The following is a 57,671-nucleotide window of genomic DNA, read 5'->3' on the forward strand; positions in this document are numbered from 1 at the left end:
GGATTTCGGGGATCGGCACTGTACCTCAGCAGGCGCCCGAGTGCTGTATAATCAAGCTATTTTCATAAAAAAAGGTGGGTCGAAACCCACCGATTCTTGATGTTCAACTCGACGATGACCTAGACTTGATTGACGGGTTCTTTTTCCAAGAACTTCTCTAATTCCGCCAACGCATCCGCATCCACTTTCGTCTGCATCGGGCAGAACTTCGGTCCGCACATCGAACAGAATTCCGCCGTTTTGTAGATATCTTGCGGTAAGGTTTCGTCGTGATATTCCCGGGCGCGGTCGGGATCGAGCGCCAGTTCAAATTGACGATTCCAATCGAAGTTATAGCGAGCTTGCGAGAGCTGGTCGTCGCGATCGCGCGCTCCCGGGCGATGACGGGCGATATCTGCCGCATGAGCCGCAATTTTATAAGCAATTAAGCCATTACGCACGTCTTCCGCATTCGGCAAACCCAGGTGTTCTTTCGGGGTCACGTAGCACAACATCGCCGTTCCGTGCCATCCCGCGATCGCCGCCCCGATCGCCGAGGTGATATGGTCGTAACCGGGGGCAATATCGGTCACCAACGGTCCGAGAACGTAGAACGGCGCCTCGGAACATTCTTCCATCTGCTTCTTGACGTTGAATTCGATCTGGTCCATCGGAACGTGTCCGGGCCCTTCGACCATCACCTGCACGTCGTGTTCCCACGCCCGTCGGGTCAGTTGACCGAGGGTTTTGAGTTCGGCGAGTTGCGCTTCGTCGGAGGCGTCGTGGGTACAACCGGGACGCAAGGAGTCGCCCAAACTAAAGGAAACGTCGTATTTCTTGAAAATTTCGATGATATCGTCGAAATGGGTATAAAGTGGATTCTGCTTGTGATGGTGCAGCATCCACTTCGCTAAAATGCCACCGCCGCGAGAAACAATCCCGGTAATCCGATTTTTCACCAAGGGCAGGTGTTGGATTAAAATCCCGGCGTGGATGGTCATGTAGTCCACCCCTTGCTGGGCGTGTTTCTCGATGACGTGCAGGAAGTCATCGGCGGTGAGGTTTTCCATGCGTCCGTAGACGCTTTCGAGCGCTTGATAGACCGGAACGGTACCGATGGGAACAGGAGAAGCGTTGATAATCGCCGTGCGAATTTGATCGAGGTTCCCCCCACCCGTGGACAGGTCCATCACCGTATCGGCGCCGTATTTGACCGCCAGGTTGAGTTTTTTAACTTCTTCGTCGATGTCCGACGAGTTCGGCGAGGCGCCGATGTTTGCATTGACTTTGCATTTAGAAGCAATCCCAATGCACATCGGTTCTAAGTTGACGTGGTTGATGTTGGCGGGAATAATCATCCGCCCCCGCGCGACTTCTTCCCGAATTAAATCGGCGGGAAGATTTTCTCGCTTCGCCACGTAGTCCATTTCTTCGGTGATGACCCCCTGGCGGGCGTAGTGCATTTGGGAGACGTTATCTTGACTGCTCCGCTTGGCTACCCATTCTGCTCGCATATTCGTTTAACCTCAATTAACAGCTTCCCTCCGCTGGTATTACCCAGACTCAGGTACTAAGGGTCTGATCTCAGCCTCAACGGTCTAGGCACCCCTAGCTTGAAGAAGAATTGTAGCACTGTTAATTGGTTTTCGAGCGCTCCGAGTCGTTGACCCGAGGGGCTTATCGCCATTTTGAGGCGCGGGCGATCGCCGCGATCGCCCCCCGCTTCTGAGTCTCCATCCCGGTCCCTAAATTTATTAAGAAAGATTGCTCAAAATATCTGAATACCTGTTCAGGTGTTAGGATAATTTTCAAATCCACTATTTGGGAATCAACTCATGAGTACAGTTGCTCAAATGAAATGTGCTTGCGAATCCTGCCTGTGCGTCGTTTCGACGGATAAAGCGGTACAGAAAGATGGTAAGTTTTACTGCTCTGAAGCCTGCGCCAACGGTCATCCGGACGGAAGTGGATGCGGTCATACGGGATGTGAGTGTCACGCTTAAATTATTCGCTGGTATTCGCTTCTACAGCACTCGGGCGTCTGATGAGATCCAGTGCCGATCCCTCTATCCCCCCTGAAGGGGGGATTTCGCGGGGAACGAGGAAAGGAGGAAAGTCCCCCTTTTTAAGGGGGATTTAGGGGGATCTAAATGTCTTGCATAACAAAGGAAAATGCTATATCGATCTTTCTTGTTGAGAAACGAGCGAATTATATCAAGAGAATAAGACAGAGTTTAATGGCTTTTTAGTTTCCTTTTTGATAGATTTAACAATGGGAGCGGGAATTCCCCGATTCTACCGAAGGTGAATCGTGGGATGAAAGCGACTCTTCGGCAAATCAGTTATAATCCGATCGTCTGGCTATATCGGCGATAATGTTCAAGGCGTACAAATACCGCATCTATCCAACCCACGAGCAACAAGCGACTTTAGCCAAGAGCTTTGGTTGCTGTCGTTGGTATTGGAACTATGCGTTAAATTTGTGCCAAGAGACTTATCGATCGACCGGAAAAGGTCGATCGAGGGGTTATCTTCAGGGATTATTACCTGCCCTCAAAAAGGAATACCCTTGGCTTAAAGAAGATGTCTATTCCCAATGCTTGCAAGTCGTGGCGTTGAACTTATCAACCGCTTATCGAAACTTCTTTGAGAACCGGGCAAAATTACCCCGATTCAAATCCAAGCAGGGAAGGCAATCTATCAGTTATCCTCAAAATGTTAAGGTTGAGGGAAATTACATCAAACTGCCTAAAGTTGGGTTAGTGCGTTGTCGTCAGCATCGAAGTTTTGAGGGAAAAATCAAAACTGTAACCCTCTCCAAAAATCCAGATGGTAAATATTATGCTTCAGTTTTGGTAGAGGGTAAAAAAGAACCTCCCCTTCTCTCAACTGAAGGAAAAGCCATTGGCATTGATTTAGGGCTGACCGATTTTGCGATTACCAGTGAGGGGTCGAAATATAATAATCCCAAGCATTTTGATAAACACGCGCGAAACCTCAAAAGAAAACAGCAAAAACACGCTCGAAAAAGGAAAGGCAGCAACAACCGCAATAAATCGCGGGTAAAAGTTGCCAAGATTCACGCCAAAATAAGTCGCTGTCGTGAAGATTTTCTCCACAAGCTATCCCGTAAGATAGTGAACGAAAACCAAGTGATTGTGGTCGAGAATCTCAATGTTAAAGGCATGGTTCGCAATCGCAAACTCGCCAAAGCGATTAGTGATGTCGGTTGGGGAATGTTTTGTACGATGTTAAAGTACAAGGCTGAATCAGAAGGAAAAGTTTATCTAGAAGTCGATCGATTTTTTCCTTCTTCTAAAACCTGCCATGTATGTCTCAATCAAATCAAAAGCTTGTCTCTTGATGCGAGAAGCTGGACTTGCGAACATTGCCAAACCCATCATGACAGGGATATCAATGCCGCCATCAATCTCAAAAATGAAGGCTTACGGATATTAGAGTTAGGAACTCGCTCTACTGCCCTTGGAGGGGATGTAAGACGAGGTGGTAGAACTTCAGTTCTATCTAGCGCAGTCCCCAGTGAAGAGGGAAGCCGCTATTGTAATCTTTGATTCAATAGCGGTAGTTCACACGCAGTACAAGCGGCGGAACTCATCGAACGAGTGTTCGCCGAAGAGCGGATTTTTGAATCTATTTGTGGCGATTGGGATCGAGTTCAAGTCGAACTCGGATTAAAAAGTCGCGAGTCCTTACCCAAAAATAAAGAAACACAATTTCCTTTGCTCGACGAACTCTTGACACTTCACAAGCAAGAGTCTGCCCCCCAAAAAAATACGAAGGGGTTTGCGGTCAACCAACAGAAAAATCAGAAAAAAGGCGGTAAGAAAAAGAGGAAGAAAAAATAACTCGTCGGCTTTCGGCTAAACTGACGATATAGCGATCGCCCCTTCGGATTCCATGACCTGTCAAACCTTGCGCCGTTTCTCCGTCACCCTGATTTCGATTTCCCTGTGCGTGGTAGGCGGAGCATCCACCCCGACGGGAGCCCGTGCGATCCAGGGCGATCGCGCCGAACGAGGGATGGTCGTATCCGCACATCCGCTCGCCAGCGAGGCGGGGGTCGAAATACTCTCACAAGGGGGTAACGCGATCGATGCCGCCGTCGCGACCGCGTTAGCGATTTCCGTCGTCGAACCGTTCTCCGCAGGGATCGGCGGCGGTGGCTTCCTGTTATTGCGCGAGGGGGACACCGGGGAAATTCGCGCCCTCGACTTTCGCGAACGGGCTCCGTTGGCGGCAACGTCGGATATGTATGTAGACGAGAACGGCGATCCGATCGAGCGCGCCAGTTTGGACGGACACCGCGCCGTTGCCGTTCCGGGGACGATCGCCGGACTCGCCCGCGTACAGGAGACTTACGGCGAACTACCCTGGTCCACCGTGGTCGCCCCCGCGATTCGGCTGGCACGAGACGGGTTTACCGTCGGCGATCGCCTCGTGAGTCGCGTCCGATCGCGCGAGGAGGTGCTGTTGAGCAATCCCGCAGGCCGCGCCATTTTCAGCCGGGACGGGGCACCCTATCGAGAGGGCGATCGCCTCGTCCAAGCGGATTTAGGCCGCACCTTGAGATCGATCGCCAGGGACCCGCAAAACTTTTATACAGGGGATATTGCCCGGGCGATCGCCTCGGATATGGCGGCCAATGGGGGCTTGATTTCCCTGGAAGACCTGCAAGCTTACGAACCGATCTGGCGATCGCCCGTGTGCGGCGACTGGCGGTCCGTTCGCATCTGTTCGATGCCGCCGCCGTCCTCCGGGGGGGTCCATTTACTGCAAATCCTCCATATTATCGGCGACTTGGAGGCGCGATCGCTCGGCTGGCACCATCCCGACGTGCTGCATTTACTCGTGGAAGCGATGCGAGTGGCGTATGCAGACCGCGCCGAATACCTCGGCGATCCCGATTTTGTCGAAGTTCCCGTGGCGCGATTGATCGACCCGCGTTATGCAAGCTGGCGGCGATCCCAGATCGAGGGCGATCGGGTGCGGCGATCGGATCGCGTCGAAGCCGTAGACCCGCAAACCTTGCGGCGCCTGACTTCGGAATCCACCGATACAACCCATCTCACGGTCGTAGACGATCGCCGCACCGTCGTCAGCATGACCTTCACGATTAACGGCAACTTCGGCGCCGGAGTCGTCGCCGCCGGGACGGGAATCGTCCTCAACAACGAAATGGACGATTTCGCGATCGCTCCCGGGGTTCCTAATTTGTACGGCTTGGTCGGCGACGAAGCCAACGCGATCGCCCCGCGCAAAACGCCGTTATCGAGCATGACTCCGGCGATCGTCACGGAAAATGGCCAATTTCGCATGGCTGCCGGATCTCCCGGCGGCAGCACGATTATTACGACGGTTTTGCAAATCTTATTTAATGTTTTAGTCTACGACATGGACGCCGAAAGTGCCGTCGCCGCACCCCGCTTGCACCATCAATGGCTACCCGATCGCTTGTGGGTGGAACAGTGGGGATTTGACGCGATGACGTTGCAGGAATTAGAACGGCGGGGACATCAGATCCAAGAATTACCCGGATGGGGAAATGCCAATGCTATTGTTTTAACCGAAGAAGGGATGTTAGAAGGGGCAGCCGATCCGCGTGGAGAGGGCGCGGCGAGGGGGTTTTCTGGTCTGTATTGATATTTTTATACCATTTTTCAAAAATAATGAGAGAGATTGAGGGTTTAGAAAAATGGCATGATTCAGATTTTCTGAGTTCAAATCCTTAAAAGTAGTATAAAACTCTCCTTTTGAGAGGAATTTAACCGATTTAGGGAGCCAATCGCCGATTTGAGCATACTTTTGTACGTTTTGGCGGGGTAATTTGGCGGTGCCCCCAGGTCCATGCACCCGTGGTTTTCTGCGCTGGCGCCTCCCTTGATGGAAACGTCAATGAGAGTTTGAGCGATTGAGGGCTTAGAAAACAGAAATTGGGGTGGCGCCGGGGTAGTTTTACGCGGCAAGTCCCTTAAATTAAACTCTGAAGGCTCTTTTTTAGGATTTCTTTACACCCATTGCAGCGATCTTCCCGATTTCTTCCCGATCTCTTCCCAATGGTCTTCACAGTTCGGCTTTAGTCTGAACACAGTGAATCGGGGGTGTAATTACATGAGAGAGAGATAATAACTTCATTGATTTAAAGTAGCGCGATCGACAGGTGCGATCTTGACGGGTCGGTTTTCTTATATGGGGTTCGGTCGATCGCCTCACCCTCTCCCATAATTCGATCGTTTCCATTGCATCCAACAGCCTTGTTTATCTTTCACCGAAGCGATCGAGAATTATTGTCGTTTAATCAAACTGTTTTCTGTTTTCTGTCAAGAGAAGTTAACCGTTAATTCCTGTAGTTTTTCCACGGAATTCACCGAGAACTAAATTCAACTCGTGGATTGGGAAAAATTGAGGAAATTCACAATGTTGTGGGGTAAAGAGTGTCATGCCTGAAAGACTCAGAAACCGAAAAGTTGCAGTAGTTGAAGAAGAGATCGACATAGCTTTAGCCGTTTGCGCCGATCCGGTTTATCAACAAGCCTTTAAGCTTCCCAAATTTCGGTATTTGTTGATCGAGTATGTCCTTCAGCGCGTTCACGGCTCGTACATTTTAATCGGAGATCGCGGAAATTTACGATTTCAATTGAAGTTTCCTTATCGCTCTTTGGAATTGCGCTTGCAAATCGAGCAACAGGTCTATCAAGGCATGAAACAATTAACCCAAGAATATCAGAAATTTTTGTTAACTCACGTTGCTGTAGAAAAACAACGGACGGGCGATCGCCAACTGTCTGTTGGGTGAAACTGTAGCGTTTGAGAAAGGGGGTGACGATTCTCCTCTGGGGAGACTTCGCGATCGCGCGATCGTCGCCAGTGAATCAGTTGCTCAATTGAATCAAAGGCAAATTATGACCTATTCCATCAATGGTTCGATCTCGAAATGTTGTACCTGCGGTCATTATCAAATCGAAGGACGCAGGGGAGGGGCATGTCAGCTTCTCGGGGTGCCAGTTAAAGGAAATTGGCAGGGTTGTCGCTTGGCGATCGAACCATTTGCACCGTCGTGGGAGAGTCCGGGGGAGTGGAAAAAAATGAGTTGTAGTTCGTTGAAAATTCCGGTTTTCCAATCGCGAGAGGCGATCGAAGTTTGAAGGCGATCGTGTCGGAAAACTTCAGGAAGAGTTAACATGATTAACTGTTTGTAAAGTTGCCAGCCTAGTTTAAGTGAATACCATGCTTTGTTGTTATCTCAACGAAACACTGAATCTACAAATTGTTCGGGTGATGCAAGGCGATCGCCGGGTCTTGGAGCGGGTTATTTTTCCCCGACAACGGTTTTTGTTTGAAGGGGTTACGGATGCCTGTTTGGAGGTCTATCGGGGAAGCGGTCGCGGCTTGCAGTGGAGCGAGTCTATCCCTTGTTCGGAGTTAAAAGTTGAAGAAGTAGCGGCGGAGTTGAAGGATCCTCGTTTGAAAGTGGTCAGTTAGGGCGATCGCCCCGGTTGTCTTCGGGGAAGTTCGAGGGGAAGCCGCCAGAAAGTGGCGCGATCGACTCCGATTTGACATAAAAATTTACATCCTCGATCCCTCGTTGGCGGCTAGGCGGGCGATCGATTCCGATAATCTTCACATTTCTGTTTTAGACTCTGGGTAAAAGCGCCAGGGAAGACAGCAGAAAAAGCGGTTGCGATGGCGCGATCGTTCGGGGTGCACAACTCAATTGAACGAGGGGTTATTGCTGTGATGAATACTCGCATTATCAATTTAACCGAACCTTTTGTCGCTGAAGAAATAGAAAAAATTCTAGAAACTTATCCGTTTCATCCCTACCAACAGGTATTTGCCCATCCCGAGTTACGACAAAAACTAATGGCGCACGTCCTCAGCCGCATTCCGAATCAATATGCGGTAGTGAAGACCCCGGAAAGCTGCCACATTGCGATGGAAAAAATACACGCTTCGATCGCCTTGCAGCTCGACGTCAAGGCGGCGATTCATCAAGGAATCCGTCAGCTTTTTGAGCTGAATGCGGATTGGGCGGTCGGTCATATCCCCTCGCCAGACGAACCGTCTTATGCTGCTTCCAGTTGGTTTGGTTGAAGTCCGCGACGGCGATCGTATTGTTGAGCGCAGGGGGTGGAAATGAAGAGTAAGGAACTGATCCGCCAATATGAGGCGGGACAACGGGATTTTTATGGCGTCGGTTTGTCTCACGCCAACTTAAGGGGAGTGAATTTGCAAGGGGCGGATTTGCGGCGCGCCCATCTGGTGGGGTCGGATTTGCGCGAGGCCAATTTACAAGGGGCGAATCTGGCTGCTGCCGATTTGGTGGGGGCGAATTTAGCCGGAGCCAATTTGACGGAAGCCATTTTGAGTACGGCAGATTTGAGCGAGTGCAATCTCACCGCAGCCAATATGACGCGATCGCAGGCGATCGGAGCGACCCTGACCGGAGCCGATTTGAGTCGGGGGATTCTACGCGAGGCGACCTTGTGGCGGGCAGTCTTACTCGGCGCCGATTTGGCGGAAGCGGATTTAGAAGGGGCGATCGCGATTTCGACGGTGCTACTCGGCGCCCGGTTGACGGGAGCCAATTTGACGCGGACGAATTTGCGCGAGGCGATCGTCGTCGATGTGGACTGGTCCGGGGTTTGCTTGCGCGAGACGATTTTACCCGGTGGGGAATGTGCGGACGGCGATCGCGTTTGTGGGGTGCGCGTTTGCGGTCCGAGGGGGCGATCGCCCTACTGTAAGTCAGTCTCCCTGGCTGAAATAGGGGAGCGGATCGCTTAACCCGAGTTCGGCGAAGGCGGCGAGGCGCAAGCGGCACGAATCGCAGTGACCGCAAGCTTTTTCGCCTCCGGCATAGCACGACCACGTCTGTTCCCAGGGAACGCCGAGGCGGTTGCCGAGTTGGACGATTTCGGTTTTTTTGAGGTGCAGCAAGGGAGCGACGATCGCGATCGCCTCGCCTTCGCGTCCTTGTTTGGTTCCCAGACGGAAGACTTCTTGCATCGCCGCCAAATAGTCCGGGCGACAGTCGGGATAGCCGGAGTAGTCCAAAGCGTTGACGCCGAGATAGACGCGACGGGCGGCGATCGCTTCGGCATAGGCGAGGGCAAAACTGAGAAAAATGGTGTTGCGTGCGGGGACGTAGGTGATCGGGATGCTTTGGCTCATGTCGGCTACCGAGCGATCGCCGGGCAGGTCGAGGCGGTCGTCGGTCAGGGCCGAACCGCCCCAGGTTCGGAGGTCGAAGTTGACGACTCGATGCTCGATCGCCCCTGCGTGACGGGCGATCGTCGCCGCCGAAGCCAGCTCGCGGCGGTGACGCTGCTGGTAGTCGAAGGAGAGGGCGTAACAGTCGCATCCATCGGCTTTGGCTTGGTAAATGACGGTGGAGGAGTCCAATCCACCGGAGAGTAAAACAACGGCTTTCACGATCGCTCAATCCCGGAAATGCTGTAGGCGGTCCCCGTACGGTCTGGGGGGTTCATCGAAGATTTTAACGGTTGGGCGATCGGTTGTAGGCATTACTCCCGAAAACTTTCCAAGGAAGCGAGCAGTTCCGGCAATTCTTGGAACATTTTGTCGAGACGGTTCTGCTCCGCCGAAGGACCTGGAGGACGGCGACAGAGGTGACGGCTGGAGCTCACCCGGCGAGGGCTTCCCCAATCGCGATCGGCTTCTAAGGGGGTGCCTTGATAGCGGTTGGCTTCTCTTGATGAATGTAACATCGGTTCATTCTCCCTTTTCGTTTAATTTTCAATATGGCTTTTTCCCTATTTATTAGGATTCCCTGTTTTTTGCCGCGATCGGTATTTTTGTTATATTGCTTCATAACTAATAGGGATCGAGGAAAAATACAGATAAAGACGGTTGACAAAAATATAATTTTGAGGTAAATTTCGGTATTAAACGCTCGATGCTTGGCGATCGAATTGAAGCCAACAAAACAACGGCAGATCGCACGAGGCGATCGCCGTTATCGGAATACACGAGTTCAACGGCAGGTTTAATATTGCGGAACTGACGAATCGACTTGCCGACTCCACGCCGCAATTCCACCCCGGAGATTCGTCCCTTCGATTCCCGCCTGCTTGAGAATCGCCAAAGCTTTCGCCGATCGCGCGCCGACCTTACAATGAACGATCAAGCGGTGGCCGTCGAGTTCGGCTTTGAGCTTTTCGATCCCCTCGCCGCCTTCAATTTCTGCCAGGGGAATTAACAGGGAACCGGGAAGTTTGGCGATCGCGTATTCGTGAGGAGTGCGAACGTCGAGCAAGAGGATTTTTTCCCTTTGGCGATCGAGTAATTCTTTAAGTTCGGTCACGGTCATTTCGGGAATGTCCCTCATCGCCTTCGCCGCTCGCTCTTTCGCCTGCGCAATACCGCAAAACTGTTCGTAATCAATTAACTTGTCAATCGCCGGACGTTGCGGATTCGGCGTTAATTTTAACTCGCGAAACTTCATCTGCAAAGCATTGTAAAGCAGTAACCGACCGCTCAACGTCGTTCCCGACCCGGTAATGATTTTCACCGTTTCCGTCGCTTGAATCACCCCGATTATTCCCGGGAGAATTCCTAAAACTCCACCTTCCGCACAAGAGGGAACCAGTCCCGGCGGTGGCGGTTCCGGGTACAAATCGCGATAGTTCGGACCGCCTTGGTAGTTAAACACCGACGCCTGTCCTTCAAACCGAAAAATCGACCCGTACACATTCGGTTTGTCGAGTAAAACACACGCATCGTTCACGAGATAGCGGGTGGGGAAGTTGTCCGTTCCATCGACGACGATATCGTAAGGTGCGACGATATCGAGTGCATTTTGGGAACTCAGGCGGGTCTCGTACAAATCCACCTGACAAAACGGGTTAATTTCTAAGATCCGTTGTTTCGCCGATTCGATTTTGGGTTGACCCACCCAGGCGGTCCCGTGGATGACCTGGCGTTGTAAGTTGGAGGTGTCCACGACATCGAAATCGACGATCCCGAGGCGTCCGATCCCGGCGGCGGCAAGATAGAGTAGTAGAGGCGAACCGAGTCCCCCGGTTCCGATACATAATACACTCGCCGCTTTGAGGCGTTTTTGTCCTTCAACGCCGATTTCCGGCAAAATTAAATGACGGGAATAGCGTTCGTAATCGTCTTTGGTCAGCTCGATGTCGTCGAGATTGGGGTTGAGCATGATTTCTCGCTAGAGAACGAGGGTCTGAATTGAGGTTAGATTGAGTTAAATTATAGCGATCGCCGGGGCATCGCTACCCTCGCCGTTCTGCTTGACTTCGCTCAATCTTCGTTGTTGTCTTCAGCCCATTGACGGACGACTTCCAAGGGTAAATTCAAGGCTTGGGCGATCGTTTCCAAACTCAATCCTACCTGCATCATTCCTCGTACAGCCTGACGATTGGCTTGTTGAAGACCTTGTTCGATTCCTCGTTGTTCGCCGACTTGTTCTCCATCAGCAAAAGCATCTTGATAAAAACGAGTTTCTTTTAAATCTCCTAGTCCTAACATGGCGGCTATCTCCTCTCCATTTTTACCCTTATCGACTACTTCAATTTTCGCGATTTTCTTCAGCCCATTGACGGACAAGTTCCAAGGGTAAATTCAAGGCTTGGGCGATCGTTTCCAAACTCAATCCTACCTGGAGCATTCCTCGTACAGCCTGACGATTGGCTTGTTGAAGACCTTGCTGAAGACCTTGTTCGATTCCTCGTTGTTCGCCGACTTGTTCGCCATCAGCAAAAGCATCTTGATAAAAACGAGTTTCTTTTAAATCTCCTAGTCCTAGCATGGCGGCTATCTCCTCTCGGCTTTTTTGCGGTAATTTATAAACAATAATCGTTTCAATCAGTTCGATGAGTTCCCGTTGGCGGTTTGGGTCTGCGACCTCCCGTTCGGTTTGAGCGACCAATTGTTTAGCCGCTTCTGGGGCGATCGCCTCTGACTCTATAATTAGTTTAACCACACCAACCCCTAATGTGGGTTCTCCTTGAATTTCATCGAGGTAAATCCGCGTTACCCGACTCGATGACAGCAGACAATCAAACGGAGAACGATCTTGAGGTTCGACATTACGGGTGGGATAGATGAGAGCAACCCGCCACGGATGCGGCGGTCGATATTGGTGCAGGTATAAAAACAGTTCGGCGAAAATGCGATAGTAAAGCTCTTCATCACTTTGAAACTGCACTTCCACCAAATAAAAAGGAAGGCTCAACTCTCCCGTGGTCGGTAAAAACAGGCCATCAATCCGAAAAGCCAGTTGTTTGACTTCAACGGAGGTGAATTGATAGGAACTGGCTTCGCCGACGGGGCGATCGAGTAGTTCAAAGAAAATTTCTGGGTATTGTTGAAAAATTAGATAAAATATCGTGTCAGTTTTCATCTTTTATATTCTAATGTTTTTGAATCTTCTTTGAACAGATGGCGATCGCGATGTCTTTAAATAATTCATAACATTTCAGAGCGAGTCGGTTCGTCAACATCAGTTGTATCACTATTTTTTGTAATTTTGCAATAACTCTTCTGCCTTAAATGTGGCTTTCGCTTCTCGCTCGATCGTCTTAACTTCATCATGCCATTGCTTTAACTTATATTTGCGTTCCTGCTGTTTCTTTAAATTGGGTTCCGGTAATCCCCGTTCTGGATTGTATTGATTTTCTCCGGGGGGTAAGCCCTTCACCAACCGCGTTCCTTCATTCATATATAGATTGAGACTTCTGAGAGTTTGCTCGGAGTAATATTGCCACAGAAATTTACGATCTAAAACTTCGCCACCCAAACAGCGAATCTGTTTTAAAGATACATGGGGAGACTCAAATAAAAAGCGTTTAATTTCCGGTTTTGAACGGGTTTTAAAAATTCGGGTTTCACTTCCTTCCCCGCGAAAGAATTCGGCGATCGCCCAATCCCCAAAATCGAAGATACAAACTTCTGTTTCTTTGCTTCCATCTTCTGGAATAACCGAAATATTTTGATGGCTTAATACTTTACCGAGGGTTTCAACAGAACTGGGAGGCAATAAAATGCGAATTCTCTTAAAGCGATCGCTGTAATGCGACCAAAACTTTTTGCGTTTTTTTAGTTGTTTTCGTTCCCATTCTGGTAAATTTAACTTTTCTAAAAGCAGATCGACGAGTTCGCGAAAATAGTTATAATTGAGCGCCCCCAACCATGTCATCAACGCAGATTGTCCGTTATCTGACAACTCATTCCAGCGAGAACTGGGGGTGTAGGGTCCGTAGTTATTTTGCAGCCAATTTAGAATTGTTTCTAACTGTTGTCCCTGACGACTAGAGAGTTGAGATAAGAGGGTCGTTACAGTGTTCAATTGTTGATTATGACTCATCTCGGTAAGACAGTCTAATAACCACTCTTGCTGAGGGCGATCGCCGTTTTCAGACTGTACAAATTTCACGAAAGTTTCGCCGACAGCATTTAAAGCTTCACGAACTATACTCAGATGCAAAGGTAAATAACAGCTTGCTAATAAATTTCGCGGAGTTTGCACGTTGTCGAGACTTAATTTTGTTAAATCTTCAGACCGATAAGTTCTCAAACAGTCTAAAATTTGAATTGACAAAGGGGCGACCTTTTCCAATTCAGATTGACAATCGGTGAAGGTATTAGCTAAAGAACGGGGTAAGTATTTTATCTTTTCAAATTCGGGGCGATCGAAGTAAAGCGCAAGTCGCCAAAATAAACAATTCCTCAACCAATCATTTTCAATGGCTACCTTCCAAATATAACTAGCTGAAACGATCGCTAATTCTTGATGATTTCGATCCCAATCTTCTTTGCAATATAAACAATAAATCCATTCAATCTCTGAAAAACCAGCGCCCTGATAGTTCAAAATATCGTCGATCAGTTCGTCAATTTTACGAATATTAGTTTGTTTCTGTTGGGGAATCTGTGGCGGAATGTTTAAATGTTTCAGACCTTCATCTCCTGATGAAGTCGGTTTGAGTAACCCTGTTAAATGACGAATAGCAATTTCAGGATGGCGTGGAAATTGTAACACTCCAAAAGAAAAGTCAACCATAGTCATCTCCAAACATAGCAATTTTCACACGATTAAATTACACAGTGAGTCGGTGGATTTTCCCGGATGCAGGAATGACAGAAAATACTATAACAAGTTATCCCAATCGGGTCGTTTGAGTTGAAAACGAAACACGACTTTTCTATCTGTGGGATTGTCAGTCTGTTGGTTGGCGTCGATTTCTCCCCGTCCGGCGGCGAGGATTTTGTATTTAAACTTTGCTTTTGTCTCAAAATTGAGTTCGGATAAAATGTAGTTCGATACAGATAAAGCTCGTTTTAAGCTCAAATCTAAATTATCTTGTTCGTCCCCAAAGGAACTGGTGTGACCTTCGATGACGACGCGGGTAATCATTTCATCGAACGTTTTTTCGGAAAAAATAATCTGGCTGTAGGTGGGAATAAATTGCTGTAAAAATTGTTTTCCGGCGGGTTTTAGTTGTGCACTTCCTTCATCAAATAAAATGCGATCGCCGATGCTGACATCTCCCGTTTCTGGATCGACTTTAACATCGGAACCGCCGAGTTTTTCTTCGATCGCCGTTTGAATAATCAACGGTAAATTTTTGAGGGCTTCTTGATATTGTTTCAGTTGTACCATCACTGTAATGAACAGGAGGGCAAAAAACATCAACAGACCGGACATCAAATCGCCAATCGATAACCAAACGCCGGAATCTTGCTCTTCCAAAATTTCCGGACTGGTTTCAAAGTCGTAAAAATCATTCATCGTTATATGGGATAGTGATGGAATTGTAGCTTGGGGGAGAGGGGTGGATTCCCGTGTCAACAGGAATCCGATCTTAAGAAACTTTTAATTCCGCGAAGGTTGACTATTTTTGAGTTCTTCTGCTGACGCCACTAAATAATGAGCGACATCCATTAAACCGTGAGTGTTTCGATCTAAGCTAGTGCAAACTCCAGCCATGGCGCGATCGAATTCTTCGATATTGATTTTATAACTTTCATTAGCTTTTTCTAAATATTCATTGAGTTGTTCGTTCCCTAATTTCAATGCCTCGTCAAACTGTTTGGCTAAATCTTGATAAGCCGATTCAATTTGCTTCGCTTCTTGACTCATGAGTTTAATAATCTGTTGTAATTGTTCGAGACGTTCCCTAGAAGTTAAGCCCAGTTCGGTTTCGAGTTTATAAACAACTCCAGCCGTTTTTTGAATGGAGGTCATGCTATTTTTAATTGCATTTTCCATGGCGATCGCATCTTCGAGGAAAACTTTTTGTAGGCGATCGATAACTTCTTCTAATGCTTTTCGCTGTTGACCGAGAACAGTTTCAAGTTGTTCGTTTTGTTGGTTGAAAAATAGGGTTAAGCCTTTTTCGTATTCTTCTCGGAATTTCTCCAATTCTTCTTGAACGGTAATTCGCGTTTTTTGCAGGCTTTCGTCAATATTTGCTAACGTCGCGATAAAGCTGTCTCGTGCATCATTAATCAGCGTTGAAGATTCCCGACCCAAAGTAACAATCGTGTCGGATTGAGTCTGAAAGGCTTTATTGGCTTCTTCAAGAATATCTTTGGTCTGCTGTTCGACAGCTTCCAGCATAGTTTTTTGCGCTTGCGCTTGTTTTTCGAGGGACTGTTCCAACTCCTCTCGAATTCCACGAAAAGTTTGGGCAGCTTGTGCTGAACTATTAGCAAAGGCTTCTCGTTGTGCTTCCATCGAACGAATACTGTCGTTGACAGCTTCTTGTATTTTTTCTGCCACTTTTTCAAGAACAATTTCTGTATCGGTGTGGAATCGATCGAGAATACCAGTTAAACTGCGGGCAAACTCTTGTAATTCTTTAAGCGTGTCTTCTTGGAACGTTTGAATGGTTGAAATTGCCCCTGATAAACTCGCTGCAATTCCGCCTAATTCATCTTTTAGTTCGCGAACAGCTTCGGAAGCTTCTCGGGTCATTTCGGCACTTTCATCGAGTCTTTCGATAACGGGCTGAATCAATTCATCTCGCATTTGTTTGACGAGATAATCGACGGCTTGACCTTGATTGTCTTGGATTTGCCGAACGATTGTCAATTCGTTATTAATACTGGCGAGAGATGAACCCAAGCTAGGAACGATCGCCCGTCCCACGGCTTCCCCTATGGTCTCTGCATTTAATGTGCTTAATTCATTGAGTTTTTCGACTAGTTGAATTAACGATTCTGTAACCTCTTGATTAGAACTAGGATCTAACTGCGAAAGCAGTTCTATAGGGCTTTGTAAAAAGGCAATTTTGCTTAATTCTTTGCGAAGATTATCCCGCCGCAACTGACGGATTCGTTCGCCAATGGCGAGGATAATCATAAATCCGCTAGCACTTCCCAATCCCCACAAAGAGGTTGAGAAAGCCAGTTTCATCCCGCCGAGGAGTTGGGTACTGGTTTTCAATAACGTTTCAGTTTCATCGATCGCGTCGAGGCTGACATTTTGCAAGCCCAAATAGATTCCAGTGAAGGTTCCTAATACCCCTAATGCGGTTAATAAGGTGGGGGCAAAATAAACGGGACCTCGGGGAATCGGTTTGTTGAGGATGCTGGGAAAAGCTAATAAAACAAAACTGCCGCCTTTTTGCTTGGCGATTAGGCGACTTTCTCGCCATACTCCGTCTAGATGACGGATAAACCAGGGACGATCTTTTTCGTTAATGTGGAGGGCGTTCGTGTTATTTTTTTGGGCTTTTTTGAGTTGCGCGATCGCCCGACTGACTTCGCCACATTCGACGGTCCAATAATGGAAGATAGACCAAGTTTCTAAACAGGCGGCGATCGCGGCAAATAAGAAAATCGTGGGAACGAAGAAATTATTGATAGTTTGAAGGGTTTCAGTCATGATTTTAAAAAGATTTGGTAGATGACCCTAAAGATTAATGGCGAACGAAGCGAGTCAGTTCGTCTTCTGAAAACAGAGATTTTGCAACTCTCACGGGTAAATGTGCTGCATCCATTTTCCCGTCTGTAGGTTCGCTCAATTTTACGCTGTAAAGCGGTTCGTCACTTTCAGTTTCCGAGTCGAGTTGGAGATAGACCTTTTCGGGGCCATATTGGCGCAATAATTGCGCTTGTAAGCGACTTTTGAAGTCTCGAAAAGATTCGGCAACGGGTTCGATATCGCCGCAGTTTTGAGCAGCTTTCCACGCTTGATTGATGACATGAATTTTGTTGACTAATTGGGGAAGGGAAGGGTTTAAAATGCGTTCGATCGCCTCGGGAGTCATGGTGGTGGAGGTGCCATAATAGATGTACAGAATTCATGCCTATAAATGGAGTGCGATTACTCCGGCAACGGATAAAATCCCCCCGTCCCCCCGACGAATAGGCATTTGTTTGATTTTATATAAAAACCCCGGTCGCGATCGATCTGAAAAATCGCTTTTTTCTATTTATAGAACAGATGGATAGCTCGTTTTACCGTAAATTCACGTAAAAGGAGCGATCGCATTGCAAAAATTAATAATATTAGGATATTTATACATCATCTCGAAAACCTGCCAGACCCCCCACCGGACGAGTGCTGATAGAATCGGAAAAAATTAAGTCATAGAGGAATCGATCGCCTTGCTAGCAGCAGTTCTCTACGGAAAAGAAGATTTCCGCCTGGAAACGGTAGACGACCCCACGCCGGACGCGGGGGAAATCGTGATGCGGGTGGCGGTGGCGACCACTTGCGGGACGGATTTAAAGGTGTGGCGCCGGGGAGGTCACGCTAAGATGTTGCGACCGCCGACCCTGTTCGGACATGAGGCGGCGGGGGAAATTGTCGCCATCGGTTCTGGGGTCAGTGGATGGCAGGTCGGCGATCGCGTGGTGGCGAACAATTCGGCCCCTTGTCTCGACTGTTTTTTCTGCGATCGCCAAGAATATTCATTGTGCGAAAATTTAACCTGGAATAACGGAACTTTTGCCGAATACGTAAAAATTCCGGCGGCGATCGTGCGCCAAAATTTACTCAAAGTTCCCGACAATTTGCCGGACGAACTGGCTTCCCTGACCGAACCCCTCGCCTGCGTCCTGCACGGAATTGCCCGATCGCCTGTCAAATCGAGCGATCGCGTGCTAGTTTTGGGGGATGGGGCGATCGGTTTGATGTTCGTCGGCGTACTGGCGACGATGTGCGAAAGCGTTTTGCTGTTTGGCGGTCACGATCGCCGCTTGGAAATCGGCAAAGAATTGGGGGCTTCTCGCACATTCAACTACCACCATCTCAACGAACCGATCGAGGAAGTGGCGCGATCTCTGACCCAAAAACGAGGGGCAGATCTCACCTTTGAGGCGACGGGAATCCCCCAAGTCTGGGAAACGGCGATCGATTGTACTCGTCCTGGGGGAACGGTGAATCTGTTTGGAGGCTGTCCCCGCGACACGACCGTTAACGTCGATACCGAACGCCTCCACTACAGCGAACTGACCCTTAAAGGGGTGTTTCACAATACCCCGCAATATGTGCGAGAGGCGTTGGCGTTATTAGGAAGTCGTAAAATTCCCTTTGAATTACTCGTCAGCGATCGCCGTCCCCTGTCGGAGTTGCAAACCGTTTTTCAACAAATGCGCGATCGTGAAGTGTTGAAAGTGGCGATCGATCCGTCACTTTCCGCGACCCCGCAATAGAGGAGATCCGGATCGAGGCGATCGCCTTGCGATAACAATAAACAAATTTTATCGACTTTCCAACCCCCCTTGACCTTTGGGCGATCGTTTGACAGATTAATTCTACTCTCAAAAGCAGAAAGTACCTCAATATTCGGCGCGATCGCGCTTCTCGACGACCACCTGCCACCGTTCAATACTATCTAAAATGAAAACTGAAGACGTTACGTCAACAAAGAGTCCCTGGACCTTCATTCCAACTCTCTATTTTGCCGAAGGGGTTCCCTACATTATTATCAACACCGTTTCGGTTATTATTTATAAAAATATGGGCATTTCTAATGCTCTAATTGCCTTTTGGACGAGCCTGCTTTATCTTCCTTGGGTGATTAAAATGTTTTGGGGACCGTTAGTCGATATTTACTCGACTAAACGCAATTGGATTTTTTATACCCAAATTGGCTTAATGGTCTGTTTTGCGATCGCCGCCTGGTCGTTACAACTCCCAATATTCTTTTTCCTCTCTTTAGGCATTTTCACGGTCGGGGCTTTTATTTCTGCCAGTCACGATATCGCCGCCGATGGTTTTTACATGCTGGCCTTGACCCCGGAACAGCAAGCCCAATTTGTCGGAATTCGCTCGGTTTTTTACCGAATGGCCGTCATTTTTGGTTCCGGTTTTCTCGTCTATTTTGCCGGACAACTCGAACAAACTTTAGGCAATATTCCCCTCAGTTGGACGATCGCCCTCGCCGTAGCCGCTTCTATTTTTGCCGGACTCAGTTTTTACCATCACTTAATTTTACCTTTTCCCGATAGCGATGCCCCGTCTGAGGTCGAAGAAGTTCGTAACGAAATTCCTTTTCTCAAAATTGCCCGTTCTTACTTTCTCAAACCCGGAATTGCTTTTATTTTAGCTTATATATTACTCTACCGCTTTGGGGAAGCCATGCTCGTTAAATTGGCGTCGCCTTTTCTGCTAGACGAAATAGCAAAAGGCGGACTCGGCTTGACCACTTCCGACGTCGGCTTAGTTTATGGCACTTTTGGGGTACTTTCCCTGATTGTAGGCGGAATTTTAGGCGGCCTGATTATCGCAAAATATGGCTTGAAAAAATGTATTTTTCCAATGGCTTTAGCCTTAAACGTTCCTAATTTACTGTACGTTTATATGGCCTACACCCAACCGTCCATTAAATGGGTTTACCCCCTCGTTTCTATCGAACAATTCGGTTACGGTCTCGGTTTTACGGCTTTCATGGTTTATTTAATGCAAATTTCTCAAGGAGAATATAAAACGTCTCATTATGCAATTTCTACGGGAATTATGGCCTTGGGAATGATGCTACCCGGGGCAGTAAGCGGTTACCTGCAACAAAGTCTCAATTATCCGATGTTTTTCCTGACTGTCTGTTTGTTGACGATTCCCGGTATGGTGACGATCTTTTTCTTGCCCTTGGAAGCGGAACAAAAGTCCGCTAATCCCGACTAATTAGAAAGACCAGAATTGTTTTGAATTCTGATTAGATTGGAGAGTTTGCAAAGATGCACCTGTCGAAATCCCTAACCTGTTTGTCCCTACTGGCGATTTTGCTGTCTCCCCTGGCGGTTAAAGCGTTGGAATTCCCGCCCGCCAGCGATCGCGGCGCACCCTCGCGGACTGCGGGTGGGGGAACGCGGGGTGAGGATTGCGTGGCGGAAAATTCACGCCCCCTAACTGCGTTGATGCCGACGAATAATGTGGGGACTACGGCTAAGGCGAATCCGACGTTTTTCTTTTATATCCCGAAAACAACAGCAACACGAGCAGAATTTGTCATTGTGGATAAGGAAGGGGCGGATGTCTATGTCAGCGAGTTCGAGATCGCCGGAACCCCAGGAATCATGAAAGTGGAAGTTCCAGAAAGTATTAATTTAGGGGAAGGAAAAGACCGAATCTGGCATTTTGGGTTAATTTGCAATCCGGAAAATCGGGCTTTAGATAAGTTCGTGCAAGGCTTTGTCTACAGACAAACGATCGATGAAACTTTGAGGACGAAAATAGAGCGATCGCCCGCTTTGGAACAAGCCGAACTCTATGCGAAAGCCCGAATCTGGCACGAAACCTTAGAAATTGCCGCCGAATTGCGCGATTCTCATCCGGAACAATGGCAACAATTACTGACTTCCGTCGGTTTAGAAGCGATCGCCTCCGAACCGTTGATTTCTTGTTGCGAAATGAATGAATTTTAGAGTTTAGAGTTTAGATTGAAGGGGTGAGTCTGCTAGGGCAAGATGCCCGCCCTCCGGACTCCCTCACCCCTTCTGTTTGAAGATGCTGGCGGGTAAGATGCCCGCCCCACGGACTCCCTCACCCCTTCTGTTTCATGCGATCGCAACTCCAACAACTACTCTGGGACTCGCGAGGTGTCTGGATAGCGGCCCCCCTGGTCGCCGTTCTCGTCATCGGTTTGCGCTTTGCCGGATTGCTACAATCGTGGGAATGGGAAGCGTTCGATTTATACTTGCGCCTCCCGCCTACAGAACGGCCCGATCGCCGGATCGCAATTATTGGAATTGACGAAACGGACTACAAACGAGTGCAACAAGGCTACATCGCCGATGCGGTTTACGCGGAAGTGTTGCAAAAGCTCAAAGCCATGCAACCTCGGGCGATCGGTCTCGATATTTATCGAGATTTGCCTTACGAACCGGGTCATCAAGCCTTAGTCGATATTTTTGCTTCGACGCCGAATTTGGTGGGGATTCGCAAAGTGGTCGGCGATCGCGATCGCGATGCGGTGGCGCCCCCGCCGATGTTGGCCGAAAAAGGACAAGTAGGCGCCAACGACCTGATTATTGATGCCGATGGTAAGGTCCGACGCGGATTTATGTATCTCTCCGATGCGGAGGGGAACACGGTTTACAGCTTCGCACTTTATTTAGCTTTACTCTATCTCGATGCCGAGGGGATCGGGCCGGAAGTGTTGGAGGATGGCAATTGGAAACTCGGCCCGACTGAGTTTCGACCTTTAGAAGCGAATGATGGTGGCTACATTCGTACAGACAGTGGCGGGTACCAACAGTTAATCGACTATCGCGGTCCGGTAGAACATTTCGAGATCGTTCCCTTGCGCGATCTGCTCGACGATCGCCTCCCTTCAGATTGGGCGCGCGATCGCATCGTCCTCATTGGGGTCGTGAGCGAAAGTGCGAACGATTTATTCTGGGTTCCTCACAGTGGCGGCTTACTCAGCTTGCCCGAACGGATGGCAGGGGTGGAAATTCACGCCAATCTCACTAGTCAAATTCTCAGCGCCGCCCTCGACGATCGCCCTCCGATCCGAAGCTGGCCCGAGGCGATCGAATGGCTGTGGATTCTGCTGTGGTGTGCTTTGGGCGCCACCTTGACCTGGCAGTTACGGTATGCTGGCGGCGTGCGATCGGTATCACTCCAACGGGCGGCGGCAGGTCTGTTCGCCGTCGCCCTCTTATTTGGTACGACCTATATCGCTTTTGTATATAAATGGTGGATTCCCCTGGTGCCGCCCGCCTTGGGCTTTGCCGGATCGGCGATCGCCATTACCGCCTACATCGCCCGGACTGCTGGGGATATTCGCAAAACCTTCGGACGCTATCTCACCGATGAAGTCGTCGCCAACCTCCTCGAAAGCCCCGAAGGCTTGAAACTCGGTGGCGAACGTCGGCAAATCACCATTTTTACCTCCGATTTACGCGGTTTTACGGCCCTGTCCGAACGCTTGCCCCCGGAAGAAGTGGTCAAAATCCTCAACTTTTACCTCGGCTACATGGCCGATGTCATTACGTGCTACCAAGGCACGATCGACGAATTCATGGGCGACGGGATTTTAGTCTTATTTGGCGCCCCCACCGCCCGTCCCGACGATGCCGAACGCGCCGTCGCCTGCGCCGTCGCCATGCAACTCGCCATGCGCCAAGTCAACCTCCAAATGGAACAATGGGACTTACCTGCGTTAGAAATGGGCATCGGTATCAATACCGGGGATGTGGTCGTCGGCAATATCGGCTCGGAAAAACGCACTAAATACGGCGTCGTCGGGTCTCAAGTTAACCTCACGTATCGCATCGAATCTTATACGACTGGGGGACAAATTTTAATCTCGGAAACCACCTTAAATCAAGCGGGGGCGATCGTTAAAATTGACAGTCAGCGCCAAGTCATGCCAAAAGGGGTTAAAGAACCGATTACAATTTACGAAGTTGGCGGAATTTCCGGCAAATACAACCTCTTTTTATCTAAAGAAGAAGAACGATTTTTCCCGCTTCCGAATGCGATTCCCCTGCAATACATCATGCTCGATGGCAAACATGTCGGCACTACCTTTTTTAAAGGAAAAATTGTTAACCTTTCCAACCAAGGGGCTGCGATTGCTCGTGCGGATTCTCAACAGCCGATGCCTACGGCCTTAACTAACCTCAAACTCAATCTCATCGGCTATCAAGAAAGCGAATTAAGCGAGGATATCTATGGAAAAGTGACCGATAAAACTGATGGTAACGGCAATTTTTACATTCGCTTTACCGCCAAACCGCCGGAAGTTGCGATCCGCTTGCAAACCCTTTACGAATCGATTAAAGGGGGATAGAAATTCTGACGAACGGGCATCCTCGATCGCTTCCCGAGGGGTTAAAGATTATTTTTCCCAGAAATTGGGGAATTCTAAAATAAGTCTTCCGATATTTATTCATTCAGTTGCACGGTTGAAAGAGTCATGAAGTTAATCTTTTTAGGATCGGGTTCGGCGTTTACCGTTGGGGCCGATAATTTTCAATCGAATATGCTCCTCGTCAGCGATCGCGATCGCAAATTATTGCTCGATTGCGGGACGGATATTCGCTTCTCCCTCCATGCTGCCGGATTTTCCCATCTCGACATTACCGATATTTATATCAGCCACTTGCATTCCGACCATGCAGGAGGTTTGGAATATATCGGATTTAGCACCAAATTTGACCCGCGATGCGAAAAACCCAATCTTTATTTAAGTAAAGAAATGGCGGGGGAACTGTGGAATCGGACTCTATCTGGCGGGATGCGATCGATCGAGGGAGAAATTGCAGAAATCGATACATTTTTCAAGGTTTGCAAAGTTCCTAAAGCGGGATCTTTTACTTGGGAAGAGATCGAATTTCATTTAATTAAAGTCATTCACGTCAATAATGGCTATTTCGTGATGCCCAGTTATGGGTTATTTTTTGAAGTTCGAGGCTGTAAGGTCTTTTTTACGACCGATACCCAACTTTCTCTAGAGGTTTTAGGCGAATATTACGATCGCGCCGACCTGATTTTTCAAGATTGCGAAACCTCTCAATTTCCTAGCAAAATTCACGCCCATTACGATCGCCTAGCCGAACTTCCCGATCGCTGGAAGCAGAAAATGTGGCTGTATCACTATCAACCGGGAACTTTACAAGATGCCCGTTCTGATGGATTTCTCGGTTACGTCAAACGCGGTCAAGTTTTCGATTTTGCCAATCTGAATTTAGCCGAGGCTTCTGCTAATTTAGGAACACTTCCCTAAACACGATCGTCCCCCAAGATGGGCCGATCGTCAGGATTTCAACCATGGGGGCGATCGCCCTGTAAACCTTTGGCTGCTTTGGTGCTAAAAAAGCAATAGGGCGACCATTAAGCATTTTCTTGAATTTATTTATTTTTATTCAATTTTTATTGTACGATTGACGATCGTTAACATTTCCACAATGCTCGCCCCTTCTTTTCGCTCCTCACCTCTATGAAAGCTATTGCCGAGACCCTGCTAGAGTTTCTCAAAAATCTGATCGATCGCGAACTGCTGAGAATTGGTGATATTCCTATCTCAGTTGGTTCTATATTTCAGTTAATCTTATCGTTTTTGATCGTCATCTTTATCACCCAATCTCTAAAAAAGTTTCTCAAAAATAAACTTTTAGTTAGATTGGGCATCGATGAAGGAAATCGGGAAGCGATCGCCATTATGATCAGTTATGGAATTGGCACGATCGGCTTTTTAATCATCTTACAAACAAATGGCTTTAATCTCGCTTCTCTCGCAGTTTTAGCCGGAGGTTTGGGGGTTGGGATCGGTCTCGGACTGCAAGATCTCACGAAAAACTTTACCAGTGGCTTGACCATTCTACTCGAACGAAAACTGAAAGTCGGTGACTTTATTTCTTTTGGGGGATTGTCCGGTTACGTCCGGGAAATTTCCCTACGGTCTACGATCATTCGCACCCGCGAAGGGGGGGATGTGGTCGTTCCCAATAGCGAATTAGTGGAAAATCAAATTCTCAATTGGAGTTACGATTCTTTCATCGCCCGCATTCATGTTGCCATCGGCGTTGCTTACGGTAGCGATCCGGTTTTAGTCACTGAAACCTTACTTAATTGTGCTTATATGGAACCTGCGGTTTTACACAATCCTGCCCCAAAAGCAATGTTTATGGGGTTTGGGGATAGTGCGTTAGATTTCGAGTTGTGGGTGTGGGTCAATCGCATCGATTTAGAACCGCATATTAGAAGTTCTTTAAACTTTATTATCGAATACAATTTGCGCGCGGTTGATATTAGCATTCCGTTCCCCCAACGGGATTTATGGCTTCGCAATCCAGAAACGTTAATTCCCGTTTCCCGTCGGTCGAAAGATCCGACGAGCGATCGCCTCGAAATTCCCCAACAAAATCCGCCGACGATCAAACCGCCCAAACCGTTAGCGTTAAAAGATTTACTCCGACAAGTTACTTATTTCCAGAACTTTACCGAACTGGAAGTGCGCCAACTGATCGAAACCGGATATCGCAAACGCTTGTTAGAATCGCAAATTTTATTCCGAGAAGGAGATCCGGGGGATGCGTTTTATATTATCCTCTCGGGATCGGTGGAAGTTTATGTCGAGAAAATCAATAAACATTTGACTAACCTCGGGGCGGGTAAATTTTTCGGCGAGTTGGCGTTGATGCTAGGGATTCCCCGAACCGCTTCGATTCGTGCTTTGGAGGATACGATTTTATTTACGATCAACCGCCAGAGTTTTGAAAAAATCTTGCGCGAACACCCGGATCTGTACGAGGCGATCGTTCAGGAGTTTGGTAAACATCAAGAAGAACTGGCCCAACGACAAAAAGAATTACGCGCCCTCGGATTGGTGGATGCGGCGGAGGACGACAAAAACCCGGTGGCGTGGGTTCGCAAACGGTTGAAGAATTTATTCAGTTTGTCTTGACGAGGACTCCCGATCGCGCCGTATTGCGCTCTCAATCTAAAATTTAAAATCTAAAATGGGCGATACTGGATTCGAACCAGTGACCCCTTCCGTGTGAAGGAAGTGCGCTACCACTGTGCTAATCGCCCTCGGAATTCCTAAAATAACACGATCGCCCCGACCGAGACAAGCCCTTTTGAGGAAAAAATTTGAGTTGCACCCACTTTGACGGTCATTTGAGTTGTCAAGAGGATTGACACCCCTCAATCGGGCTTAATATAATGCAGCTTCGATGCGATCGAACGGGACGAACAACTCGGTCATCAATAACGCGGGTTTGGTCTGAAAAATCAGGTGACCGCGATGGGTATAGCGATCGATCGCCACCCCAAGCGGACGCTGGATCGCTTCGGGATGAACTTCTTTGTAAGTACGGTAGAGATGACGAGCTGCCCGCAGCACCTCGGGTTCGAGCAACTCGGGCGACTCGGTAGGGCGATCGGTTGGCGGTTTCTCAGAAACGGAGACCACAAGCTTTCCCCCGGTATTCTTGTAGGCGGATCCCTCGTGGGAGGGATTAGCCGTTATTCTAATCGAAGGACTGCGCTTTGAGCAGGGGGGCGAATCAAACCACCCCGTATCGTTCAAACCAAACGAGCAGTTTTTGCCAGGCGTCGCGGGCGACTTCTTCCCGGTAGGTCGGGCGATAGTCGGCGTGGAACCCGTGGGGGGCGTCGGGATAGACGAGGATTTCGGAATCGCTGTTTCCGGCGTCGAGGCGATCGCGCATTTGCTCCACTGTATCGAGGGGAATCAAATCATCTTGACCGCCGTAAAGCCCCAAAATGGGAACGGTGAGGCTTTCGGCAATATCGATCGGGTGTTGCGGCGTTAACTCGGTGGACTCGCCTACCAGGCGCCCGTACCACGCGACCCCCGCTTTGACCTGGGGATTGTGAGCCGCATACAGCCACACCACGCGCCCGCCCCAGCAAAAGCCCGTAATCCCAACTTTGTCGAGATTGCCCTGACTGCTCGTTTCCGCCCAAGTGAGAGTGGCATCTAAATCGGCCATTACTTGCTCGTCGGGGACTTTGGAAACCACCTTTTCGATAATTTCCTGAATTTCAGTCATTTGAGACACATCGCCCTGTCTGGCGTACATTTCGGGGGCGATCGCCAAATAGCCGAGTTTGGCAAAACGGCGACAGACATCTTGGATATGTTCGTGAACCCCGAAAATTTCTTGCACGACCAAAACCACGGGAAAATCGCTGCCCGTGTCCGGCATGGCGCGATAAGCAGGGATTTTACCATCGCTGACCGGAATTTTGACTTCTCCGGCAATCAAGCCCTCGCGATCGGTGAAAATCGTCTGGGAAGAAATCGGACGGGCGCACAAGGCAAATCCTGCCGCCAACGTGGACATGACGATAAAATTTCGACGGGTAAAACGGGTCATTCCTAGCTGTTCCTCAACTCTAGAGGATTATTCTAGGCGAGGGTTCGGCAATTGTGGCGCCGGGCTCCGAGAGAGGGTCTGAGAGTGAGGGCGATCGCCCGTTTTTCCCATAAATCTTACAGGGTATCCTAAAGAAAATCTAAAGATGAGAAGTCTAAGCTATTCGACATTTAAACTGCATGAGTCAAGGAGCGCGAACGCGAAAGTGTAGATCGAGGAGAATCGTTCCTCAAAGCACGATCGAATAAGCTTTTCGGTAGTACACTCGTTCTTGACTTCTATAGCCCTCCTCAATCGGTTGTGACAAATCATTGAGAACGGCTACAGTAGTTTTCGCTGTTGGGCGGTACATTTCGATCCCCCTAAATCCCCCTTATTAAGGGGGATTTAGGGGGATTTAGGGGGGGTTGGGGGGATCTTTGCCTCTTGTACCTCATGACAGCGAGAATTGCTGTATATGCATTTTAAAAGCGAAAAAGCCGATCGGTAAAGTAGAATATTACCTAATGCCGAGTGGAGGCGATCGCCCCCATCGATATTCCTTGCAAGTATAATGGAATCCACCTATTTCTACTTACACGGTTTCGCCTCCAGTCCCCAATCGAATAAAGCCCGCCAGTTGGGCGATCGCTTTGCCGAACGGCACCTCACCTTGCAGGTTCCCGACCTCAACTTCGGGAACTTCACCCATCTCACTTTCACCCGCCAATTAGAACGGGTCAGCCGCCTATTTCCGCCGCCCCCGAGTCCGGTCACCCTCATCGGTTCGAGCTTTGGTGGTTTAACCGCCTTGTGGTTGGCGCAACAGTCCACTCAAGTCGATCGCCTCGTTATCCTTGCCCCCGCCTTGCACTTTCTCTATTTTTGGCTCCCCACCCTCGATCCGGCTGCCCTGCACGATTGGGAAGCCCGGGGCTATTTGGATGTCTACCACTACGGCGAAGGGCGAGAAGTTCCGCTTCACTACAATTTTGTAAAAGACTTGCAACAATATCGCGACGAATGCCTCGGACGATCGCGCCCGACCCTGATTTTACACGGACGACAGGACGAAGTGATTCCGATTCAAGCATCCCGGGCGTTTGTCCGCGATCGCCCCTGGGCGAACTTAGTCGAACTCGACAGCGACCACAGCCTCGCGAACGTCCTCCCGGAAATTTGGCACGAAATTCGCAATTTTTGCCAGATTTAGGGCGATCTACAATGGGTCACGAAAGAGAAAAAAATAGCCGAGGCGATCGTCCGAGCCATCGACCTTTCCAGAATCTTTCTGATACGATCTTCTAAGAAAGATAAACTGTATTGATAGCCGATCGACGAGTAGAGGCAATTCGCGGATCGCCCCTACTCGGGAATATTTACAAAAGTATCCTAAACAAGCAAAACGCTTAGTAGGTATTTCTAATGAGCTATTAATACTCTTCCTGAGTGGTGAAATTTGTTTAGATCGGATGCTGTTAATTCGCTGATTCAAGCTGTGATTCCTATTTCCACGGCAATCGACGAACCGATTGGGTAGCTCACGAATTCGAGAAGTACGATCTGAAAATCGATAAATCTTGCGAGAATCGGAATCGATGAAAAGAAAAAGATGGGGACAATGGGGGCGGCGATCGCTCGGTGCGTTCGTTTTATTCTTTTTATTGGGAATATTATTAGGAATAACCGTGCCGATCGCAACTGCGCAACAGCCCCACGGACAACCGCGATCGATCGCCCAAGTCCAAACGGATGCGCGAGCGATCGTCGATCGCGCCCGGGAGGCGTATCGTTTGGGCGACTACGGGACGGCAGCACAATTGTGGCAACAACTCGCCCGAGAATTTGAGGAAGGGGGCGATCGCCTCAATGCGGCGATGGCGTGGAGTAATTTGGCGTTGAGCGATCGCCAATTAGGACGTTGGGAAGACGCGAGGACGGCGATCGCGCGCAGTTTTAGCCTGTTGGAAACGACGGAAAAAAGCGGCGATCGCGATCGCGTTTGGGCGCAAGCGGCGGACATTCGCGGTGAATTATACCGAGGGATGGGAGAGTTAGAAAATGCGATCGCCAGTTGGCAAGAAGCGGCAAAACTTTACGAGTTATCCGGTCAAAAAAATCGCTTATTAAATAATCAGCTCAATCGGGCAGAAACTTTACAAGATTTAGGACTCTATCCGCGCGCCTGCAATGCCTTTTTAACGGCTTTAGAAATAGAGGATCGGGACTGCGAGCTTTCCGATTCTCAATTCGAGCAGTTTGTCAATCATTTGTGGGACGATCGAGAACTGAGCGCCCTCAAACTGCGGGGGGCGATCGGGTTAGGAAACTTATTTCGGCTGACGGGCAATTTAACCGATTCGGCGACAATTTTATCAAAAACTGCCGAACTGAGCGCACAGATCGACGATCGCGCCTTACAAGCGAACGCCTATTTAAGTTTGGGGAATACTCAGCGTTTTCTAGATGACAAAGAAGCGGCATTTGCTAGTTACGCGCGATCGGCACAATGGGCAACGTCCGAATTTTCGCAACTCCAAGCGCGACTCAATCAACTGAGTTTAACGATCGCCCTCAAATCGGAGAGCGAAGCAACTGATTTAGCGCGGGAGTTGGAAAGTAAAATCGGCATTGTTCCTTTAACGCAACAGGGGATTTACGCTGAAATTAATTTTGCTAAAAGTTTAATTCAACTGGCGACAAAAATCCAAGGAAGTCAAGAGAGTCCCGATCGTTCTGCCGAGCGATCGCGGGAAAACTTCGATCGCGCCGAACGGATTTTGCAAGGGGCGATCGATCGCGCTCGCCGACTGGGGAACGCGCGCGCCCAAGCGTATGTGTTGGGAACGTTGGGCAAGCTTTACGAAGCCCGACAGGAGTGGGATCGAGCGATTAAATTTAGTCTGGAAGCACTACAGTTCGCCCCGAGTTATACCGCCCCGGATATCGCCTATCAGTTTTTATGGCAGTTGGGACGACTCGAAAGCCACACCGGAGATCTGGATGCGGCGATCGCCCATTACGGCGAAGCGGTGAAAACCTTGCAAGCTTTACGCAGCGACCTGGTGGCGATCGGGGACGAGGCGCAGTTCTCGTTTCAGGAAAGTGTGGAACCGATTTATCGAGAATTCGCTGCTTTGCTGCTGCGGCGCGATCGTCAAGTCAGCCAAGCCGATTTGATTCAGGCGCGCGAAGTTGTAGAATCCTTGCAATTAGCAGAACTCGATAACTTTTTCCAAGATGCCTGTTTGGACACCCAACCCGTCCAGATCGATCGCGTAGACGAGAAAGCCGCCGCGATTTATACAATCATTTTGAGCGATCGCCTCGAAACGATCGTTTCCATACCCGGAAAGCCTTTAAAACATTACACTGCCGAGGTCGATCGCCCCACGGTCGAAGCCGAAATCGAAGCCATGCGGTTGTATCTCACCGATCCGCGACGGCGCAGCGCGATCGATCGCTTCCAACAGATCTCCCAACAAATTTACGATTGGATCGTCGGTCCGGCGGCGGTGGATCTGGAAAGGAATGCGATCGAAACCCTCGTTTTCGTCCTCGATGGCGGTTTTCGCAACCTTCCCATGAGTGCGCTTTACGACGGCGAAGGATATTTGATTGAAAAATACGCGATCGCCCTCACGCCGGGGTTGCAACTGCTCGAACCGAAACCCTTGCAGAGTCAAACTCTCAGCGTTCTCACCGCCGGAATTAGCGAAGCCCGTCAGGGGTTTGTCGAACTTCCCGGCGTCGAAAGCGAACTCGATCGCATCGCCAACAAATTGCCGACCAAACGCCTACTCAATCCCTCATTTACCGAAGCGAATTTCAAAACGACCCTCGATCGATCGTCATTTCCCGTCGTCCATATTGCCAGTCACGGACAATTTAGCTCCGATGCCGACCAAACTTTCATTCTCACTTGGGACGATCGCATCGACGTTCGCGAATTCGATACGTTGTTACGGCGCAACGCCCAAGGGGCCGAACCGATCGAATTGCTGGTGTTGAGCGCCTGTCAAACCGCCGCCGGAGACAAACGCGCGGCGTTGGGACTCGCCGGAGTCGCGGTCCGTGCGGGGGCTCGCAGCACGATCGCCTCTTTATGGTATGTGAGCGATCGGGCGACGGCACAACTGATGACGGAATTTTATCGCCAATTGAGCGATCGCCCTCAGAGTAAAGCGCAAGCGCTGCGAGGCGCGCAGCAAGCGTTATTGCAAAGCGAGGAGTTTTCGACCCCTTATTTTTGGTCGGCATTTGTTCTAGTCGGCAATTGGTTGTAATGCCGCTCTCGCGCCGAGCAATGATACAATCGGCGCGACGATCGCCGTTGACTCTCGCGGTTTCTTGTTGAATTGATCTCCAATTTTGGCAACGCCCGTACCACGGCAAATCTGAGGGAAAATCCCCCCTACTAGGGAGAATCTAGGGACAGTTAACTGGCGGCGATCGCCGTTTCCGGTAAAGCCCCTTGCATTTTGCTCAAAATATCGATCAGATATTCCAATTGTTGTTCGCGGCGCATGAACGACAGACCCCGGGCGCTGACTCTGCCTTTACTGTAAACAAACTTTTCTTGAAGGCTGGGGCTTAAATTTGCCTTGAGTACATTCCAGGCGGGTTCCTCCATCGGCGTTTCCAAAATAATATTTTGACCTTCCGGTTTAATGCGCGAGAAGCCCAAAGGTTTAGCAATTTGCTTGAGTTCGACAATTTGCATTAACTGTTTGACCGGATTGGGAAGCGGGCCGTAGCGATCGCTCCAATCCGCCGCAATTTGAGTTAACTCCTTGCGCGAACTGGCCGAGGCAATTTGACGATAAGCGACCATCTTCTGATCTAAATCGGTAATGTAATCGGTGGGAATAAACGCCGTAATTGGTAAATCGACCTGGGTTTCTTCCACTTGGGGAATTTCTTGACCGCGAATTTCTCGGATCGCTTCTTGCAGCATTTCCATATACAAATCGAATCCGATCGCGTCCATTTGACCGGACTGTTCCGCCCCCAACAAATTACCGACGCCGCGTATTTCCATATCCCGCATCGCCAATTGATAGCCCGAACCCAATTGGCTGAACTCCTGAATCGCCCGCAGTCGCTTGCGCGCGTCGTCACTCAACACTTTATCCTTGGGATAAAACATCCAGGCGTGGGCTTGAATTCCGGCGCGACCGACGCGACCGCGCAGTTGATACAATTGCGACAAGCCGAAACGATGGGCGTCCTCGATCAAAATCGTATTCACCCGAGGAATATCCAAGCCGGACTCGATAATCGTGGTACAGACCAAGATATCCGCTTCCCCAGAACTAAACGCGAGTACGATCGATTCGAGTTGCGACGCCGCCATCTGACCGTGGGCGATCGCGATCCGGGCGCTGGGGATCGTTTGTTGTAACGACGCCGCCAACTCGTCGATCCCTTCAATGCGCGGCACCACGTAAAACACCTGTCCGCCGCGATCGAGTTCTTGGCGGATCGCCGTCCGCACGGTTTCCTCGTCGTAAGGGGCTAAATGGGTTTGAATCGGGCGGCGAGACGGTGGCGGCGTCGTAATTAAACTCATTTCGCGAATGCCGGACATCGCCATGTATAACGTCCTCGGAATCGGGGTGGCGCTCAAGGTCAGCACGTCTACCTGAGTTTTATAACTCTTAATTTTTTCCTTCTGATTGACCCCGAAACGCTGTTCTTCGTCTACCACCAGCAGTCCTAAGTCTCGGAATTTAACCGTTTTGCCCAAGATCGAGTGAGTTCCGACGACGACATCGAGTTCCCCGGTCGCGAGGCGCTGGTGGATGTCGCGCCGTTCTTGAGCAGTCCGGAAACGGTTGAGCAGACCGACTTGGATCGGGTAGGGGGCGAATCGCTCTTTGAGGGTGTGATAGTGCTGTTGGGTGAGAATGGTCGTGGGGGCGAGCAGGGCCACTTGTTTTCCGGCGGTGACGGCTTTAAAGATGGCGCGGATGGCGACTTCGGTTTTGCCAAAGCCGACGTCGCCGCAGACGAGGCGGTCCATGGGGCGATCGCCTTCCATGTCCCGTTTGACATCTTGGGTGGCTTTGAGCTGGTCGGGAGTCGGTTGGTAGGGGAAAGAGTCCTCTAATTCTTGTTGCCAAGGCATATCGGGCGGATAGAGAAAGCCTTGCTGTTTGGAGCGTTTGGCGTAGAGGTCGAGCAGGTCCACGGCCAATTTTTTAATGGCTTTGCGGACTTTATTTTTCGTTTTCTCCCAGGCTTTATTATTTTGGAGTTTGTTGAGTTGGGGTCTACCCCGTCCGGTTTGACGAAAACGGCTCAAGGAATCGAGTTGATCGACGCGGACTTTGAGTAAGCCGTCGGCATATTTGACGGCGAGATATTCTCGATTTTCGAGTTTTTCGAGTTTGATAAATCTGCCGATTCCGTGGTGGCGGTGGACGACGTAATCGCCGGGACGGAGTTTGTTGGGATCGACTTGGGTGGATTTGGCGCGTCGCCGTTTGCGGATGTAGCTGGGGGTGGCGAGCAGATGTTGACCGTAGAATTCACGATCGCCGAACAGGGCAATCCGAAAGGCGTCGAGGACGAATCCTTCGATTTCGGCGAGTCCTTTGTAACGCAGGGCGATCGGAGTATGCTCGATTTGCAGGCGATCGATCGTGCGGTAATCGCGCGGGTTGGCGACGAATTGGGCGGGACAGTCGTGTTCTTGCAGCAGGGAGACCGATCGCGACGGCTGGGCGGATACGATAAAGATGCCGAAGCGGCGATCGCGCTGTTGGCGGATTGCTGCGGCCATTTTCCCGAATTGGTGCGGCATCACCGGAACCGGGCGGCTGTCGAGATTGTAGGGTTTTTGGACGTCCGGATGGGCGGGTCGGGCCTCGGCGAGTTCGCTCAAGTAGAGGCGATCGAAGGCTTCGGTCTGCTCGAAGGTGTCGGCGATCGCCTCGTGGAAGCGCGCCAGGGGCGGATAGCCGGGAATGTCGTGATTTTGGGCAATTTGATAGTGATCTTCGACGATTTGAAACCAGCGATCGCCGTGGGCCTGGCATTGTTGCGGTTCGTCGATCGCCACTAAGGTATCCGGCGCCAGGTAGTCGAGGATCGAGGCGGGGCGATCGAACGCCAACCCCAGCAACCGCCCGATCCCCCGCGCCCCCTCGCCAAAGCGATTCTCGTCGGCGAGTTCTACAGGGGCGATCGGCGCGAGTCCGGCGTCGGTCAGTCCCGCTTCGATCGCCGGACGAAAGCTCGTGGGGGTAAGCACCAGGCGATCGATCTTGTCGAGCGATCGTTGAGTGGACGGGTCGAATTCGCGCATCTGTTCGAGGTCGTCGCCGAACCAGTCCAGGCGCACGGGTAATTCCGCCGACACCGGGAAAATATCGACAATATCGCCGCGCCGACTCCACTGACCCTCCATTTCGACCAAGGGGACGCGATCGTAACCCAAACGCACCAGTTTTTCGTCGATCGCCTTCCCCTCGCACGTCGTTCCCGGGGTCAGCGTCCAGCAGTACGGCGCGAACCGCTCCACCGGGGGTAAATGCGGTTGTAGCGCCCTCTGGGTCACCACGATCGCCATCGACGGGCGATCGTCCCCGTCGAGATCCCCCAGCGCCAACAAATCCGCCAACACTTGCAACTGTCCCCAGGTCGTCTCCGATTCCGGGTCGAACGGTTCGTAAGGCGACGCCTCGGAAGTCGGGTAAAAATGCACCGTTTGCCACCCCATCGCCTCCAACTGGGCGGCCCAGCGACTGGCTTCTTCTAAAGTCGCCGTCACCACCACGAGGGGTCTACCCCCCTCTTGCGCCAGGGTCGATGCAATCAACCCTTTCGGGAAACGTCCGATCCCGTCGAGCTGGATGCAGCGTTGTTGCTCCAATTTGGCGAGCAGTTCCGTCGCTAGGGGCGATCGCCCGAGGGTGCGAAGAATCGAAGAAAACGCCATGACTTATCCGGTTGCCTCAATCTGTCTGACCCCTTATTTTAGAGGCGAAGCCCTCGCCAACAAAGCGATCGATAAATTCATCCAGATGCGATGACGAGAAGCGTTCCTTTGAATATTAGGATACAAAGACGATAGGCTAATTACGCCATCAGCCCCAGGCAATCTCAGATATGTCCTCTATCACCTTGGAAATTTTTGTTATTCTGATCCTCATTCTCGGGAATGGAGTCTTCGCCATGTCCGAGATTGCCATTGTCTCGGCCCGCAAAGCCCGCCTCCAGCAATGGGCCAATCAAGGCAATAAAAAAGCCCGCACCGCCTTAGACCTCGCCAACTCCCCCAACCGCTTTCTCTCCACCGTTCAAGTTGGCATTACCTTAATCGGTATCCTCGCCGGGGCCTTTGGGGGCGCCACCCTCGCCGAAAAACTCAACACATCCCTCACCCAAATTCCTTTAATCGCCCCTTACAGTGGTCCGCTTTCCCTCTTACTCGTCGTCGTCAGCATCGCCTATCTCTCCCTGATTTTTGGCGAACTCGTCCCCAAACGACTCGGACTGACCTATCCCGAAAAAATCGCCACCCTGGTCGCCTCTCCCATGCGGATGCTCGCCACCATCGGCGCGCCGATTATCCACTTGCTCAGTTCTTCCACCGAATTGACCATTCGCCTCCTGGGACTCGAAGCGTCCGAGGAACCCCTCGTCACCGAAGAAGAGATTAAATTACTGCTCGAACAGGGGACGGAAGCGGGAACCTTCGAGCAAGAAGAACAAGCCATGGTCGAACGAGTCTTGCGTTTGGACGATCGCCGCGTCCGCCAATTGATGACCCCGCGACCGGATATCGTCTGGCTCAATTTAGAAGATTCTGCCGAAGAAAACCGCCACAAAATGACCGCCAGTACCCACACTCGTTTTCCAGTCTGTCAGAGCGTTCTCGACAATGTTTTAGGGGTCGTTCAAGTCACCGATTTATTATCTTTAAGTCTCAACGGACAGCCGATCGATTTAACCGCCTGTTTGCGCCAACCCCTTTACGTTCCCGAAAGTACCCGCGCTTTAAAAGTATTGGAATTATTCAAACAATCCGGCACTCACATCGCCCTTACAGTGGATGAATATGGAGTGATTCAAGGCTTGGTCACCCTCAACGATATTTTAGAGGCGATCGTCGGCGATTTACCCTCCGTAGACGAACCGCGCGACCCGCAAATTACCCGCCGCGAGGACGGTTCCTGGTTGTTAGACGGAATGCTTTCTGTCGAGAAGTTTCGCGAACTGTTCGACCTCCAAGAACTCCCCGGCGAACATCGCGGCAATTACCATACTTTAGGCGGTTTTATTATTACTCACCTGGGACGCATTCCGATTACCGCCGATCATTTTGATTGGGGAACGCTTCGTTTTGAAGTGATGGATATGGATGGCAATCGAGTCGATAAGGTTTTGGTGATTCCGATCTCCAAAGAGGAGAAATCTACAGATCTAGAAATTTCAACTTAAATCAGCTTGAGCCGAACTTGAACCGAACTTGATCCGAACTTGAACGATCGTATTTTTTGCCGCTTTTTACGCCATCGAAAACGCGAGATTTTCCTCGAATCTTATCGATTGACTCTCCCGTGTATCTCTTCTGATTTTGAATGAATCATCTCAATCGCAGTGCTTTAATTGTCGGCGCCAGTCAGGGAATTGGCTTGGGGTTCCTGTACAAATGCCTCGAAACTCCCGAAATTTCTACGATTTTTGCCACTTATCGCGATCGCCCCTCGGCGGATCGCTTATTCGACTTATCCCGCCAATTTCCCCACAAATTGACCTGTTTGTCAATGGATATTACTGACGAATCGCAAGTTGAAAGGGCGATCGCCCAAATCCAGCAATCCACGCCCTATCTACACTTCGTCATTAACTGCGTCGGAGTTTTACACGAAGGCGACTTGCAACCGGAAAAAAGTTTGCGCCAAATTGACTCCGATCGACTCATTCGCTACTTCCACGTTAACAGTATCGGCGCGATTTTATTGGCGAAACATTTACTTCCATTGTTTCAACATGACGATCGCAGTATCTTCGCGACCATTTCCGCTAAAATTGGCAGTATTGGCGACAACAATCTCGGCGGTTGGTATGGATATCGCGCCTCGAAAGCGGCGTTAAATATGTTGTTACGAACGGCGGCGATCGAATACCGTCGCAAGCGGTCTCGGGCGATCGTGGTCATGCTGCATCCGGGAACGACAAACACCCGATTGTCTCGACCGTTCCAGCGTAATGTTCCTCCGGAAAAGTTATTCTCAATTGAGCGAACTGTTTCCCAACTGTGGGAGGTGATGGAAACTTTAGAAGAACAGGATAGTGGTGAATTCTTTTCCTGGGATGGAACTCGTTTACCGTGGTAATTTTAATCTGGAATCGGGGGATGAATAAGTACCCTGGAGGGGTTTGGTAACCAAACCCCTACAAGATTTTTATATATTTTCGTTATAAACAGTCTCTAAAATCTAAAATCTAAAATCCCTTCACCTGCGCCAATTAAACCAAGTTTCTAATAAAGTTTGCCATAAAGACTGACGATCGCGCCGTTTTTGTTTCCACTGTTGCGCGGTTTGACCTTCAATTCGCGATAAACTCGGCCATATATAGGGTAGGGAGGCGATCGCCTCGACCTTCAATCCCTTTTGCATCGCTAACACAAAAGGATGAATCAATTCGCTGGCTTGACTCCCAACTAAATGTGCGCCGACAATCCGACCATTCCTTGTCACCAAGATTTTACATAAGCCTGTCGGTTCGTCTCGCAGCTTGCCGCCGGGAATATCTTTATAATAGTCTCGCAAGATTTCTAGGTCGTTTCCGTATTGGGCTCTTGCTTGGGGTTGGGTCAAACCGACGGTCGCGAGTTGGGGTTGGGTAAATAAGACCCGGGGAATCGGGCGATCGCCGATTTTAAAGATCGGTAAAAATAAGGCATTTTTAACGGCAATCTTCGCCTCAACTTCGGCGCGATGAGCTTCTCGATACCCTCTATAGCTACTATTTATCGCATAAACTCGCGGGTTACTAGTTTGAAATTTGCGATTAACTAGCAACTCTCGATCGGCGAATTCCACGCCGACGCGATCGAGGTTCAAGCCGTCGAAATCCGGTTCGACGCCACAGGTGAGCAGGAGGAGATCGGCGGCGATCGCGCGATCTCCCTCAGCCTGTAGGACGATCCCCTCTCTACTTTGCGTAATTTCGCGAATGTGGGTGTCTGTCAGCACTTGAATGCCTGCGGCTTCTAACTCGGCTTCAATCAGTTGGGCCGCTTCGGGATCTTCTTCCGCCAAGAGGGCGGGTTCGGGAGTCAGCAGGGCGATCTCGATCCCTATTTTGCATAAAACTTGCGCGATTTCTAAGCCTTCGCGATCGCCGCCGACAATGGCGATTTTCTTTGGGAGGGGACTCTCTCGCAGACGGGCGATCGTTGCTGCACTCAGATATTCGGTTTTGACCAATCCGGGAATGGGGGGAATGTACGATTTGGAGGCGACGGCGAGTAAATAGGTTCGCGAAATCAAGCGCCGCCGTCCGACTTCAAAGGCGAGTTTGGGTCGCGGAAGGAACTGTCCGTTGCCGAAAATGATGTCAACCCCCAAGGTGGCGAGAATTTCGAGGGACGGGGTGGCGACGATCGCCTCGGAGACGAGGGCGGACCAGTCGAGGCGATCGCTCAAATTGCCGCGATCGCCGCCTAGCAGGCTATCTGGGAACAATCCTGGATAAAAATGCTGCCGGGGGGTCTCGGGAATCACCAAGCCGATCCGCCCTTTATATCGAACGGCGGTGACAGCTGCCGCAATGGCTGCAGGGGTTCCACCAATAATAACTAAATCGTAGTCGAGATTCACGATACAGTAATGTTTAATTTGAGGAGCATTTAAAACTCATAATTAGTAAAATAAGGGGTTGCAATACCGATTTCAGAGGGTCTCAAACCCCGTCAAAGGGTATCGGGATCGATCCCCAGTTCTCGCAACTTCTGCGCTAGGCGATCGGCGCGTTCGTCCCCGGTTCGCAGGATCGTTCCATCCCGGCGACACCAGCGCAACCAAGTTTCTAATTTTCCTTCAAATTCTCCCTCCCAAAGACGCAAACCGAGGTCAATTTCAGCCAACCACGGCTCTTGTAATTTATGGTAGTGAGTGGCTCCCCGTGCGAAGACCTGTAATTTCTCTTGAGTGAGGAACTGTAACGGGTCGAACACTACGTAATAACCAACTCCTGCAGATTCGTACAGATTCAATTTATTCCCTAACTCATTCCCGACTGCATTCGAGACAATTTCGATCGCCACTTCCGGGAGTTTGCCAAAATTCCAGGTGAAATACGAGCGATTTTCTTTTTCGCTCCAATCTTCGGGAATCGCAATCCCAAAACTGAGCAAAACATCGGGAACTAACGGGGGAATTGACTTGCCATAAAATAACCCGACATTGGCCGCCGCGAGAAAGGGTTGGCGATCGCGCAGATCGCTGTAGAGACTGGCGACGAGTAGGCGCTGCTGTTTCTCGCTGACTAAATTATCCACTGGGCAATCGTCCTCAATTTCGATCTGTTCGAGATCGGCTTTGATGAATTCCCACTCGGCGGAATAATCAGTCGCGGTTTTATCGGAAATGACGGGGTTGCGATCGGTCTGACTTGTCATCAGTTATTCCAGCCAGTGCGTCTTTTTGATTCTATCTAAAAGGAATAGAGCGTTGCTTGGTTTTGTCTGTTTTTATGTTTTGAACGAGGCTTGCGTCTTTGAGAAATTGCCCGTTTATTCGATGATTTTTGTTAAGCCTCGCAACAGTTTTTGATTGTCGGATTCGGAACGAACGGCAATGCGAAAATAGAGATCGCCTAATTCGGGAAAACTGAGGCAATCGCGGATTAAAATACGCTCGTGTTTGAGGAGTTGCTCTTGTACTTCGCACGCGGAGCGATCGCAGCGAACTAAGAGAAAATTGGCGGCGCTGGGGTAGGGGTGCACTGTGCGAATCGCCGTCAATCCGTCGAATAGGGTTTGGCGGGCCCGTGCTAACCAGGTGAAGGTTTGGGTTTGGAAGGGGCGATCGCTCAACACGGCGCGAGCGCTGGCGGCGGCTAAACTATTGACGGGCCAGGGGTCGCGCCACTGCTGCCAGCGTTGCAGGCGATCGGGGTGGGCGATGCAGTAGCCCAAGCGCAAACCGGGAAGGCTGTAAAATTTGGTCAGCGATCGCACGATCGCCAAGTTGGGATGAGTTTTAATCAATTCGATCGCGCTTTGTTGGCGTTCTGGGGTCAGAAAGTCCATAAACGCTTCGTCTACGACGACTAAGGCGAAGGAGTCGAGATAGGGGAGGATATCGGTTTGGGAAAATAAGCGCCCGGTGGGGTTGTGGGGATTGTTCAATAATAACCCCATGTTTTGGGCAGAGATCGCCGGATGTTCGGTGAGCTTGCGGGCGATTGTCCATTGTTCGTCCACGACGGACAAGGGAACGGTCACGACCTGCGCCCCTACGGCGTCGAGCGATCGGCGATAGTCTCCAAAGGCGGGGGTGAGTAAAACCGTCGCCGCCAGGGTAGACAAGTCCCGAGCGGCCCAGGTCAGCAACTCGGCGGCTCCATTTCCCGGCAAAATCCAGTCCGGATCGAGGTCGTGAAAGGCACCGATCGCCTCGCGCAACTCCCGATAGTCTGGATTGGGATACGCCGCGATCGTACTTAACTGGCTTTGGATGGCGGCGATCGCCGATGGGGGCGGACCCAACGGATTAATACTCGCTGAAAAATCCAGAATAGAGGAAGGGGGACAGCCCGCCAGTGCTGCTGCCCAGGCTAAGTTTCCCCCGTGTGCAGGTCGTTTCAAGGATCGACAAACCGTTTAGGTCGCCCTTACTTAGGGGCCACCCGTTCTTTGAACAGCTTGCCTGCGGAGAACGCGGGAACCCTTGTCGCCGGGATTTCCATTTTGTCTCCCGTTTTCGGATTGCGACCTTCACGCGCTTTCCGCTCGCGCGATTCAAAGGAACCAAAACCGACTAAGGTTACTTTGTCGCCGGAGGAAACCGCATCGATGATCGTTTCTAAGGCTGCCGTCAACACGGCATCGGCTTGTTTTTTCGTGACACTCGCCTTGTCGGCAACGGCATCAACTAATTCACCTTTATTCATGCCAATACTCCTTGACTTTTGTTCGGAAAAGTGTTAGACAACAGCGCCGCTCTCATTCGAGATCGGCGATCGCCTAGAGATTTTGGGGGATTTTGCCGAATAAATGGCTGAAACTCCCACAGACTCAACTTTTCACTGCATTATTCTAATGTCTGCTAGCCCAATATGGATCGATGAAACCTTTAATTTATATGGATTTGGGCATTTTTTTTTGTAAAGACTCGGGCCGCCGGGGGCGATCGCCCGGTTGGCGATCGGGTTTTTGTCATGCTCAATGTAGCAACACAAAAATTAGCGCAATCCTTATCTTTACTGAAAAACCCCTGCTATATGGATAGCAGGGGTTTGACTTATGGGTTAGTTTAACATGCCCGGGCTGGGAAAATCCGTCGAAACGCCGAGAAATTCGGCTAGAACTTATCCCAACTCGTGAATGAGGGGCGATCGTCTTATCGATTCATCAGTTGTCGGGCCTCCGGACCGGGACTGTAGCCATATCCGTAGTTCGCCATATCCGAATCGTCGAGAATCTGAGGCGTCAGCAAGACGATCACTTCCGCCCGTTCGTTAGTTTTATTGGTACTGCGGAATAAAGAGCCAATTAAAGGTAAATCACCCAAAATCGGGACTTTACTCACCGTCGTCCGGTCTTGGTCTTGAATAATCCCCGAAACAATCAAAGTTTGACCGTCGCGCAAGCGAATCGTACCTGAGTCAAGACTTCGGGTTTGAACGAGAGTGACAAACCCTCCACCTCCCGTATCTTGTTGTCCGATAGGAGAACTGACCGTTGGATTTAACCGGAGTGACACGAAGCCATTATCATCAATCCGTTCGACGGCCACATCTAGAGTGAGTCCGACATCTGCAAATTGAGCATTTCGGGTTTCGCGAGTTCCAGCATTGGTGTCAGTAAAGACAACTTCAATACTTTCGACAACTTGTTGGGTGAGTGCGACGCTGGCTTGTTGACCTTCTTGAACCACGAGGGTCGGATCGGTCAAGATCTTGGCATTCCGACTGAGAATCTGCGCTTGTAGAGTAGCTAAGAAACGCTGGGGATATTTAAACAACCCAGGTAAACTAAATTCAGCGCTACCGACTTCGATATTGCCATCGTTATCCACTGTAAAAACTTCGTAGTCCGAGACACGAACCCGCAAGGGATTGTTACTCACTGGAGGCAAAGGCCGCAAGAAGAGCCCGCCCGATCCTGGAGCAGTCAGAGGGACATTAATCGTGTTTTCGCGATCGAATTGAACGTCTCCTTGGATGGGATTATTAATTACGGGAGGAACGATCAAACCTTGGGTCGCCGAGGCTCGACTTGGGGGGTTATAGCCGCCAAAGTTAACGGCTGCCGCTCCACCATCGTTGACAAAAAAAGTGTCGTTAATTCCGAACGAGAAACTGGTATTAAATTCGTCACTATTGCTGAGGTTGACGTCAATCACTTTGACATTGACGGCCACCTGTCGCTGACGGATGTCGAGTTGACTCAGCATCGCCGTCGCTAATTGCACCTTGCTCGGCGGCCCGACGATCGTGATCGAGTTCGTGCGCTCGTCACCAGAAATCAAAACCCCTTTCAAGGGTAAAGCTGCATATCCAACATAAGGGTCTTCAAGGGTATCTGCTGCGAGCAATTCAACTCCGGTTGTGGTGTTCGTGAATTGCTGAGCCGTCGCTCCTTCCCCAGTGGTAACGATTTGGGTGGTCGTACTGACTTCATTGCGTTCTGCCCCTTGAGACACTAAGAAGTTCAAAGTGGGCAAAAGTTCGAGTTGATTGAGTCTGAGGGTGCGGGTAACGACGTTGCGGGCGCTATCGGGGAGGCGCGGACCGACAAAGATGGTCGAACCAACTCGGTTAGATTCGAGTTCTGCCAAGCGCAGAATGTAGTTAAAGACGTCGTTAATGCTTTCGTCTTGGATGTCGAGGGAAATCGTGCGCGCACCGATTTCTACCGCTTCCGTACTTTGTTCGCTGAGTTCACCAAAATCACGAGTGACCGAGGTTCTCGGAGCGCCTGGAGCTTCGCTGGTATCGTAACCGGGAACGTAAGCAAGGTTGAGTCCGGCGGCTCTGGCGAGCAGGGCCAGGACGTCTCTAACGGGGGCGTCGCGCAAGACGAGGCGATCGATCCGTTCCCCCGTACCGAGACTGATGGCTTCTACGCCGGGAATAACATTAGAAATGGCGATGTCACCGACGGGAGGGGCGACGGCGCGGGGTAAAAACGGGGGCGGTTGTTGCTGGCTGACTCTGCCGTTATTGGCTGCGGGTAAGCCGTCGATGGTGACGTCTGGATTGGGAACCATCACGTCCGGCTGTCGTTGAGCCGTCGAGGGAGGGGGTGGGGGTGTGGTGGTGCTGGGAACGGCTGCGGTGTTGCCGCCTGTGGTGTAGCCGAGTAGAATGCCGCCGGAGTTGGCTTGGTCGATGGTCACTTGGGGGGGACTATTGCTCCCGGTGACGACGACGCGGATGCTATTGGCGTCGAGGGGGGTAACGACGACGGATGTAATTCCGGGGGCGGGGTTGTTTTCCCGGAAGCTCTGACCGCCGGGTAAGCTGAGCTGGGCGTTGACGATATCGGCGACGACATCGTTACCGCGATTGACTGTAAAGACTTGGGGACGATCGCCGCCACTCCCCTCAAGAATGACTTCGACGCCGCCGCCACTTGGATTCAAGCGCACTCCGGTCACTTGCGTGGGTTGCGCCCAGGCGGGCTGTGCGATCGCGACCGCGATCGCACTGGCTCCAAAAAGATAACCGAGTGCTAATTCCTGTCTCACCGTTCCCTCCTCCCTTCGATCTGCTAAACGCTAATGAAATTTCAAACCATGAAAACGATAACGGTTTAGTCGCTAGTCTGAAGCGATCGCCCGCAATTGTCAATCAATGATGAGGCAATTTTTGTTTTTCGCAACATTCCCTTCACCGACGGCGATCGCCTTTCGAGAAAACCAAACCCCTTTACTGATTTTGTTCGCCTTCCCCTTCCTCTTTTGGAGGCGGCGGAGCGGCCAGTTTTTGCAACTCTTCTTGAGATTTCGGTACGATCGCCAATAACTTAAACGACGTATTCAGTTTGGGCGTTTCTTGTCCCGTAATTTGGCCGCTCGGATCGACAAAAATCTTCTGACTTTCGGGAGTCAATTCGGAGGTGAATTGGTCGATCGCGATCAATTGTTGCAGCCGTTCGATATCTCTGAGCGTTTCGCGGGTCTGCTCGAAATTCCCTTGCATTTTCAACTCGCGGCTAGTCCCTTCGATCGCCTGAGACAGACTTAACGAAGCTGCCGTCGGTGCGGCGGCTGCGTTGTCGCCCTCTGCTCCCCCCGAAGATTGATTGGCAGCAGCTTGGTTCCCTCCGGCAGCTCCCGCCTCAAAAATCCAAGCATTATCCAGTTTTTCTTGAGGTTTAAATAACTCTAATTTCGCCCCTTGCTTCGGCTTGACGATCGCGTTGATATCGAGCAACAACGTTTCTAAACCGCCTTGCTGCGAAAATAACGCCAATACGTTTTCTTTACGCTGTTTGACCTCTTCCAAATTATTGCGGGCAGCTTCCAACCGTTTCACCCGCTCTTTCGTCGCTTCGATCTCTCCCGTTTTACTGTCGATCGAAGCTTTCAGCTCTTGATTTTGGCTGAGTGCGGGCAGCAACAACTTCCACACCAAAACCCCAGCCAAAGCGGCACCGAGTACCCCAAAAGCAATCCCTTGAATTTTGGGCGTTAACACCACCCCAGCAAACACAATACTACCCGGAGGAGGGGGAGCCTCTTGCGGCTCTTCCATCGGTATAAACTCGTCACTGAATGTCATCGTTCGAGTACCCCCAATCCTTCAAGTGTTTTAATCCGAGTGGTCAGACCGTCGGCTCCATTACGTTGGAGTTCGGCCAACATGGTAGCGGCTGGTGCATTGCTCACCCGCGCGGTAATCGTATACTGCACGACTTTGGGCAGTTGAAACCCGTCCGGAGGACAAGTCACGTCCGTATCTTCAAACTTTTTATCGCATTCGACCGCCGTGGGATTGTCAACCAATTCGGCGACTACCAGCTCGGTCTGTTCGTCTACAAAAAACGGCGAGCTTTTCAGGGTCAGCACGAAGTCGTTGACCTCATCAAAGGAGCGCGACAACCCGGAAATCGTCACTTCTTGTCTGACAATACTCCAGGGCGAATCGCTTTGAATCTCCTCCCCTTCGGCTTTGTCGAGGCTATGCTCCATTTTACTCACTTGAACCCCGACGGGAACTTGTTCGCGCAATTCTTGCAACAAGGCCGAAAGTGGCTTGAGCGAGGTATTAAAAATATTGGCAAAAAATGTAACTTGAGTCTGAATTTGTTGAATTTCGGCGTTAATGGCTTCGAGTTCTTGAACCCCTTTGCCCAAACCGTCGAGTTCGCTTTGGAGTTGGGCTTCTTCTTGGCGCAAGCGACTGTTATCGCCTTCGATAAACGCCCAAAATCCCAAGACTAAAGCAATAGAAGCCACCCCGGCTCCCAGTCCGATCAGTTGGATCGTGCGGTCTTTCCCGGTGGAGGGCGCACCCCCCCGAGGGGCTTTGGGTTCTTGCCTGAACCCGGGGCGATCGTTGAGAAAATTAATATCTAGACTGTACATGGTCTTTAGGTCTCCCGCATGGCTAACCCCAGCACGACTCCCAATCCCGGGCGCTGCAATAGGGGTAATTGTTCTTCATCGACTTGTAAAGCGAGATTCTCTACCGGATCGATGACCGTGGTGAGCAAACTCAATCGTTGATTGAAAAATTCGTCAATCCCACCGATCGCGGCACCCGGTCCGGCGAGCATGAGTTGCGAGACTTCCAGTCCGTCACTCTGATTGACATAAAAATCGATCGACCGCCGCAGTTCGTCGGCCAACTCCGACAGAATTTTAATCATGGCCTGGGTTCCGGGGTTATTTCCCCCCATTTTACCCGAGCCGGAAATTTCTGACGGGTTGGCGGGAATGTTCATGCCTTGGAGCATGTCCGTATTGCGCGACGGCGGCAGGTTCATCGCTTGAGATAAGGCGGTCTGCACTTGGTACATCCCGATCGTAATCGTGCGGGAAAATTGGGGGATACCATCGACGACGATCGCGATTTCCGTGCTGTCAAATTGTAAGTCGGCAATGACGACGGCTTCTTCTGGAGCTAACTGTAGCAGTTGGTTGCGAATTGTTCGTAGCAGGGCGAAACTGGTCAAGTCGAGAACGTCGATTTTTAAACCCGCTTCCTGAAACGTATTCAAATAAGTGTCGGTGACTTCTTTGCGGGTGGCGACGAGCAGCACTTGGACTTTATCGATGCCGTCTTCGTCGGTAAATTCCCCCAGAGGTTGATAGTCTACATCCGCTTCTTCTCTCGGGAAAGGCAAATACAATCCCGCTTCTTGGTTCATGTATTCGCGCATTTCTTCCGCGTTTTCTAACAAGTCTTTAGGAACGGGTAAAATTCGGATCGTTCCTTCTCTGGCGGGGATGGCTGTCGCGACACTTTTCGGCTTGATATTGTGTTCGGCGAGGGTATCGTGCAAGAGCAATGCCAGTTCCGGAGGGTCGGCAATTAACCCTTCTTGAATCACCCCTTCCGGGACTTCGGCAGTGGCGTAAACTTCCAATTTATATCCCGGTCCGGAGGGGCGCAGTTGCACGATATTAATCCGTTCGGGGGCGATTTCCACGCCGATGCCACTAGACCCTTTTGAAAAAAGACGTTTTAAGGCTTGAATCACGTAAATCTCCTGGATGGTTGGAAGCCCTGTCTCTTGAGAGCAGGGAGGAAAACCGATTGAGCGCGGCTCGATCCGATCGGTGAGGAGGGGTAGGGTTGCCCTGGTGATGGGGATCGCGATCTCCAAAACTCCCTGTCGGGGTAATCTGTTCCTCGCCAATCTTTTTGAGGCTTGTTCGGCTAACGATACGACCTTACCCCTCGTAAAGTTGTTGAATCGTTAGCGACACAGCTACAAACTTGCAAGCATTCGTAGGTGTCATGACCTTAAAAACGGAGTCAGTCCAGACTGAGGCCGATCGGTTAACTGAAGGTGAGGCATGAAGCCCCGTCACCGAACGTGCGCGGGGCTGACGGTTGTATTCGCAAATCAAGGACGGATGAGCCGACGGCGATCGCCCGGGGGGCGGAGACGACCGACGCTATCAATACGATTATGCCCACGGCGGTGACGATCGCCATCGCGCGGAGCATTCTCTGGGTCGATCTGGAAGTTGGGCGGTCGGACGATCGCCTGTCGAGGGCTGTTTCCAACCGCGATCTGGAATTGTTCGCTAGGGTAGCAAAAACAAAAACGATCGTCTTGTCTCCCGCCGAGGGGCGATCGCCGCGCTTAAGGCTAAACTGACAACAGTCCGCCGCGATCGCGCGCGTCAGGCGGATTGTATTGTGGCAAAAACCAGTTGTCCGAGGAACGAGACCGACCATGAAAACCTGGAAAAGGTTCGCAACGTTTGCACTGTTGGGAATGCTGCTCAGTTGGGCGATCGCTGCCTGTACCCCCGGGTCCGATTCCCCGTCCGATTCCGCTTCGGATCGCCCTCAAGTCGAATTCTGGACGATGCAACTTCAGCCCCAGTTTACCGACTACTTCGACCGGGCGATCGCCACGTTTGAAGCGGAAAACCCGGATCTGCAAGTGCGTTGGGTTGACGTTCCTTGGTCGGCGATGGAAAGCAAAATTTTAGCTGCCGTTTCCGCCAAAACCGCCCCGGATGTGGTCAATCTCAACCCGAATTTTGCTACCCTCCTTGCAGGTCGCAACGCTTGGTTAGATCTCGATTCTAAGCTCTCGCCAGAGGATCGTCAGCAATATTTACCCAATATCTGGAAAGCTAGCACCCTTGGAGATCGCAGTTTCGGTATTCCCTGGTACGTCACCACTCGCATCACGATCTACAATAGCGACCTGTTCCAACAAGCGGAAATCACCCAACCCCCGACCACTTACGCCGAACTCGCCGACGTCGCCCGCCAAATCCGCGAAAAAACGGGAAAATATGCCTTTTTCGTCACCTTCGTTCCCGGCGACTCTGGGGAAGTCCTCGAATCGATGGTGCAAATGGGGGTCACCCTGGTTGATGACGACGGTAACGCCGCCTTCGATACTCCCGAAGGCAAAGCGGCTTTTCAATATTGGGTCGATTTGTTCAAAGCCGGGTTATTACCTCGGGAAGTCTTAACCCAAGGACACCGCCAAGCAGTCCAACTCTACCAAGCTGGAGAAATCGCCTTACTCGGTTCCGGTCCGCAATTTTTCCAAACGATCGAACAAAATGCTCCCGAGATTGCCCGCGTTTCGGCAGCCGCGCCCCAAATTACCGGGAAAACGGGTAAAAAAGCGGCGGCGGTGATGAATTTAGTCATTCCCCAGGATAGCGATCGCCCGGACGACGCTCTCAAGTTTGCCTTATTCGTCACCAATCCCGAAAATCAGCTTGCTTTTGCCAAAGCGGCGAACGTCCTGCCTTCGACGACGGCTTCTTTAGCCGATCCTTACTTTCAAGACCTGTCGGAAAATGCCTCGGCCCTCGATCGCGCGCGCATCATCAGCGCCGCCGAACTCGCCGACGCCGAGTCGTTAATCCCCGCCATTGAAGGGGTTCAGCAATTGCAAAAGATTATTTACGATAATTTGCAAGCGGCGATGTTGGACGAGAAAACCATCGATCGCGCGATCGCGGATGCTGCGGAACAATGGAACAGTCGGGGATTTTAGCTTAATCGGCGGGAAGCCCCGCACTCTACGCGAAGCTGTCGGGATGAAAGCCGAGGCGATGGAGTGGAACGGAGTCGCCAATCTGGTAAACTTGAACTGGCACGGCAGCAATGCCCTTGATGGCCAAGACTAGCGGCGGCTTTCTGTCCCGACACCAACGTACAGCCATACAATTCGGCTGGCGAACAGTGCGGCGGATAGGAAATGCACCCTCAAAACGAAATCCTCCCAATCTGCGGCTGGACGGGTCGTGGATGTCAAACAAAATGCCTGTGGACGGGTTCGGTCGGGGGCGTTGCCTAGACCAGACCGGATGAAACAGGAACTTCCCAAGACGCCGGGGCAGATGGACTTCTGTCCGTGAGGTGGGAAGCCCGCGCTGTACCCTTGGCGAAGCCTGCGCGAAGCGCATAGGTCAGCGTCGGGAGAACGTCACATCGAGCAGGTTAGATTTTAAAATTCAGGGGTTGTCAGGACACGGCATTACCGTGTCCTGACAGGATTTGGCAACCTGTTTCTCAACGCATTTTGCCTAGAAAATAACCCAATAAATAGAGAGAACCGCATAAAATTGTCAAACTCTCTTCTCGGACGATCGCCGCTTCTAAGGCGGGGATGACCTCGGGGAAACAGCGAATTTCGGCTAAATCCGGGCAAATTTTGGCGGCTAATTCTGCTAACTCCTCGGGGATGGCGCTGCTGTGGTCTGGGACGGGAACGAGATATAAACGATTCCCCGATCGCAATAAGGTTTTGAAAATGCCCTCGCGGTCTTTCGTCGAAAGCATTCCCATCACCCAAGTTATCCGGTTTTCGGTGAAGTCCAAACCGTCGGCATAACGGCGCAATACCTTGGCCGCATCGGTATTGTGAGCGCCATCTATTAAAATTTTAGTGTTATGAAACATGAAATACTGCAATCGTCCCGGCCATTGTGCGAGACTCATGCCTTCGACGATCGCGCGATCGTCGATGTTCCAGCCGCGATCGCGCAATACCCGGATCGCGGCGATCGCCAAGGCGGAGTTTTGCAACTGCACGTCACCGAGCAGGGGTAAGGGGTATTGAATGCCCTCGGCTCGAACCCACGGGCGATCGTCCGGCGGGTCGGCGACGGGAACGGCAGGGGCTGGAAACACTGCCGGACAGCCGAGTTCGGCGATCTTGGCTCGGACGACGGCGATCGCTTCCGGGGGCAACTTCCCCACTACCGCCGGACAGTCCCCTTTGAGGATACCCGCTTTTTCTCCGGCAATATCGGCCAAGGTCGGCCCGAGACGCTGCCAGTGTTCCCAACCGATCGATGTAATGACACTGACTAGAGGGCGATCGATCGCGTTGGTCGCGTCCAAGCGTCCGCCGAGTCCGACTTCCATCACGGCGACATCGACCCGTTCCCGGGCAAAGTGCAACCAAGCGGCGGCGGTAATCACTTCAAATTGGGTGGGGGTTTCGGCGTCGGGGGCGATCGCATCTCTTACTTGATATAACACTTCGGTTAATTTCGGTTCGGAAATCGGGCGATCGTCGATACAAATGCGTTCCGTCCAGTCGATTAAGTGCGGTGAAGTATACCGACCGACGCGATAACCCGCCGCTTTGAGGATCGCCGATAAATACGCACAAACCGATCCTTTCCCGTTGGTTCCCGCCACGTGAATGAGGGGTACTTGTTGTTGTGGGTTGCCTAAATCGTTCAGTAAGCGGCGAATCCGGTCTAATCCGAGATTGACCCCGAAGCGTTCAAATTGTTTCAAAATCGAATCAATTTCGGCACTCATGCGATAATATTCAATCCTCAATCGATTAACTTGACTCGGCGATCGCACCTCCTCAAACTCTTTACTCTATCTTAAAATGCTTATGTCCGATCGTAAAAAGACTTATTCGATTTGGTTTATTACTATCGTCGCCCTTTTTATCACCTGTTTGATTACGTCTAATATTATTGCGGTTAAATTAATTGAGGTGTTCGGCTTTGTCGTGACGGCGGCGATCGTGATTTTTCCCGTCAGTTATATTTGTGGGGATGTTTTAACTGAAGTTTACGGTTATCGCGCCACCAAACGGGTGATTTGGTTGGGATTTTTTTGCAATTTATTGGCGGTAGCGGCGATCGCGATCGCTCAACAGTTACCGGGGGCTTCTTTTTGGGACGGACAAGAGGCTTACAATCGTATTTTAGGTTATACACCCCGTTTGTTATTGGCTTCTTTTTTAGCTTATTTAATTGGGGAATTTACCAATGCGATTGTTTTAGCGAAACTGAAAGTCATCACTGGGGGACGCTACTTGTGGATGCGAACGATTGGGTCTACTTTAGTCGGTCAAGGATTGGATTCTGTGGTTTTTGTGACGATCGCCTTTTTGGGGACGATTCCTTTCCCGGGGATGGGAGAGGCGATTGTCGTTCAATGGTTGTTTAAATCCATTTACGAAATCTTAGCCACTCCCTTGACGTATTGGGTTGTTGCTTTTCTCAAAGATCGAGAGCAACTCGATGTTTACGATCGCGATTTGGCGGTCAATCCGTTTAAATTGGGGGAAGATTCGTAAGGCGATCGCCATCGACAGCACAAAGGGGATCTTTTAAGCCATACTTTCTCTAACCATTACCGCGATCGCCATTACGGCATTTCTTCTGGCGGCGCTTGTCGGAAAAATGGCTCGGTTTTATCGATGTCGATGATATAGGCGGCATCGTTGCCATCGCGGACGACGCGCTTATTTAAACGGGGATATTCGCCAATTTCTATCGCTTTTCTTTCCCCACCCATTAAATAAATTAAATCAGTATCGAAAGGATTGCGGAGGTGGTGGGCGACGGAGGGCGTAGGAAATCCGAGAAAGTCGCCGGGTTCGACTTCAAATTCGCGATCGTCTACTTCGGCCATTCCTCGTCCGGAGAGGATATAAATAAATTCTTCTTCGTGATGGTGGGCGTGATAAATAAAGGATTCTTTACCGGGAGGAATGCGACCTAAGCGGACAATCAGGCGCTGCAATCCGACTAAATCACTGAGAGAATGGAGGTAAAGTTCAGAGTTAGGATTGAGGGGATGGCTAAAGGAAACTTCGGCAGATTGTTCGAGATCGCGATGGCGAATTAAAAAAGGTTTCGATTCTTCCATGGAGATGAGTTTAAACTTCAAAAATGACCGGGAAAAGTCGGACGATCGCCGATCGAGGACTCGAAGTAAAAAGACTTGAATTTTCCCATTCCGGGCGATCGCCGCCAGTCCCTTGTCTTTTACCTATCTTAACCTCTAAAATCTAAAGGCTAAAATCGACAGTCCAGCCTCGACCATCGCGAACTATGTCCATCTCTAAAAGCGAAGCCAAACGACAGTTACGGCACCTGATTTTCGATGAAGAACGACCCCGAGATTGGGTACAAGATGTGTGGGGGATGAGTCCGACCTTGGGGGAAACGGCGGCCCGATTGCTCGATGCGTTTGAAGGATCGATCGAAGCCTGTTCTGAGGAAGCACTCGTCGAGTTATTGCAAGGATTGCAAGGGGAAACTGAGGAGGAGTAGGTCGTCAGGACTTGCAAGGCGTGGAAAATTGGTATAATTTGCCCCTTGGGGTTTTTCGGTTTAGGAGGAATTGTGGAAACATCGGTACCGTCATCCCTCTATTTAGGATTGGGAATCGCCGCGTTAGGATTGATGCTGGCAGTGACGTTGGGAATTGTCTATCTGACGGCGGTGGAATGGCGCGATCGCCGACGCCGGGATCGGGACAAGCGTTCTCGATGAAGCCGTGGCGATCGCCCCGCGACGAAAGCGGGATCTAAAGTTGCGGGAGGGTGTCGGACGGCTCCTGATTTTCCGGTCCGTTAACTTCGATGTCAATGGCGGACTCCCGCAATCCTTCCGGCAAACTGGTGGTGGGAACGATCTCACTTTGGAAAAAGTAGACGCGATCGCAGTATTGATTCGGGGTGGAACAGACGGTCTCGATCGCCACGTTTTCAACATCGGTGACATCGAGTACGAGTTCTGCCAGTTCCCCGGGAAAGAGCCGACGCGAGGCAGAACGCTCGCCGTCTAGATAGAGGTTGACAATCGTTGCAGGTCGTCCCGGATCGCGATCGCGCATCCCGAATTGCAGTTGCAACAGGCGAAATCCCGCCGCAATCTCCTCGTCATCTTCGGGGGTAATCCGACAGGTTAAACTCGCTTCCCGGCTGCCCGGTCCGCCGAACATATACGATCGATAAACTTTGCGTCCGACGGTAATATTTTCCGTCTCTTCCTGCCAGCGTCCGAGTCCGGTTTCCACACATTGAGTATCGAGCAAGAACACCGGATCGCGATCGTCAGCACGGGCGATCGATCCGCCGAAGGGCATCAGGGCGATCGCCAGTACGAGACTGGCGCTCAATTTGGCGCTCAATTCACCGAGAAGATCGACGTATGGCATGAAGTCAGACCCACGCTAAAACCAATTTTTCCCATCATATAGCGATCGCCCGACAGATGGGAACTTTCCAGGCACGCCCGGGGCGATCGCCCTACCTTTTGCCCTTGTTCGTCCAAAAATTGGTGAACATCATCAACATTGCGCCGAGGAAAATGACCCCCGCCAATCCGGCGGCGACTAAATTTTGTACGTCAGGATTCTCCATAAATCGCGTCTCGGGTAACGACAAAGAATGTGCGACAATTGCTAGAACAATCGCATTGCAATCTTCTCATGTTTGATGTCATCTCGGAATTTTCACGAACCCACTGCATTGCTATTTGCGCGTTTCTCGTCCCGGCGAACTTGCTGGCGACCTTGCAAACCTTGGTTTTCACCTTTGGCGGCTATTCCCGCGATCGCGTGCGCCTGATGGCGACGGTGGCGAGTTGCTACGCCGTGGCGATCGCCGCTCACGTGATCTGCTGGCTTGTCGAAGGTGTGGTCATGGCTCCAACTTACATCCTCTTTTTCCTCGCTACGGTCTGTCTGACGCTCAATTTCGGCGCGATCGCCTACCGCCGTTTCCCCCGCCTCTATTGGAGTCGGAACCTCAGCTAACCGAATTCGCCCGATTTACAAGTATTCCCCCAACCGCCGATGAAAGAAAAACTTTTAAATTGGCTCAATCTTTTTTTAGTCGCCGACGTTTTCTTAGTCCTGTTCTCGTTTTTCTGGTTTGCGATCGCCGTCGTCGGTCGCTCTACAGGGATTAACTTGGGCCTCGATCTGTGGTACAGCCTTTGGGATCCTCTATTTACCCCCGCGATCGGGATTCTGATGGCAGGCGCCCTGATTAGTGGCTTGAGTTCGTGGTTGTTCAAACGGTTTGGTAATTCCCTAGAAAAACCCTAGGTTACCGCTAGGGGAGGGAATCGGGAGTGGGGAATCGAACCAGCTCAAACGCTTGTGGTGCGGGCATTTTGCCCGCATAGATCCCCCCCTTCAATCCCCAATCTAAAATCTTAGATCTAAAATCTAAAATCTAAAATCAATCCCGTTCGCTTGAGGGGACTATCATGCTCGAACCCGATCGCCTACTGCACGAACGCTACCAACTGCAACACCGTTTGAGCGAGAACCAAGTTCGCCAAACGTGGCTCGCGAAGGACCTGCAAGCTCCCCCCAATAGCGACGATCTCGTCGTCCTCAAACTGCTCCCCTTTGGCGGCGAGGTGCAATGGGAACATCTCAAACTATTCGAGCGAGAAGCCCGTATTTTGCAACAACTCCAGCACCCTCGCATTCCTCGATATCGGGACTATTTCCATATCGACGATCGCTCGTTGTGGTTCGCACTGGTGCAAGAGTATATTCCCGCCAATTCGTTAAAACAATGGCAGGAGAACGGGAAACGGTTCGGCGAACGCGACGTGCGCCGCATTGCTCGGGAGCTGTTGGATCTTCTCATTTATTTGCACCACCTCAATCCTCCGGTACTCCATCGGGATCTCAAACCGAGTAACTTGCTCGTCGATGATTCTTGGCAGGTCTATCTCGTCGATTTCGGCGCGGTTCAAGATAAAGTGGCGATCGAAGGATCCACCTTTACCGTCGTCGGAACCTACGGCTACGCGCCGATGGAACAATTCGGCGGTCGGACGGTTCCCGCGTCCGATCTCTACGCTTTGGGCGCCACGTTAATTCACTTACTCTCGGGAATCGCCCCGGCGGATTTACCCCAAGCGGACTTGCGCTTTCAGTTTCGCGATCGCATCAGCGCCAGCGAGGGACTGATCTGGTGGTTGGAAAAAATGACCGAACCCTCGGTCGAAAGGCGGTTTGCGAGCGCCCGGGAAGCCAAAGAAGCCCTCGACGCTCCCCCGCGCGCGATCGCGACGGTTCCCCAATCGGCGATCGCCAATACCTCCGGACAAGGCGGTCTCTTCGATCCGAACGTTCCCGTTCCCGAGGAAATTCTCGGCTGGAATTGGGGGGCTTTCCTGATGGCGAATTGGTGGCCCTTGACCAATCGAGTTTGGTTCGGGCTGCTCTCCTGGATGCCTTTTCCGTTTGGTTCGATCGTCAATGTCCTACTCGGCTACAAGGGGAATGAGTGGGCCTGGAAAAGCCGTCGCTGGCGCAGTATCGAACAGTTCAAAAGCCACCAACGAGGATGGACGATCGCCGGAATCTTTTTCGCAATTCCCTGGTATGTAGTCATGTGGATGATTCTGTGGTGGCTGTTAGAGGAACTCTAAGGGCGATCGCGGGGTTTATTTTTAAATATTCTCAATAAGTAGGGTTGTTGAATAATTTATTTAGAATTATCTTCAATAAAGAAGATCGGTTTTATTTGCATATATTTTACAAAAAATTAAATAAGTATTCATATAAATGCTTAATAAATAAGGTAAAAATGTAATTAAGTGTATTAAATTTGCTAAAGTCTGCATTTTCACAGCCAAAGGACCCCCGACGGCAAAAACTGCTGTAATTCACGATTTAACAGGGATTTCGTCCGATCGCCCGCGACCGTCGCGGGCGATCGCCCTCCAAAAATATTTTCAAAACTAATTGAATATAACTTGCAATAAGTGTATGATGACCTCTGGTTGACACCCCAAACTCTTTCGCCTCCTCCCGAACCAGATCATTTATGGGTCTCGGGGGTAGGCTGGATTTGAATTGAGAAAAATTCTCAAGACGCGATCGCGCCGAACTGGAATTCGCAGTTGGGCCGGGATCCCCCTGTAAAAAAATAGGAACATCCGAACCGACCGTGAGTAGAAATCGACTGTGGCAAAGTCTCTGGATTGCAGGAACGGCAGCACTTGTAGCCGTTGCCCCCGTGCGCGCCGACACCAGCGCCATCACTGACGTGCGCGTGGAAACGAGCGCCGACGGATTGCAACTAATTTTAGAGTTTGACGGAGAAGAGACCCCCCAAATTTTTTCCTCGGCCTCCGGCAACACCTTAATCGTAGATATTCTCAATACGCGCTTGCGTTTGGCGGACGGCGATCGCTTTAGCGCCGACAATCCGAACGAGGCGATCGCCGAAATTGCGGTCAGTCCCCTCGACGAAAATAACGTGCGCTTAATCGTCACCAGTCAAAGCGGACAACCCGCGATCGAGTGGAACGAAGCGGGTGGCGCCTTAATCTTTCAAGTCACCACCGCCGAAGTCGAAACACCCACTCTACCCAACCTTTCCACCGATCCCAGCGCCGAGGGAGACGCGCGTCCCGACGATATTATCGAGATTTTGGTCACCGCCACGCGCAACCTCGAACGCCTCACCGACGTTCCCCGTTCCACCAGCGTCATCGAACAAGAGCAAATCGAAGAACAAATGCGCGTCACCCGGGATCTCGGAACGATCCTCAGTCAAGAAGTCCCGGGACTGTCCCCACCGACCCAAAGCGCCAGTAACTTCGGACAAACCTTGCGCGGTCGCAACATCAGCGTCCTGATCGACGGAATCCCGCAATCGACCAACCGCAACGTGGCGCGGGATTTACGTACGATCGATCCCGGCGCGATCGAACGAGTCGAAGTCTTGCGCGGTCCGACCGCCATTTACGGCGACGGCGCCACGGGAGGAATTATTAATATCATTACCAAACAGGGGCGCGGCGAAGGGATTACCGCTCAAAGTTGGCTCGATTTAAACGCTTTTCCCAGCGATTTTGGCGACAGTCTCTCCCCGACAATTCAACAATCTGTTTCTGGAAGGTTGGGCAAGATTGATATTGCTTTAAATGCCTCTTATACCGGAGTAAACGGACTGTTTGACGGCGACGGCGATCGCATTCCCCCCGACCCCAACGCCCAAGGTGGACTTGCCGATACCACCACCTTAAACGTGTCGAGCAAACTCGGATATAACTTCACCGAAGACCAACGCCTTCAACTGTTATTTAACTATTTCCACGACGAGCAAGATACGAATTACACCACCGAGGCGATCGTTAACGAACTCCCCGGACGCCAAAAAGCCCGCGCTCTTTCCGGTTTAGAACTAGACAACTCCCAACAAACTGATAACCTCCTCGTTTCTCTCGATTACACCAACGACAATCTCTTCGGGTCTCGCCTGC

General features: G+C 50.7%; 51 protein-coding genes, 1 tRNA gene and 1 riboswitch (1 of these 53 running past the window's edge). Of the genes, 27 read left to right on the forward strand and 25 right to left on the reverse strand.

All coding sequences use genetic code 11. From position 1 onward, the window contains the following. Positions 1-119 precede the first annotated feature (119 nt). Positions 120-1,493, reverse strand: a complete 1,374-nt coding sequence (gene thiC / locus JJD41_RS03465) for a phosphomethylpyrimidine synthase (protein ID WP_200664724.1) — start codon at positions 1,491-1,493, stop codon at positions 120-122. 8 nt (positions 1,494-1,501) lie between these two features. Continuing rightward, positions 1,502-1,599: riboswitch (TPP riboswitch) on the reverse strand. 215 nt (positions 1,600-1,814) lie between these two features. On the opposite strand from thiC, the gene JJD41_RS03470 reads away from it, so the two are divergent. The 8 genes from JJD41_RS03470 to JJD41_RS03510 all read left to right on the forward strand — a co-directional run bounded on the left by JJD41_RS03470 (position 1,815) and on the right by JJD41_RS03510 (position 8,784). Further along, the gene (locus tag JJD41_RS03470) at positions 1,815-1,982 is read left to right on the forward strand and encodes a metallothionein (protein WP_200664725.1); all 168 of its coding nucleotides are present in this window, start codon (positions 1,815-1,817) and stop codon (positions 1,980-1,982) included. A gap of 372 nt (positions 1,983-2,354) precedes the next feature. Further along, entirely contained in the window at positions 2,355-3,551 is a 1,197-nt protein-coding gene (locus JJD41_RS03475; RefSeq protein WP_200664726.1) for an RNA-guided endonuclease InsQ/TnpB family protein, read from the forward strand. 346 nt (positions 3,552-3,897) lie between these two features. Beyond that, on the forward strand, positions 3,898-5,640 hold the full coding sequence (gene ggt, locus JJD41_RS03480; protein ID WP_200664727.1) for a gamma-glutamyltransferase: 1,743 nt from the start codon (positions 3,898-3,900) through the stop codon (positions 5,638-5,640). Between the two features lie 796 nt (positions 5,641-6,436). Further along, entirely contained in the window at positions 6,437-6,793 is a 357-nt protein-coding gene (locus JJD41_RS03485) for a hypothetical protein (RefSeq protein WP_200664728.1), read from the forward strand. Further along, positions 6,786-7,142, forward strand: coding sequence for a hypothetical protein (locus JJD41_RS03490; RefSeq protein ID WP_200664729.1), 357 nt, complete (start codon positions 6,786-6,788; stop codon positions 7,140-7,142). Before JJD41_RS03485 ends, JJD41_RS03490 begins: the two co-directional genes overlap by 8 nt. Positions 7,143-7,224: 82 nt before the next feature. Next, a complete protein-coding gene (locus JJD41_RS03495; protein ID WP_200664730.1) occupies positions 7,225-7,479 on the forward strand; it encodes a DUF1830 domain-containing protein in 255 nt (84 codons plus the stop codon). Between the two features lie 219 nt (positions 7,480-7,698). Beyond that, positions 7,699-8,091, forward strand: coding sequence for a late competence development ComFB family protein (locus JJD41_RS03505; protein WP_370583715.1), 393 nt, complete (start codon positions 7,699-7,701; stop codon positions 8,089-8,091). Positions 8,092-8,133: 42 nt separating this feature from the next. Next, positions 8,134-8,784 carry a pentapeptide repeat-containing protein gene (locus JJD41_RS03510; protein ID WP_200664733.1) on the forward strand — a complete coding sequence of 217 codons (651 nt, stop codon included), beginning with the start codon at positions 8,134-8,136 and terminating at the stop codon, positions 8,782-8,784. Here JJD41_RS03510 and queC read toward each other — a convergent pair. The 9 genes from queC to JJD41_RS03555 form a co-directional block, all read right to left on the reverse strand. Next, on the reverse strand, positions 8,746-9,432 hold the full coding sequence (queC, locus tag JJD41_RS03515; RefSeq protein WP_200664734.1) for a 7-cyano-7-deazaguanine synthase QueC: 687 nt from the start codon (positions 9,430-9,432) through the stop codon (positions 8,746-8,748). The genes JJD41_RS03510 and queC overlap by 39 nt on opposite strands. A 92-nt stretch (positions 9,433-9,524) precedes the next feature. Further along, a complete protein-coding gene (locus JJD41_RS03520) occupies positions 9,525-9,728 on the reverse strand; it encodes a hypothetical protein (RefSeq protein ID WP_200664735.1) in 204 nt (67 codons plus the stop codon). A gap of 278 nt (positions 9,729-10,006) precedes the next feature. Beyond that, on the reverse strand, positions 10,007-11,179 hold the full coding sequence (gene moeB / locus JJD41_RS03525; RefSeq protein ID WP_200664736.1) for a molybdopterin-synthase adenylyltransferase MoeB: 1,173 nt from the start codon (positions 11,177-11,179) through the stop codon (positions 10,007-10,009). A 101-nt stretch (positions 11,180-11,280) separates the two neighbouring features. After that, positions 11,281-11,508 carry an Rpn family recombination-promoting nuclease/putative transposase gene (locus tag JJD41_RS03530; protein WP_200664737.1) on the reverse strand — a complete coding sequence of 76 codons (228 nt, stop codon included), beginning with the start codon at positions 11,506-11,508 and terminating at the stop codon, positions 11,281-11,283. A 40-nt stretch (positions 11,509-11,548) separates the two neighbouring features. Further along, on the reverse strand, positions 11,549-12,382 hold the full coding sequence (locus JJD41_RS03535) for an Rpn family recombination-promoting nuclease/putative transposase (protein ID WP_200664738.1): 834 nt from the start codon (positions 12,380-12,382) through the stop codon (positions 11,549-11,551). Between the two features lie 111 nt (positions 12,383-12,493). After that, positions 12,494-14,041, reverse strand: coding sequence for an EH signature domain-containing protein (locus tag JJD41_RS03540; RefSeq protein WP_200664739.1), 1,548 nt, complete (start codon positions 14,039-14,041; stop codon positions 12,494-12,496). A gap of 87 nt (positions 14,042-14,128) precedes the next feature. Next, positions 14,129-14,770, reverse strand: a complete 642-nt coding sequence (locus JJD41_RS03545) for an OmpA/MotB family protein (protein ID WP_200664740.1) — start codon at positions 14,768-14,770, stop codon at positions 14,129-14,131. An 84-nt stretch (positions 14,771-14,854) separates the two neighbouring features. Beyond that, on the reverse strand, positions 14,855-16,870 hold the full coding sequence (locus JJD41_RS03550; protein ID WP_200664741.1) for a hypothetical protein: 2,016 nt from the start codon (positions 16,868-16,870) through the stop codon (positions 14,855-14,857). Positions 16,871-16,904: 34 nt separating this feature from the next. Then, entirely contained in the window at positions 16,905-17,255 is a 351-nt protein-coding gene (locus JJD41_RS03555; RefSeq protein WP_200664742.1) for a hypothetical protein, read from the reverse strand. A 340-nt stretch (positions 17,256-17,595) separates the two neighbouring features. On the opposite strand from JJD41_RS03555, the gene JJD41_RS03560 reads away from it, so the two are divergent. From JJD41_RS03560 to JJD41_RS03585, 6 genes are all read left to right on the forward strand, one after another. Then, positions 17,596-18,645, forward strand: a complete 1,050-nt coding sequence (locus JJD41_RS03560; protein WP_200664743.1) for a zinc-dependent alcohol dehydrogenase — start codon at positions 17,596-17,598, stop codon at positions 18,643-18,645. 187 nt (positions 18,646-18,832) lie between these two features. Continuing rightward, positions 18,833-20,116, forward strand: coding sequence for an MFS transporter (locus JJD41_RS03565; RefSeq protein ID WP_200664744.1), 1,284 nt, complete (start codon positions 18,833-18,835; stop codon positions 20,114-20,116). 53 nt (positions 20,117-20,169) lie between these two features. Next, entirely contained in the window at positions 20,170-20,856 is a 687-nt protein-coding gene (locus JJD41_RS03570) for a DUF928 domain-containing protein (protein ID WP_200664745.1), read from the forward strand. A 134-nt stretch (positions 20,857-20,990) separates the two neighbouring features. Next, positions 20,991-23,231, forward strand: a complete 2,241-nt coding sequence (locus JJD41_RS03575) for a CHASE2 domain-containing protein (protein WP_200664746.1) — start codon at positions 20,991-20,993, stop codon at positions 23,229-23,231. A 126-nt stretch (positions 23,232-23,357) separates the two neighbouring features. Then, positions 23,358-24,167, forward strand: coding sequence for an MBL fold metallo-hydrolase (locus tag JJD41_RS03580; protein WP_200664747.1), 810 nt, complete (start codon positions 23,358-23,360; stop codon positions 24,165-24,167). Between the two features lie 213 nt (positions 24,168-24,380). Further along, on the forward strand, positions 24,381-25,847 hold the full coding sequence (locus tag JJD41_RS03585; RefSeq protein WP_200664748.1) for a cyclic nucleotide-binding domain-containing protein: 1,467 nt from the start codon (positions 24,381-24,383) through the stop codon (positions 25,845-25,847). A 56-nt stretch (positions 25,848-25,903) separates the two neighbouring features. Here JJD41_RS03585 and JJD41_RS03590 read toward each other — a convergent pair. The 3 genes from JJD41_RS03590 to JJD41_RS03600 all read right to left on the reverse strand — a co-directional run bounded on the left by JJD41_RS03590 (position 25,904) and on the right by JJD41_RS03600 (position 27,288). After that, a tRNA-Val gene (locus JJD41_RS03590) sits at positions 25,904-25,975 on the reverse strand. Between the two features lie 124 nt (positions 25,976-26,099). Next, positions 26,100-26,357, reverse strand: coding sequence for a hypothetical protein (locus JJD41_RS03595; protein WP_168568676.1), 258 nt, complete (start codon positions 26,355-26,357; stop codon positions 26,100-26,102). Positions 26,358-26,451: 94 nt separating this feature from the next. Then, entirely contained in the window at positions 26,452-27,288 is an 837-nt protein-coding gene (locus JJD41_RS03600; protein WP_200664749.1) for a dienelactone hydrolase family protein, read from the reverse strand. 553 nt (positions 27,289-27,841) lie between these two features. Between JJD41_RS03600 and JJD41_RS03605 the strand changes: the two genes are divergently transcribed. Together JJD41_RS03605 and JJD41_RS03610 are read left to right on the forward strand one after the other, a co-directional pair. Then, positions 27,842-28,480 carry a YqiA/YcfP family alpha/beta fold hydrolase gene (locus JJD41_RS03605; RefSeq protein WP_200664750.1) on the forward strand — a complete coding sequence of 213 codons (639 nt, stop codon included), beginning with the start codon at positions 27,842-27,844 and terminating at the stop codon, positions 28,478-28,480. Positions 28,481-28,865: 385 nt separating this feature from the next. Next, a complete protein-coding gene (locus JJD41_RS03610) occupies positions 28,866-31,553 on the forward strand; it encodes a CHAT domain-containing protein (RefSeq protein WP_200664751.1) in 2,688 nt (895 codons plus the stop codon). Positions 31,554-31,705: 152 nt separating this feature from the next. Here JJD41_RS03610 and mfd read toward each other — a convergent pair whose 3' ends face one another. Then, positions 31,706-35,212 (reverse strand): transcription-repair coupling factor, encoded by a 3,507-nt coding sequence (gene mfd / locus JJD41_RS03615; RefSeq protein ID WP_200664752.1) that lies wholly within the window; start codon positions 35,210-35,212, stop codon positions 31,706-31,708. Positions 35,213-35,382: 170 nt separating this feature from the next. Between mfd and JJD41_RS03620 the strand changes: the two genes are divergently transcribed. Together JJD41_RS03620 and JJD41_RS03625 are read left to right on the forward strand one after the other, a co-directional pair. Beyond that, the gene (locus JJD41_RS03620; RefSeq protein WP_200664753.1) at positions 35,383-36,717 is read left to right on the forward strand and encodes a hemolysin family protein; all 1,335 of its coding nucleotides are present in this window, start codon (positions 35,383-35,385) and stop codon (positions 36,715-36,717) included. A gap of 140 nt (positions 36,718-36,857) precedes the next feature. Beyond that, positions 36,858-37,616: an SDR family NAD(P)-dependent oxidoreductase gene (locus JJD41_RS03625; RefSeq protein WP_200664754.1), complete on the forward strand. Its 759-nt coding sequence runs from the start codon at positions 36,858-36,860 to the stop codon at positions 37,614-37,616. A 120-nt stretch (positions 37,617-37,736) separates the two neighbouring features. On the opposite strand, the gene JJD41_RS25190 is transcribed toward JJD41_RS03625, so the two are convergent. The 8 genes from JJD41_RS25190 to pilM all read right to left on the reverse strand — a co-directional run bounded on the left by JJD41_RS25190 (position 37,737) and on the right by pilM (position 47,164). Then, positions 37,737-39,107, reverse strand: coding sequence for an FAD-dependent oxidoreductase (locus JJD41_RS25190; RefSeq protein ID WP_200664755.1), 1,371 nt, complete (start codon positions 39,105-39,107; stop codon positions 37,737-37,739). 92 nt (positions 39,108-39,199) lie between these two features. Continuing rightward, positions 39,200-39,907, reverse strand: a complete 708-nt coding sequence (locus JJD41_RS03635; protein ID WP_200664756.1) for a Uma2 family endonuclease — start codon at positions 39,905-39,907, stop codon at positions 39,200-39,202. Between the two features lie 114 nt (positions 39,908-40,021). Continuing rightward, positions 40,022-41,098, reverse strand: coding sequence for a threonine-phosphate decarboxylase CobD (cobD, locus tag JJD41_RS03640; protein ID WP_200664757.1), 1,077 nt, complete (start codon positions 41,096-41,098; stop codon positions 40,022-40,024). Positions 41,099-41,124: 26 nt separating this feature from the next. Then, positions 41,125-41,403, reverse strand: coding sequence for an HU family DNA-binding protein (locus JJD41_RS03645; RefSeq protein ID WP_168568686.1), 279 nt, complete (start codon positions 41,401-41,403; stop codon positions 41,125-41,127). Between the two features lie 449 nt (positions 41,404-41,852). Further along, the gene (locus tag JJD41_RS03650) at positions 41,853-44,204 is read right to left on the reverse strand and encodes an AMIN domain-containing protein (RefSeq protein WP_200664758.1); all 2,352 of its coding nucleotides are present in this window, start codon (positions 44,202-44,204) and stop codon (positions 41,853-41,855) included. A 181-nt stretch (positions 44,205-44,385) separates the two neighbouring features. Then, entirely contained in the window at positions 44,386-45,213 is an 828-nt protein-coding gene (locus tag JJD41_RS03655) for a hypothetical protein (protein ID WP_200664759.1), read from the reverse strand. A gap of 23 nt (positions 45,214-45,236) precedes the next feature. Beyond that, on the reverse strand, positions 45,237-46,046 hold the full coding sequence (locus JJD41_RS03660) for a PilN domain-containing protein (protein ID WP_200664760.1): 810 nt from the start codon (positions 46,044-46,046) through the stop codon (positions 45,237-45,239). A 5-nt stretch (positions 46,047-46,051) separates the two neighbouring features. Continuing rightward, complete coding sequence (gene pilM / locus JJD41_RS03665; RefSeq protein WP_168568690.1) at positions 46,052-47,164, reverse strand: type IV pilus assembly protein PilM; 1,113 nt, start codon at positions 47,162-47,164, stop codon at positions 46,052-46,054. A gap of 312 nt (positions 47,165-47,476) precedes the next feature. On the opposite strand from pilM, the gene JJD41_RS03670 reads away from it, so the two are divergent. Both JJD41_RS03670 and JJD41_RS03675 read left to right on the forward strand, forming a co-directional pair. Beyond that, positions 47,477-47,791 (forward strand): hypothetical protein, encoded by a 315-nt coding sequence (locus tag JJD41_RS03670; protein ID WP_200664761.1) that lies wholly within the window; start codon positions 47,477-47,479, stop codon positions 47,789-47,791. A 78-nt stretch (positions 47,792-47,869) separates the two neighbouring features. Further along, on the forward strand, positions 47,870-49,162 hold the full coding sequence (locus JJD41_RS03675; RefSeq protein WP_200664762.1) for an ABC transporter substrate-binding protein: 1,293 nt from the start codon (positions 47,870-47,872) through the stop codon (positions 49,160-49,162). 518 nt (positions 49,163-49,680) lie between these two features. Here JJD41_RS03675 and JJD41_RS03685 read toward each other — a convergent pair. Beyond that, positions 49,681-50,943, reverse strand: coding sequence for a bifunctional folylpolyglutamate synthase/dihydrofolate synthase (locus tag JJD41_RS03685; RefSeq protein WP_200664764.1), 1,263 nt, complete (start codon positions 50,941-50,943; stop codon positions 49,681-49,683). A gap of 82 nt (positions 50,944-51,025) precedes the next feature. On the opposite strand from JJD41_RS03685, the gene JJD41_RS03690 reads away from it, so the two are divergent. Then, the gene (locus tag JJD41_RS03690) at positions 51,026-51,718 is read left to right on the forward strand and encodes a queuosine precursor transporter (RefSeq protein WP_234488497.1); all 693 of its coding nucleotides are present in this window, start codon (positions 51,026-51,028) and stop codon (positions 51,716-51,718) included. 71 nt (positions 51,719-51,789) lie between these two features. On the opposite strand, the gene JJD41_RS03695 is transcribed toward JJD41_RS03690, so the two are convergent. Then, the gene (locus tag JJD41_RS03695; protein WP_200664766.1) at positions 51,790-52,293 is read right to left on the reverse strand and encodes a cupin domain-containing protein; all 504 of its coding nucleotides are present in this window, start codon (positions 52,291-52,293) and stop codon (positions 51,790-51,792) included. 185 nt (positions 52,294-52,478) lie between these two features. Between JJD41_RS03695 and JJD41_RS03700 the strand changes: the two genes are divergently transcribed. Both JJD41_RS03700 and JJD41_RS03705 read left to right on the forward strand, forming a co-directional pair. Continuing rightward, on the forward strand, positions 52,479-52,700 hold the full coding sequence (locus tag JJD41_RS03700) for a hypothetical protein (RefSeq protein WP_200664767.1): 222 nt from the start codon (positions 52,479-52,481) through the stop codon (positions 52,698-52,700). Between the two features lie 72 nt (positions 52,701-52,772). Then, the gene (locus JJD41_RS03705) at positions 52,773-52,922 is read left to right on the forward strand and encodes a hypothetical protein (protein WP_168568697.1); all 150 of its coding nucleotides are present in this window, start codon (positions 52,773-52,775) and stop codon (positions 52,920-52,922) included. Between the two features lie 34 nt (positions 52,923-52,956). On the opposite strand, the gene JJD41_RS03710 is transcribed toward JJD41_RS03705, so the two are convergent. Beyond that, on the reverse strand, positions 52,957-53,589 hold the full coding sequence (locus tag JJD41_RS03710) for a hypothetical protein (RefSeq protein WP_200664768.1): 633 nt from the start codon (positions 53,587-53,589) through the stop codon (positions 52,957-52,959). Positions 53,590-53,862: 273 nt separating this feature from the next. Between JJD41_RS03710 and JJD41_RS03715 the strand changes: the two genes are divergently transcribed. From JJD41_RS03715 to JJD41_RS25195, 4 genes are all read left to right on the forward strand, one after another. Further along, a complete protein-coding gene (locus JJD41_RS03715; protein WP_200664769.1) occupies positions 53,863-54,189 on the forward strand; it encodes a hypothetical protein in 327 nt (108 codons plus the stop codon). Positions 54,190-54,228: 39 nt separating this feature from the next. After that, positions 54,229-54,483 (forward strand): hypothetical protein, encoded by a 255-nt coding sequence (locus JJD41_RS03720; protein WP_200664770.1) that lies wholly within the window; start codon positions 54,229-54,231, stop codon positions 54,481-54,483. 164 nt (positions 54,484-54,647) lie between these two features. Further along, positions 54,648-55,829, forward strand: coding sequence for a serine/threonine protein kinase (locus JJD41_RS03725; RefSeq protein WP_200664771.1), 1,182 nt, complete (start codon positions 54,648-54,650; stop codon positions 55,827-55,829). 521 nt (positions 55,830-56,350) lie between these two features. Further along, positions 56,351-57,671, forward strand: the 5' portion of a protein-coding gene (locus JJD41_RS25195) for a TonB-dependent receptor domain-containing protein (protein WP_200664772.1). The gene runs 1,193 nt beyond the window's last position; the window shows 1,321 of its 2,514 coding nt (coding positions 1-1,321); the start codon lies at positions 56,351-56,353; its stop codon lies off the right edge, out of view.

It is taken from the genome of Oxynema mangrovii CENA135 (assembly GCF_016632315.1).
In the GTDB taxonomy this organism is placed as follows: Bacteria; Cyanobacteriota; Cyanobacteriia; order Cyanobacteriales; family Laspinemataceae; genus Oxynema; species Oxynema aestuarii.

Excerpts from the sequence above, each read along its gene's own strand:
- JJD41_RS03485 (WP_200664728.1), top strand. The coding sequence starts at position 6,437 with ATGCCTGAAAGACTCAGAAACCGAAAAGTTGCAGTAGTTGAAGAAGAG.
- JJD41_RS03535 (WP_200664738.1), bottom strand. The coding sequence starts at position 12,382 with ATGAAAACTGACACGATATTTTATCTAATTTTTCAACAATACCCAGAA.
- JJD41_RS03655 (WP_200664759.1), bottom strand. The coding sequence starts at position 45,213 with ATGGAAGAGCCGCAAGAGGCTCCCCCTCCTCCGGGTAGTATTGTGTTT.
- JJD41_RS03660 (WP_200664760.1), bottom strand. The coding sequence starts at position 46,046 with ATGTACAGTCTAGATATTAATTTTCTCAACGATCGCCCCGGGTTCAGG.
- mfd (WP_200664752.1), bottom strand. The coding sequence starts at position 35,212 with ATGGCGTTTTCTTCGATTCTTCGCACCCTCGGGCGATCGCCCCTAGCG.
- JJD41_RS03530 (WP_200664737.1), bottom strand. The coding sequence starts at position 11,508 with ATGTTAGGACTAGGAGATTTAAAAGAAACTCGTTTTTATCAAGATGCT.
- JJD41_RS03725 (WP_200664771.1), top strand. The coding sequence starts at position 54,648 with ATGCTCGAACCCGATCGCCTACTGCACGAACGCTACCAACTGCAACAC.
- thiC (WP_200664724.1), bottom strand. The coding sequence starts at position 1,493 with ATGCGAGCAGAATGGGTAGCCAAGCGGAGCAGTCAAGATAACGTCTCC.
- JJD41_RS03710 (WP_200664768.1), bottom strand. The coding sequence starts at position 53,589 with ATGCCATACGTCGATCTTCTCGGTGAATTGAGCGCCAAATTGAGCGCC.
- JJD41_RS03720 (WP_200664770.1), top strand. The coding sequence starts at position 54,229 with ATGAAAGAAAAACTTTTAAATTGGCTCAATCTTTTTTTAGTCGCCGAC.
- JJD41_RS03675 (WP_200664762.1), top strand. The coding sequence starts at position 47,870 with ATGAAAACCTGGAAAAGGTTCGCAACGTTTGCACTGTTGGGAATGCTG.
- JJD41_RS03700 (WP_200664767.1), top strand. The coding sequence starts at position 52,479 with ATGTCCATCTCTAAAAGCGAAGCCAAACGACAGTTACGGCACCTGATT.
- JJD41_RS03510 (WP_200664733.1), top strand. The coding sequence starts at position 8,134 with ATGAAGAGTAAGGAACTGATCCGCCAATATGAGGCGGGACAACGGGAT.
- JJD41_RS03600 (WP_200664749.1), bottom strand. The coding sequence starts at position 27,288 with ATGACCCGTTTTACCCGTCGAAATTTTATCGTCATGTCCACGTTGGCG.
- JJD41_RS03625 (WP_200664754.1), top strand. The coding sequence starts at position 36,858 with ATGAATCATCTCAATCGCAGTGCTTTAATTGTCGGCGCCAGTCAGGGA.
- JJD41_RS03565 (WP_200664744.1), top strand. The coding sequence starts at position 18,833 with ATGAAAACTGAAGACGTTACGTCAACAAAGAGTCCCTGGACCTTCATT.
- JJD41_RS03610 (WP_200664751.1), top strand. The coding sequence starts at position 28,866 with ATGAAAAGAAAAAGATGGGGACAATGGGGGCGGCGATCGCTCGGTGCG.
- JJD41_RS03540 (WP_200664739.1), bottom strand. The coding sequence starts at position 14,041 with ATGGTTGACTTTTCTTTTGGAGTGTTACAATTTCCACGCCATCCTGAA.
- JJD41_RS03545 (WP_200664740.1), bottom strand. The coding sequence starts at position 14,770 with ATGAATGATTTTTACGACTTTGAAACCAGTCCGGAAATTTTGGAAGAG.
- JJD41_RS03695 (WP_200664766.1), bottom strand. The coding sequence starts at position 52,293 with ATGGAAGAATCGAAACCTTTTTTAATTCGCCATCGCGATCTCGAACAA.
- JJD41_RS03620 (WP_200664753.1), top strand. The coding sequence starts at position 35,383 with ATGTCCTCTATCACCTTGGAAATTTTTGTTATTCTGATCCTCATTCTC.
- JJD41_RS03635 (WP_200664756.1), bottom strand. The coding sequence starts at position 39,907 with ATGACAAGTCAGACCGATCGCAACCCCGTCATTTCCGATAAAACCGCG.
- JJD41_RS03520 (WP_200664735.1), bottom strand. The coding sequence starts at position 9,728 with ATGTTACATTCATCAAGAGAAGCCAACCGCTATCAAGGCACCCCCTTA.
- ggt (WP_200664727.1), top strand. The coding sequence starts at position 3,898 with ATGACCTGTCAAACCTTGCGCCGTTTCTCCGTCACCCTGATTTCGATT.
- JJD41_RS03685 (WP_200664764.1), bottom strand. The coding sequence starts at position 50,943 with ATGAGTGCCGAAATTGATTCGATTTTGAAACAATTTGAACGCTTCGGG.
- JJD41_RS03645 (WP_168568686.1), bottom strand. The coding sequence starts at position 41,403 with ATGAATAAAGGTGAATTAGTTGATGCCGTTGCCGACAAGGCGAGTGTC.
- JJD41_RS03550 (WP_200664741.1), bottom strand. The coding sequence starts at position 16,870 with ATGACTGAAACCCTTCAAACTATCAATAATTTCTTCGTTCCCACGATT.
- moeB (WP_200664736.1), bottom strand. The coding sequence starts at position 11,179 with ATGCTCAACCCCAATCTCGACGACATCGAGCTGACCAAAGACGATTAC.
- JJD41_RS03575 (WP_200664746.1), top strand. The coding sequence starts at position 20,991 with ATGCGATCGCAACTCCAACAACTACTCTGGGACTCGCGAGGTGTCTGG.
- JJD41_RS03470 (WP_200664725.1), top strand. The coding sequence starts at position 1,815 with ATGAGTACAGTTGCTCAAATGAAATGTGCTTGCGAATCCTGCCTGTGC.
- JJD41_RS03475 (WP_200664726.1), top strand. The coding sequence starts at position 2,355 with ATGTTCAAGGCGTACAAATACCGCATCTATCCAACCCACGAGCAACAA.
- JJD41_RS03555 (WP_200664742.1), bottom strand. The coding sequence starts at position 17,255 with ATGACTCCCGAGGCGATCGAACGCATTTTAAACCCTTCCCTTCCCCAA.
- JJD41_RS03605 (WP_200664750.1), top strand. The coding sequence starts at position 27,842 with ATGGAATCCACCTATTTCTACTTACACGGTTTCGCCTCCAGTCCCCAA.
- JJD41_RS03580 (WP_200664747.1), top strand. The coding sequence starts at position 23,358 with ATGAAGTTAATCTTTTTAGGATCGGGTTCGGCGTTTACCGTTGGGGCC.
- JJD41_RS03495 (WP_200664730.1), top strand. The coding sequence starts at position 7,225 with ATGCTTTGTTGTTATCTCAACGAAACACTGAATCTACAAATTGTTCGG.
- JJD41_RS03715 (WP_200664769.1), top strand. The coding sequence starts at position 53,863 with ATGTTTGATGTCATCTCGGAATTTTCACGAACCCACTGCATTGCTATT.
- JJD41_RS03690 (WP_234488497.1), top strand. The coding sequence starts at position 51,026 with ATGTCCGATCGTAAAAAGACTTATTCGATTTGGTTTATTACTATCGTC.
- JJD41_RS03570 (WP_200664745.1), top strand. The coding sequence starts at position 20,170 with ATGCACCTGTCGAAATCCCTAACCTGTTTGTCCCTACTGGCGATTTTG.
- JJD41_RS03585 (WP_200664748.1), top strand. The coding sequence starts at position 24,381 with ATGAAAGCTATTGCCGAGACCCTGCTAGAGTTTCTCAAAAATCTGATC.